Origin of the sequence: Escherichia sp. E14S1 (assembly GCF_004211995.1) — a bacterium.
Classification (GTDB): Bacteria; Pseudomonadota; Gammaproteobacteria; order Enterobacterales; family Enterobacteriaceae; genus Escherichia.
Genome location: NZ_RHJQ01000014.1, coordinates 1 through 56,819, shown reverse-complemented (window position 1 = coordinate 56,819; position 56,819 = coordinate 1). Strand labels below are relative to the sequence as shown.

Here is a 56,819-nt window from a genome sequence, read left to right as displayed (position 1 = left end):
TCCGTGATTCCTGTCACGAAACGGTTGCTATTATCGCAGAAATAGCATTCCAGGTGTGGAAAATGTTCCTAAAAGGTTAAATGTTAGTTTAATTGGCCATTATAATGTGAGTTAAATCTCATTCTTGATTGAAATTTATGTAAAATCAATCAGTAAAGTATCGATTCACCACCGCAAAATTTTTTGTAAATTTTTCTTAAAATAAATATTAGTACTGCCTGAATGCAATAATTAACCTTCCTTTTGATTCCGGATCACGAACATGGATAACGTTGAAATTTCACCTGCAACACGGTGGGGAATGGTCGCCACTGGATTAATCCAGGGGCTGGTTTGCTATTTTCTGATAACCTGGCTGGCTGTGGACAATAACAACTGGATTGTTTACGGCATTCCTGCGACCGTGGCACTTTCATCCATTTTGTTATTCACCGTGGAATCCTTCAAACAGAAGCGTTTGTGGGGGTGGCTGGCGCTGGTATTTATTGCCACCCTGGCGATGAGCGGTTGGCTGAAGTGGCAAATTGATGGCATGAGTCCCTGGCGAGCGGACCAGGAACTCTGGGAATTTGGTTGTTATCTGCTGTTAATGGCGATGTTGTTATTGCCCTGGATACAACTGAATTTGCACGACAGAAAAGAGCGAACGAACTATAGCTTTTTTTACCAGTCAGCGTGGTATAACGCTCTAATATTGATGGTGATTTTGATCACTAATGGTCTGACATGGCTGGTACTTTTACTGTGGAGTGAGTTATTTAAACTTGTTGGCATCACGTTTTTCAGTACCCTCTTTTTTTCAACCGACTGGTTTATGTATCTTACGCTGGGCCTGGTTACCGCGCTGGCAGTCATTCTTGCGCGGACTCAATCGCGGTTAATCGCCTCTATTCAAAAGCTCTTCACGTTAATCGCCACAGGTTTGCTACCACTGGTTTCACTGCTGACGCTGCTGTTTATTATCACTTTGCCCTTTGCTGGTTTGAATATGATTTCCCGCCACATCTCCGCCGCTGGGCTGCTTTTAACTCTGGCCTTTTTGCAGTTGCTCTTAATGGCCATTGTCCGCGATCCGCAAAAAGCAACGCTTCCCTGGACTGGCCCGTTGCGTTGCCTGATAAAAACGTCTCTGCTGGTGGCGCCGCTCTATGTGCTGATCGCCGCCTGGGCTATATGGATGCGGGTCGCTCAATACGGCTGGACTACCGAACGCTTGCACGGCGCACTGGCGGTGGTGGTGTTACTGGTCTGGTCGCTGGGGTATTTCGTCAGTATTGCCTGGCGTAAAGGGCAAAATCCCCTTGTTCTTCAGGGCAAAGTGAACCTTACGGTTTCGTTATTGGTGCTGGTGATACTGGTGCTTCTTAATTCACCGGTGCTGGACAGTATGCGCATTAGCGTGAACAGCCATATGGCGCGTTATCAGAGTGGCAAGAACACGCCAGACCAGGTAAGTATCTACATGCTCGAACATAGCGGTCGCTATGGGCGTGCAGCGCTTGAGTCGCTGAAAAGCGATGTCGAGTATATGAAAGACCCGAAACGCAGGCGGGGTCTGCTGATGGCGTTTGATGGAGTGCAACGTCTTCAGCAGCAGATATCGGAAAAAGCATTAGCTGATAATGTATTTATTGCCCCAGGTTCTGGCAAACCTGATACGACATTCTGGTCGGTAGTGATGAAAAATCGCTATAACGCAATGATATGTATTGAAAAAGATGCCTGCGTGCTGGTAGAGCAAGATCTGAATAGTGATGGTAGGGCTGAGCGGATCCTGTTTGCCTTTAATGATGAAAGAGTCATTGTCTATGGTGTTGATCCTGCCGGGAAAGAATGGAAAGAGATTACGATGAGTTCACTTCCGCGTGTAATAACGAAAGAGAAATTACTCACAGCGGCGAAGGATGGAAAACTGGGGACAAAGCCTAAAGTGTGGCGCGATCTTACGGTGGATGGTGAAACGCTGGATTTGAATCTGAATGAGTGACAGCGCGGTTGGATGCGGCGCCTTATCTTACCTGCGATAAATTGCATTTAATCCGTAGGCCAGATAAGCGCAGCGCATCAGGCAATTTAGTCATGATATCCGGCAGAGTCATCTCTGCCGGACATGGCGATTAATGAACCTGCGGATCTGCCGGAGACGCATTGTTGCGGATCTCGGCAATATCCATTGCATTGAACAGATAGTGGTTACCACAGTAATCACAATGCATGTCAATTTCGCCTTCTTCCGCGAGGATGCTATCAACTTCTTCATCCGGCAGCGTTTTCAGCGCGCCTGCGCAACGTTCACGCGAGCAGGTGCATTTGAATTCAACATCCTGCGGATCGTAAACCGTCACCTCTTCTTCGTGGTATAAGCGCCACAAAACTTCGTTTGCCGGTAACGTCAGCAGCTCTTCAGTTTTGATGGTTTCGGTCAGCGTCGCCAGGTGGTCGAAGTCGTCTTGCTGGGCATTTTGCGCAGGCATTACCTGCAACAACATACCGCCCGCAGCCGGTTTGCCGTCTACGTCACCGGTGCGAATAAACAGGCGCGTCGGCAGCTGTTCAGAACGCATAAAGTAATCTTCCAGGCAAGCCGCCAGGGTATCACCTTCCAGACCAACCACGCCCTGATAGCGTTCGCCTTCGCTCGGGGTAATGGTGATCACCACGTAACCATTGCCGACCAGCGTTTTCAGGTCGGCATTTTCTGGAATTTCGCCCTGCACGCGCGCCACACCACGCATCTGCTGTTTATTGTTACCGTTAATAACCGCCAGATTCATCGGACCGTCGCCTTGCAGCTGTACGGTGATATCACCATCAAACTTCAGCGTAGCGGTCAACAGGCTGGTCGCGACCAGCAGTTCTGCCAGCACGTTTTTCACCGGCTGCGGATAATCGTGATTCTCAAGGATCTGTTGCAGGGTTTCCGAAACGGTTACCAGTTCGCCGCGAACGGCAAAGTTTTCAAACAGATAGCGATGTAATTGGTCATGTTGCGGCATAATCATCTCTCTTGCAGGTGACAGTTATTCACTGTCGCCGTGTTTAAATCGTAACAGGTCACGGCGCTCTTTTTTGTCCGGGCGCCGGTCCGGGTGCGGCATGGTTAAGGCATTAAGTTTACGTGCCAGCGCCATTTTTTCGCGTTTCTCTACACTTTCCGCAGTCTCTTCATACAACAAGACCGCCTCGCTGGCGGGGCGACGCTGTTCAGTAATCGCCTTTACAATCACCGTTCGTTCGTCATTTCCCTGGCGCAGCGTGAGCGTGGCATTCAGCTCGACGACTTTACTCGGCTTGCTGCGTTGCCCGTTGTAATGCACCTTACCGCCTTCAATCATTTCGCGGGCCAGCGCGCGGGTTTTATAAAAACGGGCGGCCCATAGCCATTTATCCAGTCGAACCTCAACAGCCGGTTTTTCTTTCATGGCGTCTCCTTCACATTAGCGAGGGGATCAGGCGGCGGTAGTCATTCAGTGACGGATGGCGTTCATACTGTTTTTCGGCTATTCCAGAGTCAGGGTTGGTGACGCCGAGACAGTAACGAATACCAAATTGCGCGGCAGCATCGAGAATGGCTTCGCTGTCATCAATAAACAGCGTTCTTTCAGCTTTCAGACCCGTAGCTTCGGCCACCGCATGCCATAACCGCTGATCCTCTTTCGGATAACCAAATGTGTGGGTGGAAAGTAATAAATCAAGGTGTGCGTCCAGACCCGTATGCTCAAGTTTAACGGCCAGGTTATGTGGATGGGCGTTAGTGAGCAAAATTCGCTGCTTGCCGCTGGCTTTCAGCGCTTCGAGAAACGGAATAGTATCTTCACGCAACACAGCACGCGGCCCCATCTCGGTGGTCATCGCACAGATATCCAGACCCAGTTGCTCGCTCCAGTAATCAAGACAGTACCAGTTTAGCGTATGCTGCACGTCGTGATATTGCCGGCGCATATATTCCATTGCTTCCTGTGGCGTAACACCGTTTTTCGCGCCCCATGTTTCAGGCACCAGCTTTTGCCAAAAATAGTTATCGAAGGCGAGGTCGAGCAACGTGCCGTCCATATCCAGCAGAACGGTGTCTACGTCCTGCCAGGCAATGTTGATATGCATGGGGGAAATCTCCAGAGTGAAGCAATTTGCGCGACAGGGTAGCATAACCTGCCGCGCAAACGTGTTATTCGATGAGGCTTTCTGAAGACGTGAGCAGCGTCGGATTCAGGCAGCTTTCGTAATATTCCTTAATCTCCATCATGCGGGTGCGATGACGCTGGTAACGACGCCAGGCCTGCACGCCATTATAGATGGCACAGCCGAACATCGTCAGTAGCAGTAATGTGGTGCCGAGATAGCGCCACAGGCCAGAACGGTCCGGAATAGGGTGCAAGCTGATATGCTGCGTGCCGTTGGCATCGGTGAAAATATTGGTGACGATCCCCTCGGCGTTAAACAGTGTATGCATCAACATTTGCGCCAGCTTCTGGAAAGCGTTCCATTGTTCTTGCGCCGGGTAGTCATAAAGTGAGGCTGCTGGCCACGGTTGATCGACAAAATCGCTGCCTTCGTCGCTGACAATCAGGAAGCCGCCAGGCGCTGGGCTATTCAGTGATTGTGCCGCTCGCGCCGTTTCATGAGTGATAAACGGTGCGGTGGAAGTCGCCACCAGATTATCCAGCGATTCTGCGCTCACCGGGCGGAGTAATACATTCACACCATCAAGTTTTCCTGCGTTGGCGCGTTTCACCAGTGCGTCCCAGTCCTTACTGTTGCCAAGATTCACCAGGGCGTTTTTTAAGCGCACACAATCATCTTTGGCTGCACAGAGATCTGCTGTCTTCAGTACGATGTCGCCAAAGTCATCAAGCAAAACCATGCCGGATTTCTGAATCGCAGAACGTAATGAGGCACTGACGCGTGATTCATCTTCCGGTTTAGGGTGCAGTTGACGGTTTACTGCTTCGGTCAACGCCGTAGCTTTGTTAACCAGTTCCGATTCCGGTAATGGCAATGAACGGGCGTCATTCCAGATGATTTGCGAGCAGTCAAACGGCAAAAACGGTGAATTGGTTTTCGCGCTCCAGGTGCCGGAAGTGCGGATATTACACATGCCTGTACCACTTAGACGTAAGGTATCGCCTACGCGTACGCCAGCGTCCGCGAGCTGTTTAACACTGGTGGCCTCAATAGTCTGCGCGCCTTTCATCCACGAGAGAGTGAATTTCAGCGGCATATCCAGTGGGATCCAGAACAGCAGCATAAACAAGACTATCAGCGAACCGGCTGCGATAACCGTGCTGCGTAGCCAGTGCTGCAACGGGAAGTTTTTTACTTCGTCATGCAGCGAAAGATAGCGCCCCTGGCGCACGACGTGACGGTCGAGGTAGATATCGATATCGGTTTGTTGTCCGAGATCCTGGGCAATGTAAGGTTGCCAGTGCGCGGGGTAGACCAGATCGATAATACCAAGCGAAATATTGTTAATCTGTTCCTGAGAGTTTTCACCAAACAGCCCCCAGCGACGCGGTGTCCCGCGCAGGCAGTGGATTTCCCTTAGAGAGGATTTGGCAGGTGGCGCATATAATCCCCACAGGCCCGCGCCCAGCAGCAGCAGCGCGCCGCCAACTAACCACGGGACAAATACATCCGGGGTCACCAGGCAGAAATAGAACATCAGGAATGAGGCGACAATCAGCAGCGCTTCCCGCAATCCTCGTGGGCGGCTAAGTGCATACTCTTCGTGCGTTTCCTGGCGAATGTTGAGCAACTCAATTTGTTCGCTCTCTTCACCGCGAATCGATGCCTGCGTTGATGGAATAGGTTGTAACGTGTAACCGCGAGTCTCCTGCATATACTCTTGCAGCGTATGGCCGTTGAGTGAAATGACTAATGGGAGTGAGTCGGTATAAATCAGTTCAACGGTGTTTTCGTCGTTGATGTACTGCTCCCAGAAAGGCGGCAGGTGGACTTCTACCGAGTCAAGGTAGTAGCGCCATTTATTGGGATCGTCGGTAGAGATGCCATAACGTGTGATAGCGTGCGTCAGCATCATCACATTATTGCTTTCGGCGTTCAGCGTCAGAGAGACAGGCGCCGTGCTGGCCCCCGTCGGACCGGGAACCTGCAAAATCTGCGTCAGGCTCTCGAGATAATTTTCAACAGCGCTACGTTCTTCCGGAGTGAGTTTGCGCGTTTGCGCATCAGCGAAGGCGTTAGCCCAGGGCAATTGTCGCCGCCTGGTGCGGGTTTTTATCAGCCATCCCGCAAGTAGTGAGCAGGCCAGCAAAGCAGCTAAAAAAATCACAATGGTGCTCATGCTTTCCCCATCTTACTTAATTTGTCAGGCGTGATTATTCGCACCCTGGACACAATATAGGATTCTGCGGTTGGCTATCGGCAAGCGTGGAGTTGAACTTGAGCATCATTAAGCGCATCCCAGTAACCGCTGATCATAGCAAACCCTCTGAGGGCGGAATATCAGCAAATTCCTGGAGTTATTTCAACCTATTGACTTTTAATTTGATTTGAGAACGATTATTTATCAGGTTGCATAAATGTAAATAACATGCAATTCACATTGCCGAAACGGTGTCCGATATCGCACAATAAATACTGATTTCACTGCAAAGATTCCACAATGAGAAAATCATTACAAAAACCCACCATTCTGAATGTTGAAACTGTAGCCCGTTCCCGACTGTTTACCGTCGAAAGCGTGGATCTGGAGTTCAGCAATGGCGTGCGGCGTGTTTATGAACGAATGCGTCCAACCAACAGGGAAGCGGTGATGATTGTGCCTATTGTGGACGACCATCTGATCCTGATTCGTGAGTACGCGGTGGGAACTGAATCCTACGAGTTAGGGTTTTCGAAAGGGCTGATTGATCCCGGTGAAAGCGTCTACGAAGCAGCTAACCGCGAGCTAAAAGAAGAAGTGGGATTTGGTGCGAACGATCTGACTTTTTTGAAGAAACTCAGCATGGCGCCGTCTTACTTTTCCAGCAAAATGAATATTGTGGTGGCGCAAGATCTCTACCCGGAATCGCTGGAAGGCGATGAGCCGGAGCCGCTACCGCAGGTTCGCTGGCCGCTGGCGCATATGATGGATTTGCTCGAAGATCCTGACTTCAATGAAGCGCGCAATGTCAGCGCGCTGTTCCTGGTACGTGAGTGGTTGAAGGGGCAGGGGCGGTTGTAAATACGTAGATCTTGCCTGATGCGTCATACATATCAGGCCTACGGGATTCCTGCAATGTATTGAGTTTTCAAGATTTTGCATGCCGGCTAAGGCGTTCATGCCGCATCCGGCATGAACAACGCGCACTTTGCCAGCAAACTGAAAAGGCGCCGAAGCGCCTTTTTAATCAGAACAATTCCTGTGCCTCACCATTATCGATAATGGTCGTTCCCACCTCGCGCACCGCCTGCTGTGTAGGCTGTGTACCTTCAATGAAGTACTCTTCGCGGCTGTTGCCGCCGCTGGCCAGTTGCCCAGTGCTGCGATCGATATTCACCGTCACAATACCCGGCGGCGGCGTCAGCGGTTGTTCCGGTACGCCTTCCAGAACGGCTTTCATATAAGCGTCCCATGCAGGCTGCGCGCTTTTAGCACCACCTTCATAACCAGAGATCTGATCTTTAATTGCCCCGGAAGCCGTGGTATGACCGAGATTACGACGGTGGTCGTCAAAGCCAATCCATACTGAGGTTACTACGCCTGGTCCGTAACCCGAGAACCATGCATCCTTCGAGCTGTTGGTGGTCCCGGTTTTCCCGCCGATATCATGACGTTGCAAATCACGACCTGCGCGCCAGCCAGTACCTTGCCAGCCTGGTTCACCAAAGATATTGGTGTTCAGTGCGCTCTTAATCAGGAATGCCAGCGGAGTGCTGATAACGTGCGGTGCATACTCCTGCGCGCCGGTCTTCGCGACTAATGTCTGATTAGCTTGCTCCAGTTGCGGCATCGGCACCGAAACATTTTGCTGCTCGCGGGAGATAGCCACGTCTTCAACGTCGTTATTTTCCAGCACGTTCGATTTTTGCGTATCGCCATAAATCACCGGGATATCGCATTCCGGGCAAGCTACTTTCGGTTTCGCTTCGAAAATCACGCCGCCCTGGTCGTTTTCAATTTTGCTGATAAACCACGGATCCACCAGGAAGCCACCGTTCGCCATTACTGCATAGCCGCGCGCCACCTGCAGCGGCGTGAAGGACGCGGAACCCAGCGCCAGCGATTCGGTATGAACAATGTTTTGCGCCGGGAAGCCGAAGCGTTGCAGATACTCTGCAGCGTAGTCGACGCCCATAGCCCGCATTGCACGCACCATCACTACGTTCTTCGACTGACCCAGTCCCTGACGTAAACGGATTGGACCGGCATATTGCGGTGGTGAGTTTTTCGGCTCCCAGTCAGAACCAGCACCGGCGTCCCAGCGGGAAATCGGCACATCGTTCAGCATACTTGCCAGCGTCAGACCTTTATCCATTGCTGCGGTGTAGAGGAACGGTTTGATATTCGACCCCACCTGACGCAGCGCCTGAGTTGCGCGGTTAAACTTGCTCTGGTTGAAGTCAAAGCCACCAACCAGCGCCATGACGGCACCGTTTTGCGGATTGATCGACACAAGCGCCGAGTTCACCTCTGGCACCTGCGCCAGCCACCAGGCATCGCCAACCTGGCGAACCCAGATTTGCTGACCCGTTTGCACCACATCAGTCACTTTACGCGGCGTCGGTCCCTGTTGAGTGTCTGAACGGTAAGGACGCGCCCAGCGAACGCCTTCCATACGCAACGTTACGGACGTTCCGTCAGCCAGCATCGCTGTCGCTTCCTGCGGATTGGTGCTGGTAACTGCGGCAGGCAGCAGCGGACCGTAAGTCGGCAACGCTTTCAGAGTATTGGTTATCTTTTTGGTGTCCCACGCCGTCTCACCCACTTTCCACAGCACATTAGCCGGGCCGCGATAACCGTGACGCATGTCGTAGTCCAGCACGTTGTTACGTACCGCTTGCTGCGCGGCCTGCTGAACTTTGCGGGTAATGGTGGTGTAAATGCGATAACCGTCTTCATAAGCGCTTTCGCCGTAACGGCTATACATCTCCTGACGCACCATTTCGGTGAGATACGGCGCCGAGAAGGCAATTTCCGGCGCGTGATAATTGGCGTTAATCGGCTCACTACGCGTCTGATCATATTGCTGCTGGGTGATATACCCTTCGCTCAACATACGCGACAGCACAACGTTACGCCGCGCGACGGCGCGATCCATTGAGTAGAGCGGGTTGAAAGTGGATGGGGCTTTTGGCAGCCCGGCAATCACCGCCATTTCGTTCAGCGTCAGTTGGTCGACCGTTTTACCGAAATAGACTTGTGCCGCAGCACCGACACCATAGGCGCGGTAACCGAGGTAAATCTTGTTCAGATAAAGCTCGAGGATCTCGTCTTTAGTCAGCAACTGTTCAATACGAATCGCGAGGAAGACTTCCTTAATCTTACGCATCAGCGTGCGTTCCGGACTGAGGAAGAAGTTTCTCGCCAGTTGCTGGGTAATGGTACTCGCCCCTTGTGACGCGTGACCAGAGAACAACGCCACACTTGCCGCACGGAAGATCCCCACCGGGTCAACGCCGTGATGCTCATAAAAGCGGCTGTCCTCCGTCGCGATAAAGGCTTTCACCATTTCCGGCGGGATTTGATCCAACGTAACCGGAATACGACGTTTTTCACCATATTGCGCAATTAGCTCGCCATCGGCGCTGTAAATCTGCATCGGAATTTGCAGGCGAACATCTTTTAATGTCGCCACATCCGGCAGTTGTGGCTCGATGTAGCGGTAGAGGCCATAAATCGAGCCTGCTCCCAGCAGAATGCAACAGACTGCAAGGATCAATAAATACTTTACGAACTTCACTGGAAATTTCCGATTTGGTTTCATTTGGGCAGTTTATAAACAAACGCGCGGTAGTATAAAGGCAAGCCAGACGCATTGATATACCCGTCAGAGTGACGGGTGATAAGGAGATCATCACAATGGCATTTAAGAACTGGCAAATTGGGTTGCATTTACAACAGCAAGAAGCGGTGGCGGTTGCTATCGTGCGTGGTGCAAAAGAATGTTTTTTGCAACGTTGGTGGCGCTTGCCGCTGGCGACAGACATTATCAAAGATGGACGCATTCTCGATACAGAGCGGCTGGCAAAAACGTTGTTACCGTGGAGTCGTGAACTGCCGCATCGACATCACATTATGCTGGCATTTCCTGCTGGTCGAACGTTACAGAGGGCATTTCCACGCCCGGCGATGTCTCTCGGTGAGCGAGAGCAAACGGCATGGCTGGCAGGCACAATGGCACGCGAGCTGGATATGGAACCGGACTCCCTGCGCTTCGATTATAGCGAAGATTCACTAAGCCCGGCCTATAACGTGACCGCCGCGCAAAGCAAAGAGTTGGCAACGTTACTTACCCTGGCAGAAAGATTGCGTGTTCACGTTAGCGCGATTACCCCGGATGCCTGCGCTTTACAACGGTTTCTGCCTTTTTTACCCCCTCACAAGCAATGTCTGGCCTGGTGTGACCACGAACAGTGGTTGTGGGCGACGCGCTATAGCTGGGGGCGCAAGCTGGTGGTGGGGGTGACAAGCGCGAATGACCTTGCAGCGATGTTATCCGTGGATCCCGACAGTATCGCAATATGCGGCGAAGGCGGATTTGACCCCTGGGAGGCGGTTTCTGTTCGTCAGCCGCCGCTACCGCCACCAGGTGGAGACTTCGCCATTGCGCTGGGGCTGGCGCTTGGGGAGAGTCGCTAATGAACCCACCAATCAATTTTTTGCCCTGGCGACAGCAACGCCGTGCGGCCTTTTTTCGCTTCTGGTTGCAGATGTTTGTTGCCCCTCTGCTGCTGACCATAGGGATAACGCTAATGCAGCGTCTGGCATATAACGCCGAAGCACGCGTAGACGCCATTTTGCTCAAGGGAGAACAACAACTCGCCCGTAGCTTACAGGTCACTAAGCCACGTTTGCTGGAACGCCAACAGTTACGCGAACAGCATTTGCGACGTCAGCGTCAGCGACAATTTACCCGCGACTGGCAACCAGCGCTGGAAGCGCTGGCGACGCTTTTACCAGAAAAAGCCTGGCTGACCACGCTGAGCTGGCAGCAGGGAACGCTGGAAGTCAAAGGACTTACGTCGAACATCACAGCACTAAATGTGTTGGAGAAGTCACTCCGTGAGGATGCCTCTTTTCAGCTCAACCAGCGAGGGACCACGCAGCAGGATGCACAAGGGCGCTGGCAATTTGCGTATCAGTTAACAAGGAAGGTTAGCGATGAACTCGCTCTTTGACTGGTGGTTTACCACATCTCCTCGTACCCGTCAGTTTGGCTGGTCAGTCTGGTTGCTGGTGTTATTCACAATCATCGTTCTTTCATTGGCCCATCAGGAAGAGAGCGACGCATTAATTCGACTGCGGGCAAGTAATCACCAGCAGTGGGCTGCACTGCATCGCCTGGTAGACACCACACCCATCCGCGAAGAAAAGACGTTGCCCTTTTCGCCGCTGGATTTTCAGTTGCCTGGCGCGCAACTGGTTTACTGGCATCCGTCCGCCCAGGGAGGGGAGTTGGCGTTGAAAACGCCCTGGGAAGCGGTGCCGTCGGCATTTACACGACTGGCAGAGCGCAACGTCAGCGTAAGTCGTTTTTCGTTAAGCGTGGAAGGTGATGAACTCTTGTTCACGCTCCAACTGGAGGGGGCGAATGATGGCTAAACGTTGGCTGCTGGCTGGTGTTGCATTATGGCTATTAACCGGCATGCGCGACCCGTTTAAACCACCGGAAGATCTATGCCGGATTAGCGAACTTACCCAGTGGCGCTATCAGGGGATGGTAGAAGAGGCGAGCGCGTTATTGGCGTAATAAAAGATGGGCAAAAGAAATGGCGACGGGTGCAGCAAAACGATGTGCTGGAAAACGGCTGGACGATCTTACAGCTGACGCCAGACACACTAACGCTGGGAACCGGGACAAACTGCGAACCGCCACAGTGGTTGTGGCAACGGCAAGGAGATACAAATGAAGCAATGGATAGCCGCACTACTGTTGATGATGATGCCCATCGTGCAGGCGGCAAAGCCGCAAAAAGTCACGCTGATGGTGGATGACGTTCCGGTTGCTCAGGTTTTGCAGGCGCTGGCCGAACAGGAGAAGCTAAACCTGGTGGTGTCGCCAGACGTCAGCGGTACGGTATCGCTACATTTAACGGATGTTCCCTGGAAGCAGGCGCTACAAACCGTAGTGAAAAGCGCCGGGCTGATAACGCGTCAGGAAGGCAATATTCTTTCAGTGCATTCCGTTGCCTGGCAAAATGAAAATATCGCCCGCCAGGAGGCAGAGAAAGCACGGGCGCAGGCAAACCTGCCGCTGGAAAATCGCAGCATTACCCTGCAATACGCCGATGCCGGAGAGTTGGCGAAAGCGGGGGAGAAGCTACTTAGCGCCAAAGGCAGCATGACCGTTGATAAACGTACCAATCGCCTTTTGTTGCGCGATAACCAGGCGGCGTTAACTGCACTGGAACAGTGGGTCATGCAAATGGATTTGCCGGTAGGCCAGGTTGAACTGTCGGCACACATTGTCACCATTAATGAAAAAAGTCTGCGCGAGTTAGGCGTGAAATGGACGCTGGCCGATGCGCAACAAGCTGGCGGCGTTGGGCAAGTGACTACGCTCGGTAGCGATCTCGCGGTGGCGACGGCGACGACGCATATCGGTTTTAACATTGGGCGGATCAACGGACGTTTGCTGGATCTGGAGCTTTCCGCACTAGAACAGAAACAGCAACTGGATATCATCGCCAGTCCACGTTTACTGGCTTCGCATCTCCAGCCTGCCAGCATTAAACAGGGAAGCGAAATTCCGTATCAGGTTTCCAGTGGTGAAAGTGGTGCAACATCGGTGGAGTTTAAAGAGGCGGTACTGGGAATGGAGGTCACGCCCACGGTGTTACAAAAAGGTCGCATCCGGCTGAAATTACACATCAGCCAGAACGTTCCGGGGCAGGTCCTTCAACAAGCCGATGGCGAAGTGCTGGCAATTGACAAGCAGGAGATCGAAACGCAAGTCGAGGTCAAAAGCGGAGAAACGTTGGCGCTGGGCGGCATTTTTACCCGTAAAAATAAATCGGGTCAGGATAGCGTACCGCTGTTGGGTGACATTCCCTGGTTCGGGCAATTATTTCGTCATGACGGAAAAGAAGATGAACGACGTGAGTTAGTGGTGTTTATCACGCCACGACTGGTTTCCAGTGAGTAAACCGCCGCAAAAGCGGTGATGTTTTTACGTTGAACGTGTTTCATCTATTTGACGCGCGCAGGTATTTAGCATACAAGGAGTACCGATTTGAGAGTTGGTGCTCTTAGCTGCCTGCGTTTTATGATGATGATTTATCATTCAGGCGGCATTTTGCTGTCTTTTTTACGCTAATCTTACCCGGTGATTTATCGCCAAAGCGGTGATAGCAAGGCAGCATGCCTGCAGCGACCAGATATGCAGAGGGATGGGTGATTTATTCAGTTGCCAAACCTGCTGGAGTATTGAGATAATTTTCAGTCTGACTCTCGCAATATCTTATGAGGTTTCAGTTCATGTCCCGCTGCGCTCTCTGAGCGAAGCGGGTTTATCATTAACGAATAGTCTTAGTAGTACCGAAAAAATGGCAGAGAAACGCAATATCTTTCTGGTTGGGCCTATGGGTGCCGGAAAAAGCACTATTGGGCGCCAGTTAGCTCAACAACTCAATATGGAATTTTACGATTCCGATCAAGAGATTGAGAAACGAACCGGAGCTGATGTGGGCTGGGTTTTCGATTTAGAAGGCGAAGAAGGCTTCCGCGATCGCGAAGAAAAGGTCATCAATGAATTGACCGAGAAGCAGGGTATTGTGCTGGCTACTGGCGGCGGCTCTGTGAAATCCCGCGAAACGCGTAACCGTCTTTCCGCTCGTGGCGTTGTCGTTTATCTTGAAACGACCATCGAAAAGCAACTTGCACGCACGCAGCGTGATAAAAAACGCCCGTTGCTGCACGTTGAAACACCGCCACGTGAAGTTCTGGAAGCGTTGGCCAATGAACGCAATCCGCTGTATGAAGAGATTGCCGACGTGACCATTCGTACTGATGACCAAAGCGCTAAAGTGGTCGCAAACCAGATTATTAACATGCTGGAAAGCAACTAATTCTGGCTTTAAATACACTCGTCTGCGGGTACAGTAATTAAGGTGGATGTCGCGTTATGGAGAGGATAGTCGTCACTCTCGGGGAACGTAGTTACCCAATTACCATCGCATCTGGTTTGTTTAACGAACCAGCTTCATTCTTACCGCTGAAATCGGGCGAGCAGGTGATGTTGGTCACCAACGAAACCCTGGCTCCTCTGTATCTCGATAAGGTCCGCGGCGTACTTGAACAGGCGGGTGTTAACGTCGATAGCGTTATCCTCCCTGACGGCGAGCAGTATAAAAGCCTGGCAGTACTCGACACCGTCTTTACAGCGTTGTTGCAAAAGCCGCATGGCCGCGATACTACACTGGTTGCACTTGGCGGCGGTGTGGTGGGCGATCTTACCGGTTTCGCGGCGGCGAGCTATCAGCGCGGCGTTCGCTTCATTCAAGTCCCAACGACGCTATTGTCGCAGGTTGACTCCTCCGTTGGCGGCAAAACCGCGGTAAACCATCCCCTCGGTAAAAACATGATTGGCGCGTTTTACCAACCTGCATCGGTGGTGGTAGATCTCGATTGTCTGAAAACGCTTCCTCAGCGTGAGTTGGCTTCGGGGCTAGCGGAAGTCATCAAATACGGCATTATTCTTGACGGCGAGTTTTTCCATTGGCTGGAAGAGAATCTCGACGCGCTGCTTCGTCTGGATGGCCCTGCAATGGCGTACTGTATTCGCCGCTGCTGTGAGCTGAAAGCAGAAGTTGTCGCCGCCGACGAGCGTGAAGCTGGCTTACGTGCTTTACTCAATCTTGGACATACCTTTGGTCATGCCATTGAAGCTGAAATGGGCTATGGTAATTGGCTACACGGTGAAGCGGTTGCTGCGGGTATGGTAATGGCGGCGCGCACATCGGAACGTCTCGGGCAGTTCAGTTCTGCCGAAACGCAGCGTATTATTACCCTGCTCACGCGGGCTGGGTTACCGGTCAATGGGCCGCGCGAAATGTCCGCGCAGGCATATTTACCGCATATGCTGCGTGACAAGAAAGTTCTTGCGGGAGAAATGCGCTTAATTCTTCCGCTGGCAATTGGTAAGAGCGAAGTTCGCGGCGGTGTTTCGCACGATATCGTTCTTAACGCCATTGCTGATTGTCAGTTAGCGTAACAACAAGAAAGGTCAGGCCGCTTATCCGGCGGTTTATTAGCTTCAGGTTAATTGCAACGTGGTAAGCATTAACCTTTTAGTGGGGTGTTAAATGGATGAATTCAAACCAGAAGACGAGCTGAAACCCGATCCCAGCGATCGTCGTACTGGTCGTTCTCGTCAATCTTCTGAGCGTTCTGAACGTACTGAACGTGGCGAACCGCAGATCAATTTTGATGATATTGAACTTGATGATACGGATGATCGCCGTCCGACCCGCGCGCAAAAAGAGCGCGATGAGGAACCGGAAATCGAACAAGAATATGACGAATCCGAAGATGAAACGGTGGATGAAGAGCGTGTAGAGCGGCGTCCGCGTAAGCGCAAAAAAGCAGCCAGCAAACCTGCTTCTCGTCAGTATATGATGATGGGCGTCGGTATTCTGGTTCTGTTGCTGTTGATCATCGGTATCGGTTCTGCGTTAAAAGCCCCCTCGACCTCTTCCAGCGATCAAACTGCGTCTGGCGAGAAGAGTATTGATCTTGCTGGCAATGCGACCGATCAGGCGAATGGCGTGCAGCCAGCACCGGGAACCACGTCTGCGGAAAATACTCAGCAGGATGTTTCTCTGCCGCCGATTTCTTCTACGCCGACCCAGGGGCAGACCCCGGCGGCAACGGATGGTCAACAGCGTGTTGAAGTACAGGGTGATCTGAACAATGCCCTGACCCAGCCACAAAATCAGCAACAGCTGAACAATGTGGCGGTAAATTCGACATTGCCGACCGAACCCGCAACGGTTGCGCCAGTACGCAATGGCAATGCATCGCGCGACACGGCAAAAACGCAAACCGCTGAACGTCCGACCACCACGCGTCCGCCGCGTCAGCAGGCAGTGATTGAACCGAAAAAACCGCAAGCAACTGTGAAAACCGAACCGAAGCCGGTAGCACAGCAACCGAAGCGTACCGAACCAGCAGCGCCAGTGGCGAGCTCGAAGGCACCGGCTGCGACTTCTACGCCAGCGGCAACGCCAGCGCCGAATGCGACTGCCAGCACGGAGCCGGCACAAACGGCATCTCCGGCGCAAACCACGACAACACCAGCTGCTGGGGCGAAGAGCGCGGGTAATGTTGGTTCGTTGAAATCGGCACCGTCAAGCCATTACACTCTGCAGTTGAGCAGTTCCTCTAACTACGACAACCTGAACGGTTGGGCGAAGAAAGAGAACCTGAAAAACTACGTTGTCTATGAAACGACGCGTAATGGTCAGCCGTGGTATGTCCTGGTTTCTGGCGTGTACGCTTCGAAAGAAGAAGCGAAAAAAGCGGTATCTACATTGCCAGCCGATGTCCAGGCCAAAAATCCTTGGGCGAAACCGCTGCGTCAGGTACAGGCCGATCTGAAGTAATCAAGGCTATTTCCCGCAATGGATAACCGTTGCGGGAACTGCCTGAAGCGCTGGATGCTGTCGGAGCTTTCTCCACAGCCGGAGAAGGTGTAATTAGTTAGTCAGCATGAAGAAAAATCGCGCTTTTTTGAAGTGGGCAGGGGGCAAATATCCCTTGCTTGATGATATTAAACGGCATTTGCCTAAGGGCGAATGTCTGATTGAGCCTTTTGTTGGTGCCGGGTCGGTGTTTCTTAACACCGACTTTTCTCGTTATATCCTTGCTGATATCAACAGCGATCTGATTAGTCTCTACAACATTGTAAAGACGCGTACTGAAGAGTATGTGCAGGCTGCCCGCGAGCTGTTTGTTCCCGAAACAAATTGCGCCGAGGTCTACTATCAGTTCCGCGAAGAGTTCAACAAAAGCCAGGATCCCTTGCGTCGGGCAGTACTGTTTTTATATTTGAACCGCTACGGTTACAACGGTTTGTGCCGTTACAATCTGCGCGGTGAATTTAATGTGCCGTTTGGCCGTTATAAAAAGCCCTATTTCCCGGAAGCTGAGTTGTATCATTTTGCCGAAAAAGCGCAGAATGCCTTTTTCTATTGTGAGTCTTACGCCGACAGCATGGCGCGCGCAGATGATGCATCCGTCGTCTATTGCGATCCGCCTTATGCGCCGCTTTCTGCGACCGCTAACTTCACGGCGTATCACACAAACAGTTTTACGCTTGAACAACAAGCCCATCTGGCGGAGATCGCAGAAGGTCTGGTTGATCGCCATATTCCTGTGCTGATCTCCAATCACGATACGATGTTAACGCGTGAGTGGTATCAGCGCGCAAAATTGCATGTCGTCAAAGTTCGACGCAGTATAAGCAGCAACGGCGGCACACGTAAAAAGGTGGACGAACTGCTGGCTTTGTACAAACCAGGAGTCGTTTCACCCGCGAAAAAATAATTCTCAAGGAGAAGCGGATGAAACAGTATTTGATTGCCCCCTCAATTCTGTCGGCTGATTTTGCCCGCCTGGGTGAAGATACCGCAAAGGCCCTGGCAGCTGGCGCTGATGTCGTGCATTTTGACGTCATGGATAACCACTATGTTCCCAACCTGACAATTGGGCCAATGGTACTGAAATCCTTGCGTAACTACGGCATTACCGCCCCTATCGACGTGCATCTGATGGTGAAACCCGTCGATCGCATTGTGCCGGATTTCGCTGCTGCTGGCGCCAGTATCATTACCTTTCATCCAGAAGCCTCCGAGCATGTTGACCGCACGCTGCAACTGATTAAAGAAAATGGCTGTAAAGCGGGGCTGGTATTTAACCCGGCGACACCATTGAGCTATCTGGATTATGTGATGGACAAGCTGGATGTGATCCTGCTGATGTCCGTCAACCCTGGTTTCGGCGGTCAGTCTTTCATTCCGCAAACACTGGATAAACTGCGCGAAGTGCGCCGCCGCATCGATGAGTCGGGCTTTGATATCCGTCTGGAAGTGGACGGTGGCGTGAAGGTGAACAACATTGGCGAAATCGCTGCGGCGGGAGCGGATATGTTCGTCGCCGGTTCGGCAATCTTCGACCAGCCAGACTACAAAAAAGTCATTGATGAAATGCGCAGTGAACTGGCAAAGGTAAGTCATGAATAAGTTTGAAGATATTCGCGGCGTCGCTTTTGATCTCGACGGTACGCTGGTGGACAGTGCTCCAGGTCTTGCTGCTGCGGTAGATATGGCGCTGTATGCGCTGGAGTTGCCCGTTGCAGGCGAAGAACGCGTTATTACCTGGATTGGCAACGGCGCAGATGTCTTGATGGAGCGGGCATTGGCCTGGGCGCGTCAGGAACGTGCGACCCTGCGTAAAACAATGGGTAAACCGCCCGTTGATGACGACATTCCGGCAGAAGAACAGGTACGTATTCTGCGTAAACTGTTCGATCGCTACTATGGCGAGGTTGCCGAAGAGGGGACGTTTTTGTTCCCGCACGTTGCCGATACTCTGGGCGCGTTGCAGGCTAAAGGCCTGCCGCTAGGCCTGGTTACCAACAAACCGACGCCGTTCGTCGCGCCGCTGCTCGAAGCCTTAGATATCGCCAAATACTTCAGCGTGGTGATTGGTGGTGATGACGTGCAAAACAAAAAACCGCATCCGGACCCGCTGTTACTGGTGGCTGCGCGGATGGGAATTGCCCCACAACAGATGCTGTTTGTTGGCGACTCACGCAATGATATTCAGGCGGCAAAAGCGGCAGGTTGCCCATCAGTTGGCTTAACCTACGGATATAACTACGGCGAGGCTATCGATCTCAGCCAGCCTGATGTAATTTATCACTCTATAAATGACCTTCTGCCCGCATTAGGGCTTCCGCATAGCGAAAATCAGGAATCGAAAAATGACTAAGCCCATCGTTTTTAGTGGCGCACAGCCCTCAGGTGAATTGACCATTGGTAACTACATGGGTGCGCTGCGTCAGTGGGTAAACATGCAGGATGACTACCATTGCATTTACTGCATCGTTGACCAACATGCCATCACCGTGCGCCAGGATGCGCAAAAGCTGCGTAAAGCGACGCTGGATACGCTGGCCCTGTACCTGGCATGTGGCATCGATCCTGAGAAAAGCACCATTTTTGTTCAGTCCCATGTACCAGAACATGCGCAGCTAGGCTGGGCGTTGAACTGCTATACCTACTTCGGCGAACTGAGCCGCATGACCCAATTCAAAGATAAATCTGCGCGTTATGCCGAGAACATCAACGCTGGTCTGTTTGACTATCCGGTGCTGATGGCGGCGGACATCCTGCTGTATCAAACCAATCTGGTGCCGGTCGGTGAAGATCAGAAACAGCATCTGGAACTGAGCCGCGATATCGCCCAGCGTTTCAACGCGCTGTATGGCGATATTTTTAAAGTACCGGAGCCGTTTATTCCGAAATCTGGCGCGCGCGTAATGTCGCTGCTGGAGCCGACCAAGAAGATGTCCAAGTCTGACGATAACCGCAATAACGTTATTGGCCTGCTGGAAGATCCGAAATCGGTAGTGAAGAAAATCAAACGTGCGGTCACTGACTCCGACGAGCCACCGGTAGTTCGCTACGATGTGCAGAACAAAGCGGGCGTTTCCAACCTGCTGGATATCCTTTCTGCAGTTACTGGCAAGAGCATCCCGGAACTGGAAAAACAGTTCGAAGGCAAGATGTATGGTCATCTGAAAGGCGAAGTGGCTGATGCCGTTTCCGGTATGCTGACTGAATTGCAGGAACGCTATCACCGTTTCCGCAATGACGAAGCCTTCCTGCAACAGGTGATGAAAGACGGCGCAGAAAAAGCCAGCGCGCACGCTTCCCGTACGCTGAAAGCGGTGTATGAAGCGATTGGTTTTGTGGCGAAGCCGTAATTCACTATTGCTGGCAAATTGCGCTTTGTTCATGCCGGATGCGGCGTGAACGCCTTATCCGGCCTACAAAGTAATGCACATATTGCAAGGAAATGTAGGCCTGATAAGCGTAGCGCCATCAGGCAATTTTGCTTTTATCATCACTCTGAAACTGGGGAAACCCGGTTTTTTTATCCTCTTTTCGCAACAACCCGAAAAAATGTGAAGTGCCTCGCCGTTTCCACATCTCTTAGTTGCCACTTATCTTCATTTTAATGAAGATATAAATATTCACTTTATTGAAAATATATTATGCGTCGAACGTTTATCAAAAAAGAAGGCGTCGTCATCACGACTCTGGCTCGTTATTTGTTAGGTGAAAAGTGCGGTAATCGATTGAAAACCATAGATGAACTGGCAACTGAATGCCATTCATCGGTTGGTCTGACACAGGCCGCGCTGAAAACGCTGGAATCAAGCGGCGCGATTAGAATTGAACGCCGTGGGCGCAATGGCAGTTATCTGGTCGAGATGAATAACAAAGCATTGCTGACTCATGTGGATATCAACAACGTGGTATGTGCGATGCCCTTGCCCTATACCCGTTTGTACGAAGGACTGGCAAGCGGGCTGAAAGCTCAGTTTGATAGCATTCCTTTTTATTATGCGCATATGCGCGGCGCGGATATTCGCGTGGAGTGTTTACTTAACGGCGTCTATGACATGGCGGTAGTGTCCCGCCTGGCGGCAGAAAGTTATCTCACGCAAAAAGGGTTATGCCTGGCGCTGGAACTTGGGCCGCATACCTATGTTGGCGAGCACCAGCTGATTTGCCGTAAAGGGGCGTCCGGCAACGTGAAACGCGTGGGGCTGGATAACCGCTCGGCGGATCAGAAAATCATGACCGATGTCTTTTTTGGCAATAGCGATGTGGAGCGCGTCGACCTCTCATATCACGAGAGTTTACAACGCATTGTAAAAGGCGATGTCGATGCGGTTATCTGGAACGTGGTGGCGGAAAGCGAACTGGCCATGCTGGGATTAGAAGCGACGCCGCTGACGAACGATCCACGATTTTTACAGGCCACTGAAGCCGTGGTGCTAACGCGAGCCGATGATTACCCGATGCAACAATTGCTACGTGCGGTTGTTGATAAACATGCCCTGCTTGCTCATCAACAGCGAGTCGTCAGTGGGGAACTTGAACCCAGTTATTAAGCGAAAGGCGTCTTAAATGGAAAACAGACTCAACCTGCTTTGCGAGGCAGGCGTCATTGATAAGGACATCTGCAAAGGCATGATGCAGGTCGTCAAAGTACTGGAAACAGAATGCCATCTTCCCATACGCAGCGAGCAGGGAACGATGGCGATGACGCATATGGCGAGTGCGCTGATGCGCAGTCGTCGGGGCGAACACATACTGCCGCTGGATGACGAATTACTGGCGGAACTGGCGCAATCCACATACTGGCCAGCGATTGTGCAATTGCATCAGGTGCTATTGAAGGAATTCGCGCTGGAAATTAACCCGTGTGAAGAAGGGTATTTGCTGGCCAATCTCTATGGATTATGGATGGCCGCCAACGAAGGTGTCTGAGTTATACGGCAAATCCGCGTCACATAACTTAAATATTCAAAAAAATGAATGTTTAATTCAAGGAATAGAAACGAGGCAACAAGATGTTTGTAGAAGCATTGAAACGCCAGAACCCAGCGCTGATTTCCGCCGCACTAAGCTTGTGGCAACAGGGCAAGATCGCCCCGGACAGTTGGGTTGTCGACGTGGATCAGTTACTGGAAAACGGTAAGAGGCTGATTGAGACGGCGCGGCTTTACGGCATTGAGCTGTATCTGATGACCAAGCAGTTTGGCCGTAATCCATGGCTGGCGGAAAAACTTCTGGCACTGGGCTACAGCGGCATTGTGGCGGTGGATTACAAAGAGGCGCGGGTCATGCGCCGCGCCGATCTGCCGGTGGCGCATCAGGGACATCTGGTGCAAATCCCTTGTCACCAGGTTTCTGACGCCGTTGCACAGGGAACTGACGTCATCACCGTGTTTACTCTCGATAAAGCGCGGGAAGTCTCTGCGGCAGCGGTGAATGCTGGACGTGTGCAGTCTGTGCTGCTCAAAGTTTATAGCGATGATGATTTTCTTTATCCGGGCCAGGAGAGCGGTTTTCCCCAAAACACGCTGCATGACATTGTCGCTGAAATCCAGAAACTGCCGGGACTACATTTAGCGGGACTTACCCATTTCCCTTGCCTGCTTTGGGATGAAACAAGCGGGAAAGTTTTGCCGACACCGAATCTTCACACGCTGGTACAAGCACGGGATCAACTGGCGAAATCTGGTATTGCGATTGAGCAACTGAACGCGCCTTCAGCGACCAGCTGCACTTCGCTGCCATTATTGGCGGAATACGGTGTGACTCATGCCGAACCCGGTCATGCACTGACGGGCACTATTCCGGCAAACCAGCAGGGCGATCAGCCTGAACGTATCGCCATGCTCTGGTTAAGTGAAATCTCCCATCATTTCCGTGGCGACAGCTACTGCTACGGCGGCGGTTACTACCGTCGTGGTCATGCTCACCGCGCTCTGGTTTTTACTAAAGAAAATCAAAAGATTACTGAAACCAATCTCAAAACTGTAGATGACAGCAGTATCGACTACACCCTGCCGTTAGCAGGTGAGTTTCCGGTGAGCAGCGCGGTGGTGCTCTGTTTTCGTACGCAGATTTTTGTTACCCGCAGCGATGTCGTGCTGGTATCGGGTATTCAGCGTGGCGAACCGGAAATCGTCGGTCGTTATGACAGTCTTGGAAACTCTCTGGGGGCGTAATGGCGCGATTCGTGGTGTTAGTGATTGATAGCTTTGGCGTAGGCGCAATGAAAGATGTCACGCTGGTGCGTCCGCAGGATGCGGGAGCGAATACCTGTGGTCACATTCTGAGCCAGCTGCCGCATTTGCAGCTGCCAACGCTGGAGAAAATGGGGCTAATCAACGCTTTAGGTTATGCGCCTGGAGATATGCAGCCGTCAGACTCCTCAACCTGGGGCGTGGCAGAGCTGCAACATGAAGGTGGCGATACCTTTATGGGGCATCAGGAAATTTTAGGCACGCGCCCGTTACCGCCGCTACGGATGCCCTTTCGCGATGTGCTTGACCGTGTTGAGCAAGCATTACTTAACGCTGGCTGGCAGGTGGAGCGCCGTGGCGATGATCTGCAATTTCTGTGGGTCAATCAGGCGGTTGCGATTGGCGATAATCTCGAGGCGGATTTAGGCCAGGTCTATAACATCACAGCCAATCTCTCTGTGATCTCTTTTGACGACGCAATCAAAATTGGTCGTATCGTGCGTGACCAAGTACAGGTCGGTCGGGTCATTACATTTGGCGGCTTGTTAACCGACAGTCAACGCATTCTCGATGCCGCAGAAAGCAAAGAAGGGCGCTTTATTGGCATCAATGCGCCGCGTTCAGGCGCTTATGACAATGGCTTCCAGGTCGTGCATATGGGCTACGGTGTTGATGAAAAAGTGCAGGTGCCGCAAAAACTGTATGAAGCGGGCGTGCCAACCGTGCTGGTGGGTAAGGTGGCAGATATCGTCAGCAATCCTTATGGCGTGAGCTGGCAAAACCTGGTGGATAGCCAGCGGATTATGGATATCACCCTCGACGAATTTAACACGCATCCGACGGCGTTTATTTGTACCAATATCCAGGAAACCGACCTCGCTGGTCATGCAGAAGACGTCGCACGTTATGCCGAACGTTTGCAGGTCGTTGACCGTAACCTTGCCCGGCTTGTTGAGGCGATGCAGCCAGATGATTGCCTGGTCGTGATGGCGGATCACGGTAACGATCCGACCATTGGTCACAGCCACCATACCCGCGAAGTGGTGCCAGTGCTGGTTTATCAGCAAGGGCTGGTCGCTACGCAACTCGGTGTGCGCACCACGCTTTCTGATGTGGGGGCTACCGTGTGTGAATTTTTCCGTGCGCCACCGCCACAAAATGGTCGCTCTTTTCTTTCCTCCCTCCGGTTTGCAGGAGACACCCTATGAGTTTTGATCCGACGGGCTACACCTTCGCCCATGAACATCTGCATATTGATCTTTCCGGCTTTAAAAACAACGTGGACTGCCGCCTTGATCAGTATGCGTTCATTTGCCAGGAGATGAACGACCTGATGACCAGGGGCGTGCGTAATGTGATTGAGATGACCAACCGTTACATGGGGCGCAATGCGCAATTTATGCTCGATGTAATGCGCGAGACGGGGATCAACGTGGTGGCCTGTACCGGTTATTACCAGGATGCGTTTTTCCCGGAACATGTGGCGATCCGCAGCGTGCAGGAACTGGCGCAGGAGATGGTCGATGAAATTGAACAGGGTATCGATGGCACTGACCTGAAAGCCGGGATTATCGCGGAGATTGGCTCCAGCGAAGGAAAGATTACGCCGCTGGAAGAGAAGGTATTTATTGCCGCCGCGCTGGCACATAACCAGACCGGACGCCCGATCTCCACACATACCTCTTTTAGCACCATGGGGCTGGAACAACTGGCGCTACTGCACGCCCACGGAGTTGATCTTTCGCGTGTCACCGTTGGTCACTGCGATCTGAAAGACAACCTCGACAACATTTTGAAGATGATCGATCTCGGCGCGTACGTGCAGTTCGACACCATTGGTAAGAACAGTTACTACCCGGACGAAAAGCGTATTGCGATGCTTCATGCGCTACGCGACCGTGGGTTGCTGAACCGCGTCATGCTGTCGATGGATATTACGCGCCGCTCTCATTTAAAAGCCAACGGTGGTTATGGCTGTGACTATTTATTGACCACCTTTATTCCGCAATTGCGCCAGTCAGGATTCAGTCAGGCCGATGTGGATGTGATGTTACGTGAAAATCCCTCTCAATTTTTCCAATAAGGACAGACTAATGAAAAAGATTGGCGTTGCAGGCTTACAGCGTGAGCAGATTAAAAAAACCATTGAAGCGACGGCTCCAGGCTGTTTTGAAGTTTTCATTTATAACGACATGGAAGCAGCGATGAAGGTGAAATCCGGGCAACTGGATTACTACATCGGCGCGTGTAATACCGGTGCGGGCGCGGCATTGTCGATTGCCATCGCGGTGATTGGCTATAACAAAAGTTGCACCATTGCCAAACCAGGCATTAAAGCGAAAGACGAGCATATCGCCAAAATGATCGCCGAAGGAAAAGTGGCGTTTGGGCTTTCCGTTGAGCACGTCGAACACGCGATTCCGATGTTGATTAACCATCTGAAATAAAAGGCACGACTATGGATCTGTATATTCAGATTATCGTGGTGGCGTGCCTGACGGGTATGACATCGCTTCTGGCGCATCGCTCGGCGGCTGTTTTTCATGACGGTATCCGCCCGATCCTGCCGCAACTGATTGAAGGCTATATGAACCGTCGCGAGGCGGGGAGTATCGCTTTTGGTCTGAGCATTGGTTTTGTGGCCTCGGTGGGGATCTCTTTTACCCTGAAAACCGGGCTACTCAACGCATGGTTACTCTTTCTTCCTACCGATATCCTCGGCGTACTGGCGATAAACAGCCTGATGGCGTTTGGTCTTGGCGCTATCTGGGGGATATTGATCCTCACATGCCTGTTGCCGGTAAACCAGCTGCTGACCGCGCTACCAGTGGATGTATTAGGTAGCCTGGGGGAATTAAGCTCACCGGTGGTTTCAGCGTTTGCACTGTTCCCGCTGGTAGCGATTTTCTACCAGTTTGGCTGGAAGCAAAGTCTGATCGCTGCCGTGGTTGTGCTGATGACCCGTGTGGTGGTAGTGCGCTATTTCCCGCATCTCAATCCGGAATCCATCGAAATCTTTATTGGCATGGTGATGCTGCTGGGGATCGCGATAACTCACGACCTGCGTCATCGTGATGAAAATGATCTTGATACAAGCGGACTTTCCGTCTTTGAAGAGCGTACGTCGCGGATTATCAAAAATTTACCCTATATCGCCATCGTGGGGGCATTGATTGCCGCCGTTGCCAGCATGAAGATTTTTGCTGGTAGCGAAGTGTCGATCTTCACACTGGAGAAAGCATATTCCGCAGGCGTAACGCCGGAACAATCGCAAACGCTGATCAATCAGGCGGCACTGGCGGAATTTATGCGTGGGCTGGGGTTTGTGCCGTTGATTGCCACCACCGCGTTAGCCACCGGCGTATATGCAGTTGCGGGCTTTACCTTTGTTTATGCGGTGGGCTATCTCTCGCCGAATCCGATGGTTGCAGCGGTATTAGGCGCAGTGGTTATTTCGGCAGAAGTCTTGCTGCTTCGTTCGATCGGCAAATGGCTGGGGCGCTACCCGTCGGTGCGTAATGCGTCGGATAACATCCGTAACGCCATGAATATGCTGATGGAAGTGGCTCTGCTGGTCGGTTCGATTTTCGCAGCAATTAAGATGGCGGGTTATACCGGATTCTCTATCGCGGTTGCCATTTACTTCCTCAACGAATCCCTGGGCCGTCCGGTACAGAAAATGGCGGCACCGGTCGTGGCAGTAATGATCACCGGCATCCTGCTGAATGTTCTTTACTGGCTTGGCCTGTTCGTTCCGGCTTAAGGAAGGCATTGATGAAGACGTTTCCTCTGCAAAGCCTGACGCTTATTGAGGCGCAGAAAAAGCAGTTTGCGCTGGTGGATAGCATTTGCCGCCATTTCCCCGGCAGCGAGTTTCTTACTGGCGGTGATTTAGGGTTAACTCCAGGTCTGAATCAACCGCGTATTACCCAACGGGTGGAGCAGGTGCTGGCTGATGCATTTCACGCACAGGCCGCAGCGCTGGTGCAGGGCGCGGGGACTGGAGCAATTCGCGCCGGGCTGGCGGCTTTGCTCAAACCGGGGCAGCGTCTTCTGGTGCATGACGCGCCTGTTTATCCGACGACGCAGGTCATTGTTGAGCAGATGGGGCTGACGCTTATCACTGCTGATTTCAATGACCTGGCGGCACTTAAGCAGGTCGTCGAAGAGCAACAACCGGATGCGGCGCTAGTACAGCATACGCGCCAGCAGCCACAGGACAGCTACATGCTGGCAGATGTGCTGGCAACGTTGCGCTCGTCTGGCGTTCCAGCGTTAACCGATGACAACTATGCGGTGATGAAGGTAGCGCGAATCGGCTGCGAATGCGGGGCGAATGTTTCGACATTCTCCTGCTTCAAGCTGTTTGGGCCAGAGGGTGTTGGCGCGGTGGTAGGTGATGCCGATGTTATTAGTCGGATTCGCGCCACGCTTTACTCCGGCGGCAGCCAGATTCAGGGTGCTCAGGCGCTGGAAGTGTTGCGTGGGCTGGTGTTCGCGCCTGTAATGCATGCGGTGCAGGCGGGCGTTTCTGAACGGTTGCTGGCTTTACTTAACGGTGGTGCGGTGCCGGAAGTTAAAAACGCCGTCATTGCTAATGCGCAGTCGAAAGTATTAATTGTGGAGTTTCATCAGCCGATTGCCGCCAGGGTGCTGGAAGAGGCGCAAAAGCGCGGCGCGTTGCCTTACCCGGTGGGTGCGGAGTCGAAATATGAAATCCCACCGCTCTTTTACCGCCTTTCCGGAACGTTTCGCCAGGCGAATCCACAATTAGAACATTGTGCGATTCGCATTAATCCGAATCGTAGTGGTGAAGAGACGGTGCTGCGGATTTTGCGTGAGAGTATTGCCAGCGTTTAATCGTTGTGAATGACGTTTTCGGAGTTAATACAAAAACAAATACGCCCTCAGGTAATCCCGAGGGCGTCAGGTAATTAAATCAGCGTTAGCTAATTTCAGTCAGAGACTTACTGTGCAGTAGGACCGCAGCCGCCAATGATTTTAGAAATAGAAATTGCCGGGTGCAGCAGGTAGTCGTAAGAGCAGTTCTTTTCACGGTTTTCAATATGACCAGTACATGCAGTTAATGTTGCCAGGACTGCACCAACCAGTGCCACTTTAATAAACTTGTTCATTTTCATTCCCTATGTAAAATATATCGAGTAATATTCATTGATTATGTGAATATAAGCAAGCAGCTCGCTAAAGACGATACAGGAATATCTATTGTGCGTCAGTGAACGGACTATGAATATTATGCTTATATTTGTAAGCCGCTGTAACTGCAGGGCGTTATTAAAATAAATTATACTCGTCATACTTCAAGTTGCATGTGCTGCGTCTGCGTTCGCTCACCCCAGTCACTTACTCATGTAAGCTCCTGGGGATTCACTCGCTTGTCGCCTTCCTGCAACTCGAATTATTTAGAGTATAGTTAAAAGTTTGTTTTATGTATGCTGAAAATAAACATTAATATAAGTATGTTTGTAAATAAAAAAAGGCCAGAAATATCCGGCCTTAGTTAATTTTTTTTAAATTAATGGTTAGAGAACCAATTTAATTTATTGCGCAGGCCAACGACCCGACCAATAATAATTAATGATGGGCTGTTCATTTGTTGAGCCAGTTCACCTAGCTGCGCGAGCGTACCGTCAATCACGCGCTGCGTGACTGCCGTGCCGTTTTCAACAATCGCCACTGGCATTTCACCAGGCATTCCGTGTTCAATCAGTTTTTGCTGAATGGTCGCGGCCTGATTCAGCCCCATATAGAACACCAGCGTCTGTTTTTCTGCCGCCAGATTTTCCCAGTCCAGCTCGCCACCGGTTTTTAAGTGTCCGGTAATTAAGCGTACGCTCTGAGCATAATCGCGATGCGTAAGTGGAATACCCGAATAGGCAGAGCAACCAGAAGCTGCGGTAATACCCGGAACCACCGAGAACGGAATACCCGCGTTGCACAGTGTTTCCAGCTCTTCGCCACCACGGCCGAAAATAAACGGATCGCCGCCTTTCAGACGCACTACGCGTTTGCCTTTTTGCGCTTCCCGCAGCAGGATCTGGTTAATCTCTTCCTGCGGTACGCAGTGATATCCCGCGCGTTTACCGACGAAGACACGATCCGCATCTCGACGTACCAGATTCATAATATCGTCAGAAACCAGACGGTCGTAGACCACCACATCAGCCTGCTGAATTTGTTGCAGACCTTTCAGCGTCAGCAGCCCGGCATCGCCCGGACCTGCGCCAACCAGCACCACTTCACCACGATGATCGAGTGGTTCGTTGATTAACTGTTCGGTGGTTTCAGTAATGGCTTTCTGATCGTTGTTTGCCAGCGACTGCGCCAGGCGGTCGTTAACGAACAGTTTTTCCCAGAAGCGGCGACGTTCACCCATCGTGGCGAACTGTTGTTTTACCCGACCGCGTAATTGCCCGGCGTATTTCGCTACCTGGCCCAGATGCAACGGCAGCAGTGATTCAAGTTTTTCGCGCAACAGTCGCGCCAGAACCGGAGAAGTACCGCCAGAGGAAACCGCCACCATTAGCGGTGAGCGGTCAATAATCGACGGCATAATAAAGCTGGCGGCTTTCGGCGCATCGACCACGTTACAGAAGATACGACGAGATTCAGCGGCTTCGCTGACACGCTGGTTAAGCGCGTCATCATCCGTCGCTGCAATCGCCAGCCAGCAGGTGTCGAGAAGGCTTTCATCAAATGGCCCTTCGACGAGGGTTAACATGCCTGCATCTGCCCATGCGGTGAACTGTGGAATAAACGCTAATGCATTCACCGTTAAGCGAGCGCCTGCGTCTAACAGCAACCTTGCTTTGCGTTCCGCGACATCACCACCGCCGACAATCAGACAGTCGCGATCGCGTAATTGGCAAAATATAGGCAAATGATCCACGTAAAAACCCCTTAGTAATTAACCGGCAGCCGTTTCAGTTTGATTAAATTTGTCCGCAATCGGACGATTCGCTTTCGGCGTAGCATACCAATAACCCAATCCCATGAATACGGCGCCCGATAAAGTATTACCCAGCGTCACCCACAGCAGGTTATGACCGATACCCGCCAGCGTGTAGGCTTCGCTGTGGTTGCCGAACCAGGAGAGCGCGAACAGCGTCATGTTAGCGATGGAGTGCTCATAGCCGGACGCGATAAATGCCAGCAGACACCACCAGATAGCGATAAATTTCGCCGCCCCTTCAGTGCGCAGCGCCATCCAGATTGCCAGGCAAACCAGCCAGTTACACAATGCACCTTTGAAGAACAGTACCATTGCCGGTGCGGTGGTTTTAGCCAGCGCGACGGAGTGAACGATGCTGGTATCTACCGGCAGCAGGCTACCACCGCCCCAGCTATAGAGCATGGCAACGAAGACAGAACCGACCAGGTTACCCAGCCAGGTTTGCGGCAGGATTGCCCACATTTGCCCGTGGCTGATGGTGCCCGCTTTCACCCCAAAGGTGAGGAACATGGTGTGTCCGGTGAACAGTTCAGAACCGGCGATAATCACCAGCGTTAAGGCGATACCAAAAGTCGCGCCCATCACCAGAGGACGTATGGACGGATCGAGCAAATTACCGAGCGTGAAAATCAGGATGATCCCAAGACCCACATACGCGCCCGCCATGGCGGAGCTGACCCAAAAGCCGAGCGGGTTATTTGCCGACAGGCGAGCAATGCGCGCAGCATTAGCCGCACACTTATTAATAGTGTCTGTAAACATTTGATTATCCTTTAAAAAAATAAAAACAAAAAGTAAAACAAAAAGTTTAAAAAATGTCCTGCAATATACCGAAGGTCATTACAGGACAATGCAAAAAGGGGAGGCATTGCGCCTCCCGTTAAAACATTAACCGCGTAGCTGTACCACGCCGTCTTTCACTCGTGCTTCGTAATGCTTGACGGAAAACTGCTCGTCTTCCATGCACAAGCCGTCGCTTAAGCGAAAACGCTGTTTTTTCAGCGGGCTGGCGACCCACAGCTCGCCCTGGTGTTCCGCAATCAGCCCGCGTGACAGCACGCTGGATTCGAAGAACGGATCGATGTTGCTGATCGCAAACACCTGATCGCTGTGATACGGGCGGAAAATCGCGACCTGCTCGTCACCTAACAGCGCGCAGACGCCGGTTTCAGGCAGGATGTCATCGATTTTGCAGATGTCTTTCCACTGGCTCATGCGTTGTCCTCCACCAGAGTTACCGGGATACGTTCATACGGCGTTGCCGGACGGTGCTGTTCGCGCTCTGGCACCATCTGCACGTTCGGGTCACGCTTGTCGCTGTTGATGAAGTGTTTGAAGCGAGTCTGCGCAGACGGCGTGTTGACCGTTTCAGTCCACTCACACACTACCGCTTCACGCAGGCGCGCCATCTCTTCTTCCAGATGTGCGTTCAGCCCCAGTTTGTCGTCAATGATCACCGCTTTCAGGTAATCAATGCCGCCTTCGAGGTTTTCTAACCACGGTGCGGTACGCGTCAGTTTGTCGGCGGTACGGATGTAGAACATCATGAAGCGGTCGAGGTATTTGATCAGCGTTTCGCGATCGATATCCGCCGCCAGCAGATCCGCATGACGCGGTTTCATGCCGCCGTTACCGCAAACGTATAGGTTCCAGCCTTTTTCAGTGGCGATAATACCCACGTCTTTACCCTGAGCTTCTGAACATTCACGGGTACAGCCGGAGACACCGAACTTCATTTTGTGCGGAGTACGGATGCCTTTGTAGCGGTTTTCCAGTTCCACGCCGAGGCCGACGCTGTCGCCAACGCCGTAGCGGCACCAGGTGCTACCCACGCAGGTTTTCGCCATACGCAGTGCTTTCGCATAGGCATGGCCGGTTTCGAAGCCTGCTTCAATCAGCTGACGCCAGATCTCCGGCAGATCGTCTTTTTGTGCGCCAAACATCGCCAGGCGCTGGGAGCCGGTGATTTTGGTGTAGAGATTAAATTCACGCGCGATACGACCCACTGCCATCAGCCCTTCCGGGGTGATTTCACCGCCCGGAGAACGCGGGATCACCGAGTAGGTGCCGTCTTTCTGGATGTTAGCGAGGAAGTTGTCGTTAGAATCCTGCAGCGGAGTATGTTCCGGTTTCAGAATGTATTCGTTCCAGCAGGAGGCCAGCAGCGAACCGACGGTCGGTTTACAAACTTCACAACCGTAGCCTTTGCCGTGTTTCGCCAGCAGTTCTTCGAAGGTTTTAATGCCTTCAACGCGGATCAAATGGAACAGTTCCTGACGCGAATAAGCAAAGTGTTCGCACAGGTTGTTGTTAACTTCGATGCCCTGTTTCGCCAGTTCTGCGTTCAGTACCTGAGTGACCAGCGGGATACAGCCACCGCAGCCAGTGCCTGCTTTGGTTTCGGCTTTCAGCGCCGCAACGGTGTGGCAGCCTTTGTTGATGGCAGCAATCAGATCACCTTTGGTGACGTCGAAGCAGGAGCAGATTTGCGCGCTGTCCGGCAGTTTATCAACACCGATAGACGGCTTACCGCTACCAGAGTGCGCTGGCAGGATCAGGGAATCCGGGTTTTCCGGCAGTTCGATAGCGTTCAGCACCAGTTGCAGCAGGTTACCGTAGTCGCTGGTATCGCCCACCAGTACCGCGCCGAGCAGGGTTTTGTTGTCTTCGCTGACAATCAGGCGTTTGTAGATTTCTTTGCTTTCGTCGAGGTAAACGTAGCTACGTGCGCCAGGCGTGCGACCGTGTGCATCACCAATACCGCCTACGTCTACGCCCAGCAGTTTCAGCTTGGCGCTAAGGTCAGCACCTTCAAAGGCGTTTTCGCTGCCAAGAATGTGGTCAACGGCGACCTGCGCCATTTTGTAGCCAGGTGCTACCAGACCAAATACACGGTTGTTCCAGCTTGCGCATTCACCGATGGCGTAGATATCCGGATCGGAAGTCTGGCAGGAATCATTAATGACAATACCCCCACGCGGAGCTACGTCCAGACCACACTGGGTTGCCAGTTTATCGCGCGGACGGATACCGGTAGAGAAGACGATAAAGTCGACTTCCAGCTCGCTGCCGTCGGCAAAACGCATGGTTTTACGCGCTTCAACCCCTTCCTGCACAATCTCAAGGGTGTTTTTGCTGGTGTGAACGCGCACGCCCATGCTTTCGATTTTGCGACGCAGCTGTTCGCCGCCCATCTGATCAAGCTGTTCTGCCATCAGCATAGGGGCAAATTCAATAACGTGGGTTTCAATACCTAAGTTTTTCAGCGCGCCAGCGGCTTCCAGACCTAACAGGCCGCCACCAACAACGGCACCGCGTTTGCTGCGACGGGCGCAGGATTCAATGGCGTTGAGGTCTTCAATGGTGCGATAGACAAAGCAGTCCTGGGTATCAGAACCTTTGATTGGCGGGATCCACGGATAGGAACCGGTCGCCATGATCAGCTTGTCATAAAAAACGGTACGCCCGGCGCTGGAGTGGATCACCTTCTCCTGACGGTTGATGGTGATAGCGCGTTCGCCGACCAGAACTTTGATGCCGTGTTTCTCGTAGAAGCCTTCGCGCACCAGCGACAGCTCTTCGGCGGTGTGGTGAGAGAAGTAAGACGAGAGGTGTACGCGGTCATAAGCGATGCGCGGTTCTTCACAGAAAACGGTAATATCAAAGTTGGCCGCATCAGATTTATCAAGAAGATCTTCGATAAAGCGATGGCCGACCATACCGTTACCGATAATTGCGAGTCTGACTTTGCTCATTTTTGCCTCGATTTCTTTTTTATTACCGCCTACCTTAACGATTCAGCAACCCCGCTTATTGATGTAAATCAAATTCACCTTTATATACTCCTTAAGTGGTATATTGCTGATTTGTATAAATTTTCTTAAGTCACGGAATTGTCTGATATTTCATGTTTGTGTAAAAAACACACAAAATGAAAGGTTTTATAGAGATGAAGGCACGTTGCGGGGGAAGAGAAGAAAAGGCCGGACGACGATAGCGCCGCCCGGCATGAGCAATTAATGAGAGGTCAGGGTGTTGTGCTGACGGTGACGGCTGACGAAACCTAACAGGAAGCACATCACAAAGACGACAGCGTACAGACCGTTTGCAGTGAGCAGTGCTGCCTGTGGACCGCTATGTTCAACAATCGGTCCGGTAACCACAAAGGTCAACATGGTGCCGATGGTCCCGCAGGTCAGGACAAAGTTAACCAGTTTTGGCGATGGTACTTTGGTCTGCTGTGAACCCAGGGTGATGATGGTGGTATAGATCGCGCTGGAGAAGAAGCCCAGGGCGAGAATTGACCACGCCATGTGTGCCGGTGTTCCGGTGTTAAAGACATACATCAGAATCGCAGCCAGACCAGCCAGTACGGTCAGAATGCGTTGCAGATCAAAGAAGCGAAGAATAAAGCTGAATGCCCACATGCCAACCATGTACGACATCCAGAAGTTGCTTACCAGCGTACCTGCATCGTTCAGGCTCATGCCCAGACCTTTGGCATACTCCGGCACCCAGGAGATAAAACCTAACTGGCCGAGGATGTAGCACAGTGCCGCAATGGAGAGAAACAGCACGCCGATCCCCCATTTTTCTTTCGCTACCGGAGCGTCAGTTTTTGGCGCATGTTTACCCAGTGCCGGGAACTCACAGCCGAAGGTCAGAATAAAGATAGCGACGTACACCAGCCCGATGCAGGCATAAACCCAGTACCACTCAATGCTGCGTGCCAGCAGATACGCGGCAATCATCGGGAAAATCATCCCGGCCATGCTGAAGAAGGAGTCGGTAAATAACAGGCGGGAACCGCGCTGACGCCCTTCATACATTTGCGTTATCAGGAACGTACCAATCGACATGGTGATGCCGCTAACCACCCCGAGAATGAACATCGCCGCCGAGAACAGCGCCAGGCTGTGGCTGAACATCAAACCGGCAACCGCCAGCACCATCAGGAGAAAGCCAAAACGTAACTGCGTTTTCAACGGGACGATTTCCATCAGCCAGGCGTTGAGGAAGATAGAGATTAAAATGCCGGCATTGAGGAAGGTGAAGGTATTACTCATACTGGAAACAGGCAGATTGAAATAATCGGCGATGTTTCCCATCACCATCCCGGTGACAATAACCAACGCACCGGTCAGTGCGTAGGAGAGAAAGCTAATCCATGTGAGCTTGATGCGATTGCTGTTAGTCATGATTGGCCTGCGTTAAAAGATAAAATGGCATAGTGGATATGCTGCGAGCGGGCGATTTTAGGTGATTTTGTGATCTGATTAAATATTTAATTGCAAACGGTTGCTAATTTGCAATATTTAAGGTGATTCTCATCACGAAATATACGTGATCATCAGGTTACATATATTTCAAGTGCGTAAAATTAGGTAAAGGAATGGCCTTGTCATTGAAGGCTATTTAGAATCTCTCCACTTGCTTTTTTTCTGCTCTGTTAAGGAAATCTCATGTTCAAATCGACCCTGGCAGCTGTTGTAGCTGTTTTCGCTCTTTCTGCTCTCTCACCTGAAGCAATGGCAGCGAAAGGGGATCCGCACGTATTGTTAACAACCTCTGCTGGTAATATCGAACTGGAGCTGGATAGCCAGAAAGCGCCAGTATCAGTGCAAAATTTCGTCGATTATGTGAACAGCGGCTTTTATAACAACACCACTTTTCACCGGGTGATCCCGGGCTTTATGATTCAGGGTGGTGGATTTACCGAGCAGATGCAGCAGAAAAAACCGAATCCGCCGATCAAAAATGAGGCTGATAACGGTCTGCGTAACACCCGTGGCACCATCGCGATGGCGCGTACCGCCGACAAAGACAGCGCCACCAGCCAGTTCTTTATCAACGTTGCCGATAACGCCTTCCTCGACCACGGTCAACGTGATTTCGGTTACGCGGTATTTGGCAAAGTGGTGAAAGGCATGGATGTTGCTGACAAGATTTCCCAGGTCCCAACCCATGATGTTGGCCCGTACCAGAATGTGCCGTCAAAACCGGTAGTTATCCTTTCCGCTAAAGTCCTGCCGTAAGGATTTCTCGCGCGGGTAATCTTGCCCGCGCCTCTGCTCTCCCGGCGTAACCTGGATTTGCCGCTTATACTTGTGGCAAACGGACACGTTCAGGGAGGCATCAAGTGAAGAAACTCACCGATAAGCAAAAGTCCCGTCTCTGGGAGCTTCAGCGTAATCGTAATTTCCAGGCCAGCCGCCGCCTTGAAGGCGTCGAGATGCCATTAGTCACTCTTACTGCCGCAGAGGCTTTAGCACGCCTTGAAGAGCTGAGGAGGCACTATGAGCGATAAATTCGGCGAAGGGCGCGATCCGTATCTTTATCCTGGCCTTGATATCATGCGTAATCGGTTGAATATCCGCCAGCAGCAGCGGCTGGAACAGGCTGCTTACGAAATGACGGCGCTGCGTGCTGCGGCCATTGAGCTTGGTCCGCTGGTGCGCGGTTTACCGCATTTGCGCGCTATTCATCGCCAGCTTTATCAGGATATTTTCGACTGGGCGGGGCAACTACGCGAAGTCGATATTTATCAGGGTGATACGCCGTTCTGCCACTTTGCCTATATCGAAAAAGAGGGCAATGCCCTGATGCAGGATCTGGAGGAAGAAGGTTATCTGGTTGGCCTGGAGAAAGCGAAGTTCGTCGAGCGGCTGGCGCACTACTATTGTGAAATCAACGTACTGCATCCCTTCCGGGTGGGAAGTGGTCTGGCACAGAGGATCTTCTTCGAGCAACTGGCGATTCATGCCGGCTATCAACTGAACTGGCAGGGTATTGAAGAAGAGGCCTGGAATCAGGCAAATCAGAGTGGGGCAATGGGTGATCTTACCGCGCTGCAGATGATATTTAGCAAAGTGGTAAGCGAAGCCGGGGAATCTGAGTAAAATAGCGCGGTTCTTTCGTACCGGAGCCGCCATGATCCTGCTTATTGATAACTACGATTCTTTTACCTGGAACCTCTACCAGTACTTTTGTGAACTGGGGGCCGATGTGCTGGTTAAGCGCAACGATGCGTTGACGTTGGCAGATATCGACGCCCTTAAACCACAAAAAATTGTCATATCACCCGGCCCCTGTACGCCAGATGAAGCCGGGATCTCCCTTGACGTTATTCGTCACTATGCCGGGCGCTTGCCGATCCTTGGCGTCTGCCTCGGTCATCAGGCGATGGCGCAGGCTTTTGGTGGCAAAGTTGTGCGTGCCGCAAAGGTCATGCACGGTAAAACCTCACCGATTACGCATAACGGGCAGGGCGTATTCCAGGGGCTGGCGAATCCACTCACCGTGACGCGCTACCATTCGCTGGTGGTGGAACCTGACTCATTGCCAGCGTGCTTTGACGTGACGGCCTGGAGCGAAACCAGTGAGATTATGGGGATTCGTCATCGCCAGTGGGATCTGGAAGGTGTGCAGTTCCATCCAGAAAGCATTCTTAGCGAACAAGGACATCAACTGCTGGCTAATTTCCTGCATCGCTGATTTCCGATTGCTATCAAGTGATTTTTTATGCATATTTTGTGATTATAATTTCACATTGATTTATGCGTAACAGGGTGATCATGAGATGGCAATTGAACAAACAGCAATTACACGCGCGACTTTCGATGAAGTGATTCTGCCGATTTATGCTCCGGCAGAGTTTATTCCGGTAAAAGGTCAGGGCAGCCGAGTCTGGGATCAGCAAGGCAAGGAGTATGTCGATTTCGCGGGTGGGATTGCGGTAACGGCGTTAGGCCATTGCCATCCGGCGCTGGTGGAAGCGTTAAAAACCCAGGGGGAAACCCTGTGGCATATCAGCAACGTTTTCACCAATGAACCGGCGCTGCGTCTTGGGCGTAAACTGATTGAGGCGACGTTTGCCGAACGCGTGGTGTTTATGAACTCCGGTACGGAAGCCAACGAAACCGCCTTTAAACTGGCGCGTCACTACGCCTGCGTACGTCATAGCCCGTTCAAAACCAAAATCATCGCCTTCCATAACGCCTTTCATGGTCGCTCGTTGTTTACCGTTTCTGTGGGCGGGCAGCCGAAATATTCCGACGGCTTTGGGCCAAAACCGGCAGATATTATCCACGTGCCTTTTAATGATCTTCACGCAGTGAAAGCGGTGATGGATGACCATACCTGCGCGGTGGTGGTTGAGCCGATTCAGGGCGAGGGCGGCGTGACGGCGGCGACGCCAGCGTTTTTGCAGGGCTTGCGTGAGTTGTGCGATCAGTATCAGGCATTGCTGGTGTTTGATGAAGTGCAGTGTGGAATGGGGCGGACTGGCGATTTGTTTGCCTATATGCACTACGGCGTGACGCCAGATATTTTGACCTCTGCGAAAGCCCTGGGCGGCGGCTTCCCGATTAGCGCCATGCTGACCACGGCGGAGATTGCTTCAGCGTTTCATCCTGGTTCTCACGGTTCCACCTACGGCGGTAATCCACTGGCCTGTGCAGTCGCGGGTGCGGCATTTGATATCATCAATACCCCTGAAGTGCTGGAAGGCATTCAGGCGAAACGCCAGCGTTTTGTTGACCATTTGCAGAAGATCGATCAGCAGTTTGATGTGTTTAGCGATATTCGCGGCATGGGGTTGTTGATTGGCGCGGAGCTGAAACCTCAGTACAAAGGTCAGGCGCGTGATTTTCTTTATGCGGGTGCCGAGGCTGGCGTAATGGTGCTGAACGCTGGGCCGGATGTGATGCGTTTTGCGCCATCGCTGGTGGTGGATGATGCGGATATCGATGAAGGGATGCAACGTTTCGCCCACGCGGTGGCGAAGGTGGTCGGGGCGTAAATAAGACGCGTCATCGTCGCATCAGGCAAAAGATGTCGCTTCTGGCAATGAATTGATTACGCCTTCGAATCCCGCAACTTGCGACTCAACCAAATCCCGTGATGCGGTCGCTGACGCCATGCCATCGACGATATGGTGTGCATGGTGTTCAGATGGCCAATAACCCGTTGTAAATGCTGTTCCAGGGTACCAGCCGCGCCTTCGTGCGGCAGCATCTCTGGCGCGTCTATGATATTGGCGTCACCAGACCCGCCCGGCTCGTCATATTCCAGCCGCTGTTGACAGCGTTGAATAGCGATTTCACAAGACTGCAAATACTCTTGCGCCAGCTCCTGTGGTAATGTCCGGTGTTCTCGTGCCAGCGTGGTCATGGCATTAATATGTTCAACAATAAACTGACTATGTGTTACCCACAGTTTCATGTCAGCCAGATAATGGCTGTTAAATGCGGGTTCCTGCATCGCCTGATTTAATGAGTTATACAGAGTGTTATGTGCCTGATTAACCCGCATTCGCTGCCAGGCCAGTGGTGTTGGTTGCGGATCTTTACTCAGGATCAGACGAATCGCTTCCTGGTAGGTTTCTAAAGCATCATGGGCGTTCTTACGCAATAACCCGCTCTGCCACTGCGGCCACAGCCATACCGTGCCACCGAAGGCAATCAAACAACCAATAATGGTATCGATAAGACGCGGAATGATGTATTGCTCGCCGTTCAGCCACAACAGTTGCAGGGTATACACCGCAGTAATGGTAAAGCCGACCGTTGCCCAGCCGTAGTTTTTGCGCAATATCAGGTAGCTGGCGAGGGTGGTAAACAGCATCAGCGTCAGGGTGTAACCTTCGGGAATTTTAAAGTGCAGCGCCACGCCCGCAATGATTAACCCGACCACGGTTCCCACGGAGCGATTCACAATCCTCAGACGGGTCGCGCCGTAACCATTTTGTGTCACCAGCAACACCGTCATCAGGATCCAGTACGACTTCGGCAGATGCAGCGCGGTACCCATCAAACTGGCGACGCTCAACATCACACTGAGTCGCCCGGCATTGCGCAGTGCCGGAGATTTCAATGAAAGATAACTTTTCAGCGCCGGAAGTAATGGCATCCGCCGCTGTTTATCCGCCAGCAGATCGCGGGCATAGAGCGGTTTCTGGGTACGCAGCACACGAGCGATGCGGCTGAAGTGCCAGTAGCAGAATTGCCCCACGGGGTTATCCGGGTGTTGGCGGGCGATTTTCTCCAGTGCGCCAATTTGCTTCTCCATCGTAAAACGCGTCGGCAGGCGATGGTAAAGAATGTCATCAGCCAGCACGCGCAGGCGAGCAGCGATGGTTTGCGCATTCCAGCGGATAACTTCCTCCGCATGGCTACGCTCGACCAGCTTTTGCACCTCTTCAGGTTGATGCAAACTGACCGAAATATGTTCCTGTAAATCCAGAGCTTCCTGGAAAATGCGCAACATCCGCTTGTAGTCAGTATTATTTTGCGCGGAAAGCATGTGCATTTGCTGATAGCACTGGGTAATTAAATCGACCGCTTTTTGCTGGCGTACCAGTAGTGGCGGGAGCGCTTTTTCGGGATCGGTATGCTGAGTGAGCAGACTGTATTTGATTTCACAGTAATCAGCCAGTTCACGGTAGAGCAGACTAAGTGATTCGCGTAGGGGTTGTTCGCGCCAGATCCAGAACCAAAACCAGTTAAACAGCCCGTACCAGAGTGTGCCTAACGCATAAATGAGCAATGGCTCCCATACCGGCATATATCCCGCCAGACTGAGGGTGAAAATGGCAGCCAGCAGCGATGCAGGAAGCAATTTTGCGTGTAATGGCCCAAGCTCGGCAGTGACGCCAAGTACCAGCGTTAACCCAGTCAGCAGAAAGGGTAGGGGGATATCTTTTTCCAACAGCAGCTGTGTCAGTAAGCTACAGGTAGCAAACAGCGACGCGCCAATAATCAAGCGTTTGAAAAAACGTTTATGGGGGGTATCAAGTCCCGCAATGTTGCAACAGGCAGGGACGAGTGAAAACAGCAGGCCGAGTCTTAATTCGCCAAACAACAGACCAACGGCCACGGGCAAACATAGCACCAGTGTTTGTCGTAGTGCATAGTTGATATCAGGATGATAAATCAGTCTGCGCCACATCGGTTTAAACAAAATGGCGCGCTACCAGGTAACGCGCCACTCCGATGGGGTTAACGGGTGCCGTAAACGACGATGGTTTTCCCGTGTGCGGAGATCAGGTTCTGATCTTCCAGCATCTTCAGAATGCGCCCCACGGTTTCACGAGAACAGCCGACAATCTGACCGATTTCCTGACGGGTAATTTTAATTTGCATACCGTCCGGGTGAGTCATGGCATCGGGTTGTTTCGCCAGATTCAGCAGCGTCTGCGCGATGCGACCTGTAACGTCGAGGAAAGCGAGGTTGCCTACTTTCTCTGAAGTGACTTGCAGACGACGCGCCATCTGCGCGGAGAGACGCATCAGAATATCCGGGTTAACCTGAATTAATTGACGAAATTTTTTGTAGGAAATTTCAGCTACTTCACAGGCGGTTTTTGCACGTACCCATGCGCTACGTTCCTGGCCTTCTTCAAACAGGCCCAATTCGCCAATAAAATCACCCTGATTCAGATAGGAGAGGATCATTTCTTTACCCTCCTCGTCTTTGATCAGCACTGCCACAGAGCCTTTAACGATGTAGTACAGCGTTTCCGCTTTTTCACCCTGGTGAATAAGCGTGCTCTTGGATGGATACTTATGAATGTGGCAATGAGACAAGAACCATTCGAGAGTCGGGTCTGTTTGCGGTTTGCCAAGCACCATGCGCGGTTATCCTCTGTTATAAGCTTTCTCCAGAGCCAGAAAACGCCGCTGTCTCTGGGTTGCCGAAATGTGCTTCCCGCTACCTGGGAAGGGGCTATCAACTGAACTGCACGGTAATGTGACGTCCTTTACATACATGCAGTACATCAATGTATTACTGTAGCATCCTGACTGTTTTAGCATAGCTTTCGCTCTGTGTCTCCTGGTGTCTCGCTTCAGCATGACCCAGGTCGCCTTCCGTTGCGCGATTTGGTCAGTACGCGTACTCTGTCAGGAAAATTGACGCAATGGAGTTCCGATTATGCAAGCGCGTGTGAAGTGGGTTGAAGGGTTAACTTTTTTGGGTGAATCCGCCTCTGGTCACCAGATTTTAATGGATGGCAACTCTGGCGATAAAGCGCCAAGTCCGATGGAAATGGTGCTGATGGCGGCGGGTGGCTGTAGCGCCATTGATGTGGTTTCTATCCTGCAAAAAGGGCGTCAGGATGTGGTTGATTGTGAAGTAAAACTAACCTCTGAACGCCGCGAAGAGGCCCCGCGCCTGTTTACCCATATCAATTTGCATTTTATCGTCACCGGTCGCGACCTGAAGGACGCAGCGGTTGCGCGTGCGGTGGATCTCTCTGCTGAGAAATATTGTTCAGTGGCGCTGATGCTGGAAAAAGCCGTGAATATTACCCACTCGTATGAAGTGGTTGCCGCGTGATTTAACTACCCCGTTGTGACGCCGGATAGTATTTTATCCGGCTTATTAGCGGCGCTACTCGATTTTCTTCCCTTCCATCAGTCGTTGCACCAGCGGCAGCATAATTAACTCCATTGCCAGACCCATTTTGCCACCCGGCACCACTAATGTATTGATGTGGGAAATGAATGAGCCTTGTAGCATCGCCAGCAGCCAGGGGAAATCGATTCCTTCCAGATTACGAAAATGGATCACCACAAAGCTTTCATCCAGCGATGGAATGCCTTTTGCCGCGAACGGGTTTGAAGTGTCGACGGTAGGAACGCGCTGGAAGTTAAGATGGGTGCGGGAAAACTGCGGCGTGATGTAGTTGATATAGTCTTCCATTGAACGCACTACAGAGTCCATCACTGCTTCTCGTGAGTGCCCGCGCTCGCTGGTGTCGCGGATGAGTTTTTGAATCCACTCCAGGTTAACGATAGGCACTACGCCAACCAGTAAATCCACATGCTGCGCGACGTTATGTTGTGGTGTGACCACGCCGCCGTGTAAACCTTCATAAAACAGTACATCGGTCGGTTCCGGTAAAGGTTGCCATGGGGTGAATGTGCCTGGCACCTGATTCCACGGTACGGCTTCGTCGTAGGTATGTAGATATTTGCGAGATTTCCCTTTGCCGCTCTGGCCGTATTCAATAAAGGTCTGTTCCAGCAGGCCGAAGTCGTTGGCTTCGGGACCGAAGTAGCTGATATGCCGCCCGGCGTCGCGCGCTTTGCGGATCGCCATGTCCATTTCCGGGCGGGTGTAGCGGTGAAAACTGTCGCCTTCCACCTCGGCGGCTTGCAGATTTAACTGGGCGAATATTTTACGAAACGCGAGGCTGGTGGTGGTAGTCCCCGCGCCGCTGGATCCTGTTACCGCAATGACCGGATGTTTGGCAGACATAGTAACTCCATGACTTGGCTATCATTATTATTTCGTCCGCCGACGGTTGCAGGTTATTCGCGAAACTGACTGCGCGGCATGATATTGACCGTCTCGTGCAGTTCCGACCAGACCAGTACCGCTTCTCCGCACTGTAGCTGGCGTTTGACGTCGGCGACTTTCTGTTCAAGCGTACGCTCTTGTTCACCATAATCGGTGCCTTCACGTAACACAAAGCTTTCAATTAAATTTTCCAGCGTTTCAGGGGAGATGTCTTGCCAGGGAATCAACATGATTTCGCCTCCAGATACGTTGTTAACCAGTCAGGAATGCGTGACTCCAGCCACATTTGCGGGTGAAGTAATGTACCGCCAATAAAACCAACATGACCCCCATGTTCGGTCAGTTGATACTCTACTTGCGGAGGAAGATTTTCCGGTTTCGGGATCACCTGGTGATCCATAAACGGATCGTCTTTGGCGTGAATAATCAGCGTCGGTTTGGCGATCCGGTTCAGCATCGGCATGGCGCTACACTGACGATAATAGTCGATAGCGTCGGCGTAGCCGTGAATTCTGGCGGTGATCAGATCGTCAAATTCACGGATGCGACGTACCGATTTTAACTGCGCGAGATTAATCGGTAGCGTACCGGGGTAGGCCGCCAGCTTGCGCGCCGCATTGGCTTTTAGCAGGTTCAGCAAATAACGCTGATAAACGCGGGAAAAGCCCTTTTCCATATGGTAACTACAGGCTTCCAGCACAAACGGCGCGGAGACAATCACTGCCGCATCAATCGGGAGATCATTGCCTTCTTTTGCCAGCAAACAGGCCAGCATATTACCGCCGAGCGAATAGCCGACGGCAGCCGTTGGCGAATGACCAAACTCACGTTGCAGCCAGCGTAAAAACCAACTGGCGTCTTCGGTTTCGCCCGAATGGTAAATGCGGTGCATGCGATTAGGTTCACCGCTGCATCCGCGAAAATGCATCACCACACCCAGCCAGCCGCGCTTTTTCGCCGCATCAACCAAGCCGTGGGCGTAAGGGCTATTGAGACTGCCTTCCAGACCATGAAACACCACCAGACGCGGTTTATGTTTCGCCTGTGCAGGGTCTTCACTCCACGCGAGATCGACAAAATCGCCGTCGGGCAACTCCAGCCGCTGCCAGTGCGGAGTGAATTTCACCTGACGACGAAACAGACGCGGCAGCATGGTTTGTAGATGGCAATTGCTGAAACCGCGCATAGGGATGAATTCAGCACTGCTGCTGAATTCATTGGCATCGGTCGTCGTTATCTGTGCCATCAGTTGCTTTGGCCTTCCTGCAGCATCTGCTCAAGCTGCTCCTGGGCCTCCAGCCATGCCATTTCGCACTCTTCCAGCCCGGATTTAGCGCTCGCTTGTTGTTGCAGGCAGGCGGTCAGTTCCGCTTTACGGCTCTGGTCGTACAGTTCGCTGTCGCCCAATTTTTCTTCCGCCTGCGCCAGTTGCGCGTTCAGCTTCTCCATCTCTTTTTCCAGACGGGCAATCTCTTTACGTAGCGGCTGGGTTTGCGCACGCAGCTCCGCTTCCCGACGCTTCTGATCTTTACGTGCCTGGGCGCTGTTCGCGTTCTCTTTTGGCGCGTCGTCGGTCTGGTTTTCCTGCTTTTGTACGTCGCTCAACCACTGTTGATAATCTTCCAGATCGCCGTCGAACGGTTCGACTTTACGATCGTGAACCAGATAGAGATCGTCAGTGGTGGAACGCAGCAAATGACGGTCGTGCGAGACGACAACCAGCGCACCTTCGAACTCGATTAATGCTTCGGTGAGTGCCTGACGCATGTCGAGATCAAGGTGGTTGGTCGGTTCGTCGAGCAGCAGCAGATTCGGGCGCTGCCAGACAATTAATGCCAGCACCAGGCGGGCTTTTTCACCACCGGAGAAACGGCGCGTCTCTTCAGTCACTTTATCGCCCTGGAAACCAAAACCGCCGAGATAGTCACGCAGTTTTTGCTCCAGCTCCTGCGGCGCTAAACGTGCCAGATGTTGAATAGGCGATTCGTCGGCGCGCAGGTATTCCAGTTGATGCTGGGCGAAGTAGCCGAGTTTGATCCCTTTCGCCAGACCAATTTCACCGCTGACTGGCGCAAGTTCTCCGGCTAACAGTTTGATTAATGTCGATTTACCCGCGCCATTGCGACCTAACAGACCAATGCGCGAACCGGGGACCAGATTCAGTTTAATCGAGTCGAGAATAATGCGATCGCCATAGCCTGCGCTGACTTTTTCCATCTTCAACAACGGATTTGGCAGGCTTTCCGGCGCGCGGAAGCTAAAGCGGAACGGGTTGTCGACGTGCGCGGGGGCAATCAGCTCCATGCGCTCGAGCATCTTAATGCGGCTTTGGGCCTGCTTCGCTTTGGTGGCTTTGGCACGGAAACGGTCGATATAACTTTGCAGATGCGCCACACGCTCTTGCTGGCTTTCGTACATCGCCTGTTGCTGCGCCAGGCGGGTGGCGCGCTGCACTTCAAATGAGCTGTAGTTGCCGGTGTACTCGAACATGCTTTGTTGTTCGATATGAATAATTTTATCAACGATCGGATCGAGGAAATCGCGGTCGTGAGAGATCAGGATCAGCGTACCCTGATAGCTCTTCAGCCATTTTTCCAGCCAGATAACGGCATCGAGATCGAGGTGGTTAGTCGGTTCGTCGAGCAGCAGCAAGTCTGAACGGCAAATCAACGCCTGGGCAAGGTTAAGACGCATACGCCAGCCACCGGAGAAATCACTCACCGGGCGCTCCAGTTGTTCATTGCTGAAACCGAGGCCGTGCAGCAGGCTGGCGGCGCGGGAGCGAATACTCCATGCGTCGATAGCATCCAGCTTGCCATGAATGGTCGCAATGGCGTGCCCATCGTTACGTTCATTGGCGTCGTGTAGCTGCGCTTCCAGTTGGCGATATTCACGGTCGCCATCAATGACATATTCCAGCGCCGCTTGCGGCAGTGCCGGCGTTTCCTGATTCACCCACGCCAGTTGCCAGCTTCCCGGAAAGGTGTAGCTGCCGCCGTCGGCGCTGATTTCATTTTTCAGCAATGCCAGCAGGGTAGATTTACCACAGCCGTTTTTACCCACCAGGCCGACTTTCTGCCCGGGGTTGATGGTGGCGGTGGCATTATCCAGCAGGACGCGCACGCCGCGACGAATTTGTAACGAGGAGAAAACAATCATAAGGCGCCGTATGTTCAGACTATGTTAACTTATCATTATGATAATGTAATGTATGGGCGAGCTGCCGCACCGGGCGCAATGGTAGCCCAAAACAGCGACTATACACAAAAACCATACCGGGAGGGGGATGATGTCTCAGCCAGCGAAAGTTTTGCTGCTGTATGCCCATCCGGAATCTCAGGACTCGGTGGCAAACCGGGTCCTGCTTAAACCGGCCACGCAGCTCAGCAATGTTACCGTGCACGACCTTTACGCGCACTATCCCGATTTTTTTATTGATATCCCCCGTGAGCAGGCATTACTGCGCGAGCACGAGGTGATTGTCTTTCAGCATCCTCTTTATACCTATAGCTGCCCGGCGCTACTGAAAGAGTGGCTGGACCGGGTATTAAGTCGTGGTTTTGCCAGCGGGCCGGGGGGAAACCAACTGGCGGGAAAGTACTGGCGTAGCGTGATTACCACCGGCGAGCCGGAAAGTGCTTACCGTTATGACGCATTGAATCGCTACCCGATGAGCGATGTTCTGCGCCCCTTTGAACTGGCGGCGGGCATGTGCCGGATGCATTGGTTAAGCCCCATCATTATTTACTGGGCGAGACGGCAAAGCGCACAGGAGCTGGCGAGCCACGCCAGAGCCTACGGTGACTGGCTGGCAAATCCACTGTCTCCAGGAGGCCGCTGATGGAAGGTTCCGATTTTTTACTCGCAGGAGTGCTGTTTCTCTTCGCGGCGGTGGCTGCGGTGCCGTTGGCATCGCGGCTGGGTATTGGCGCTGTGTTGGGATATTTGCTGGCAGGGATTGCAATTGGCCCGTGGGGACTGGGGTTTATTAGCGACGTCGATGAGATCCTCCATTTTTCAGAGCTCGGCGTGGTATTCCTGATGTTTATCATCGGCCTGGAGTTGAATCCCTCCAAGCTTTGGCAACTGCGGCGTTCGATTTTTGGCGTAGGCGCGGCACAGGTGCTGTTAAGCGCGGCGTTGCTGGCGGGATTATTGATGCTGACGGATTTCGCCTGGCAGGCGGCAGTGGTCGGTGGCATTGGCCTTGCGATGTCTTCAACTGCAATGGCGTTGCAATTGATGCGTGAGAAAGGGATGAATCGCAGCGAATCCGGCCAGTTAGGTTTCTCGGTGTTACTGTTTCAGGATCTGGCGGTGATCCCGGCACTGGCGTTAGTGCCGTTGTTGGCGGGGTCAGCAGATGAACATTTCGACTGGATGAAAATCGGCATGAAGGTGCTGGCGTTTGTCGGCATGCTGATTGGCGGGCGCTATTTACTGCGTCCGGTATTCCGCTTTATTGCAGCTTCTGGCGTGCGGGAAGTGTTCACCGCCGCGACGCTGCTGCTGGTGTTGGGTTCCGCATTGTTTATGGATGCGCTGGGACTGTCGATGGCGCTCGGTACGTTTATTGCAGGCGTGCTGCTGGCGGAAAGTGAATATCGCCATGAACTGGAAACGGCAATCGATCCGTTTAAGGGGTTGCTGCTCGGGCTATTTTTTATCTCGGTCGGGATGTCGCTCAACCTTGGGGTGCTTTATACCCATCTGTTGTGGGTAGTGATAAGCGTGGTTGTGCTGGTGGCGGTGAAAATTCTCGTGCTGTATCTACTGGCGCGACTGTATGGCGTGCGTAGCTCAGAGCGAATGCAGTTTGCTGGTGTATTGAGTCAGGGTGGTGAGTTTGCCTTTGTACTCTTTTCTACCGCTTCTTCACAACGCTTATTCCAGGGCGACCAGATGGCGCTGTTGCTGGTGACGGTGACGCTTTCCATGATGACCACGCCGCTGCTGATGAAGCTGGTGGATAAATGGCTATCCCGCCAGTTTAACGGACCGGAAGAAGAAGACGAAAAACCGTGGGTCAACGATGATAAACCGCAGGTCATTGTCGTGGGCTTTGGGCGTTTTGGTCAGGTGATTGGTCGTTTGCTGATGGCAAATAAAATGCGCATTACTGTGCTGGAGCGGGATATCAGCGCTGTTAACCTGATGCGTAAATATGGCTACAAAGTTTATTACGGCGACGCCACGCAGGTAGATCTTTTACGTTCTGCGGGTGCAGAGGCCGCAGAGTCTATTGTCATTACCTGTAACGAGCCGGAAGACACCATGAAGCTGGTGGAGATTTGCCAGCAACACTTCCCGCATTTGCATATTCTTGCGCGAGCACGCGGACGTGTGGAAGCGCATGAGTTATTACAGGCAGGGGTGACGCAGTTTTCCCGTGAGACATTCTCCAGTGCGTTAGAGCTGGGGCGCAAAACGCTGGTTACGCTTGGGATGCACCCGCATCAGGCACAGCGGGCGCAGCTGCATTTTCGTCGCCTGGATATGCGTATGCTGCGGGAGCTTATCCCGATGCATGCCGATACCGTACAAATTTCTCGCGCCAGGGAAGCCCGACGCGAACTGGAAGAGATTTTCCAGCGTGAGATGCAACAAGAACGACGCCAGCTGGACGGCTGGGATGAATTTGAGTAGAGGGTAAAGATGGCAATCCGAAAACGTTTTATCGCGGGCGCAAAATGCCCGGCCTGTCAGGCGCAAGATTCCATGGCGATGTGGCGCGAAAATAATATTGATATTGTTGAATGTGTTAAGTGTGGACACCAGATGCGTGAAGTCGATAAAGAAGCCCGCGATCACGTTCGCAAAGATGAACAAGTGATCGGGATTTTTCATCCGGACTAGCGATATGCGCCGAGTTTTTTTAAGCTAGTGAGTACACGGCTGCAGAATTCCGCTACAATCTGCGCCACTATTCTTCCCATGCTCAGGAGATATCATGAAAGTAGCAAAAGACCTGGTGGTCAGCCTGGCCTATCAGGTACGTACAGAAGACGGTGTGTTGGTTGATGAGTCTCCGGTGAGTGCGCCGCTGGACTATCTGCATGGTCACGGTTCCCTGATCTCTGGCCTGGAAACAGCGCTGGAAGGTCATGAAGTTGGCGACAAATTTGATGTCGCTGTTGGCGCGAACGACGCTTACGGTCAGTACGACGAAAACCTGGTGCAGCGCGTTCCTAAAGACGTATTTATGGGCGTTGATGAACTGCAGGTAGGTATGCGTTTCCTGGCTGAAACCGACCAGGGTCCAGTACCGGTTGAAATTACTGCGGTTGAAGACGATCACGTTGTGGTTGACGGTAACCACATGCTGGCTGGTCAGAATCTGAAATTCAACGTTGAAGTTGTGGCGATTCGCGAAGCGACTGAAGAAGAACTGGCTCATGGTCACGTTCACGGTGCGCACGATCATCACCACGATCACGACCACGACGGTTGCTGCGGCGGTCATGGCCACGATCACGGTCATGAACACGGTGGCGAAGGCTGCTGTGGCGGTAAAGGTAACGGCGGTTGCGGTTGCCACTAATACCGAAAAAGTGACAAAAAAGCGGGGAATCCCCGCTTTTTTTACGCCTCAATAATGCGGCGGTGGCGTTTCTTCAGCCTGCGACGCGATGTTCGACGGCTGGCTGGCTTTTAACTTCTCGGTCAGCAGACGCAGATGATCGCGCAGTTTCGCCATCTCCATTTCATGAGCGGTCACCGTGACGTTCAGTTCTTCAATGGTGATTTCCTGAAAAGCCAGCCGGCTCTCCAGTTCTGCCAGGCGTGCTTCCAAAGTTAAATCCTGCATGATTCACCTCTTTTGTCGAATGGTCGCCGCGGATTCTACTTAACTTTGCTGCCCGAGACAGCACTCATTTCGCAGTCATCGAAACTAATTTAAACAAAAAGAGTCTGAAAATAGATGATAATAGGGCGTATCTGTATGTAGATTTGTTCGACAACGTTTTATAGTACCTTTCTGATAATAGTTAACCCAGGGGTGAGATGCCCCGATCCTGGAGATATGGATGAAATCACTGTTTAAAGTAACGCTGCTGGCGACCACAATGGCCGTTGCCCTGCATGCACCAATCACTTTTGCTGCCGAAGCGGCGAAACCAACTGCAACTGCTGACAGCAAAGCAGCGTTCAAAAATGACGATCAGAAATCAGCTTACGCGCTGGGTGCTTCGCTCGGTCGTTACATGGACAATTCTCTGAAAGAACAAGAAAAGCTGGGCATCAAACTGGATAAAGATCAGCTAATCGCGGGTGTTCAGGATGCATTTGCTGATAAAAGCAAACTCTCCGATCAAGAGATCGAACAGACTCTGCAAGCGTTTGAAGCACGCGTGAAGTCCTCCGCTCAGGCGAAGATGGAAAAAGATGCTGCTGATAACGAAGCGAAAGGTAAAGAGTACCGCGAGAAATTTGCCAAAGAGAAAGGTGTAAAAACCTCTTCAACTGGCCTGGTTTATCAGGTAGTAGAAGCCGGTAAAGGCGAAGCACCGAAAGACAGCGATACTGTAGTGGTGAACTACAAAGGTACGCTGATCGACGGTAAAGAGTTCGATAACTCATACACCCGTGGTGAACCGCTCTCGTTCCGTCTGGACGGCGTGATCCCTGGCTGGACTGAAGGTCTGAAGAACATCAAGAAAGGCGGTAAGATCAAACTGGTTATTCCACCAGAGCTGGCTTACGGCAAAGCGGGCGTTCCGGGGATCCCACCGAACTCTACTCTGGTATTTGACGTAGAACTGCTGGACGTGAAACCAGCACCGAAGGCTGATACGAAGCCAGAAGCAGATGCTAAAGCAGCAGATTCTGCTAAAAAATAAGCATTAAAAACCGCCGCCTGACCAGGCGGCGGTTTTTTTATTGCAGGCCGGATATAATTAGTGCTGGAAAGCGGAACCTCCGCTGTATTAATTTAATTACCCGCATCATTAATGAGCCTGCCCTGAAAAGTTAACGACAGGCTCCTGAAAAGGAGTGTTTTTTTTCATGTCCAGGTCGCTTTTAACCAACGAAACCAGTGAGTTGGATTTACTGGATCAACGTCCTTTCGACCAGACCGATTTTGATATTCTGAAATCCTACGAAGCGGTGGTGGACGGGTTAGCGATGCTCATTGGTTCCCACTGTGAAATCGTTTTGCACTCTTTGCAGGATTTAAAATGTTCAGCCATTCGTATTGCCAACGGCGAACATACAGGCCGGAAGATTGGCTCGCCAATTACCGATCTGGCACTGCGTATGCTGCACGACATGACGGGAGCGGATAGCAGCGTTTCTAAATGCTACTTTACTCGCGCCAAAAGCGGCGTATTAATGAAGTCCCTGACCATCGCGATTCGTAACCGCGAACAGCGTGTAATTGGTCTGCTGTGCATCAATATGAATCTTGATGTTCCCTTCTCGCAGATTATGAGCACTTTTGTGCCGCCAGAAACCCCGGACGTCGGTTCAAGTGTCAACTTTGCGTCTTCGGTTGAAGATCTGGTTACCCAAACACTGGAGTTCACCATTGAAGAAGTGAACGCCGATCGTAATGTTTCTAATAACGCCAAAAATCGTCAAATCGTGTTGAATCTTTACGAGAAAGGCATTTTCGATATCAAAGATGCGATCAACCAGGTTGCTGATCGTCTCAACATCTCCAAACATACTGTTTATCTCTATATCCGTCAGTTCAAGAGCGGTGATTTCCAGGGGCAAGATAAGTAATGCGTTTTGCCATCGTGGTGACCGGGCCAGCATACGGAACGCAACAGGCGAGTAGTGCTTTTCAGTTTGCACAGGCGCTGATAGCAGAAGGCCATGAGTTGAGTAGCGTCTTTTTCTACCGGGAAGGGGTCTATAACGCTAACCAATTGACCTCACCGGCAAGCGACGAATTTGACCTTGTGCGCGGCTGGCAACAGTTGAATGCGCAACATGGCGTGGCACTGAATATCTGCGTAGCGGCAGCGTTGCGCCGCGGTATCGTCGATGAAACTGAAGCAGGAAGACTGGGGCTGGCCTCGTCAAACCTTCAGCCGGGATTTACCTTAAGCGGACTTGGCGCTCTGGCAGAAGCCTCGCTAACCTGTGACAGGGTGGTACAGTTCTGATGAAACGAATAGCGTTTGTCTTTTCTACTGCGCCTCATGGCACCGCGGCTGGTCGCGAGGGATTAGATGCTTTACTGGCAACTTCCGCTTTAACTGACGATCTGGCCGTCTTCTTTATCGCCGATGGCGTTTTTCAGCTTCTGCCAGGACAAAAGCCCGATGCCGTGCTGGCGCGTGATTACATTGCCACTTTTAAATTGCTGGGTCTGTATGACATTGAACAGTGCTGGGTTTGTGCGGCTTCTCTGCGCGAACGAGGGTTAGATCCGCAGACACCTTTTGTTGTCGAAGCCACGCCGCTCGAAGCAGATGCCTTACGGCGCGAACTCGCCAACTACGATGTTATTTTGAAATTTTGAGGCGTACATGTTGCACACATTACATCGCTCACCCTGGCTGACAGATTTTGCTGCGCTGCTGCGTCTGCTCAGTGAGGGAGACGAACTGCTGTTATTGCAGGATGGCGTAACTGCCGCAGTTGACGGCAACCGCTACCTTGAAAGTCTGCGTAATGCCCCCATTAAGGTTTATGCCCTGAACGAAGACCTCATTGCCCGCGGCTTGACTGCTCAAATTTCGAACGATATCATCCCAATTGACTATACTGATTTCGTCAGACTTACGGTTAAGCACACCAGCCAGATGGCCTGGTGACGGCGGGATCGTTGTATATTTCTTGACACCTTTTCGACACCGCCCTAAAATTCGGCGTCCTCATATTGTGTGAGGACGTTTTATTACGTGTTTACGAAGCAAAAGCTAAAACCAGGAGCTATTTAATGGCAACAGTTAACCAGCTGGTACGCAAACCACGTGCTCGCAAAGTTGCGAAAAGCAACGTGCCTGCGCTGGAAGCATGCCCGCAAAAACGTGGCGTATGTACCCGTGTATATACTACCACCCCTAAAAAACCGAACTCCGCACTGCGTAAAGTATGCCGTGTTCGTCTGACTAACGGTTTCGAAGTGACTTCCTACATCGGTGGTGAAGGTCACAACCTGCAGGAGCACTCCGTGATCCTGATCCGTGGCGGTCGTGTTAAAGACCTCCCGGGTGTTCGTTACCACACCGTACGTGGTGCGCTTGACTGCTCCGGCGTTAAAGACCGTAAGCAGGCTCGTTCCAAGTATGGCGTGAAGCGTCCTAAGGCTTAATGGTTCTCCGTTAAGTAAGGCCAAACGTTTTAACTTAAATGTCAAACTAAACTCGTAGAGTTTTGGACAATCCTGAATTAACAACGGAGTATTTCCATGCCACGTCGTCGCGTCATTGGTCAGCGTAAAATTCTGCCGGATCCGAAGTTCGGATCAGAACTGCTGGCTAAATTTGTAAATATCCTGATGGTAGATGGTAAAAAATCTACTGCTGAATCTATCGTATACAGCGCGCTGGAGACCCTGGCTCAGCGCTCTGGTAAATCTGAACTGGAAGCATTCGAAGTAGCTCTCGAAAACGTGCGCCCGACTGTAGAAGTTAAGTCTCGCCGCGTTGGTGGTTCTACTTATCAGGTGCCAGTTGAAGTCCGTCCGGTTCGTCGTAATGCTCTAGCAATGCGTTGGATCGTTGAAGCTGCTCGTAAACGCGGTGATAAATCCATGGCTCTGCGCCTGGCGAACGAACTTTCCGATGCTGCAGAAAACAAAGGTACTGCAGTTAAGAAACGTGAAGACGTTCACCGTATGGCCGAAGCCAACAAGGCGTTCGCACACTACCGTTGGTAATCCCTTCGGAGTTTTAGTCACCAGGCGGGCGCTTCCAGTAAGCAGCCCGCTTTGGGCTACTTAAATTGAACGCCTAAAAGATAAACGAGGAAACAAATGGCTCGTACAACACCCATCGCACGTTACCGTAACATCGGTATCAGTGCGCACATCGACGCCGGTAAAACCACTACTACCGAACGTATTCTGTTCTACACCGGTGTAAACCATAAAATCGGTGAAGTTCATGACGGCGCTGCAACCATGGACTGGATGGAGCAGGAGCAGGAACGTGGTATTACCATCACTTCCGCTGCAACTACTGCATTCTGGTCTGGTATGGCTAAGCAGTATGAGCCGCATCGCATCAACATCATCGACACCCCGGGGCACGTTGACTTCACAATCGAAGTAGAACGTTCCATGCGTGTTCTCGATGGTGCGGTAATGGTTTACTGCGCAGTTGGTGGTGTTCAGCCGCAGTCTGAAACCGTATGGCGTCAGGCAAACAAATATAAAGTTCCGCGCATTGCGTTCGTTAACAAAATGGACCGCATGGGTGCGAACTTCCTGAAAGTTGTTAACCAGATCAAAACCCGTCTGGGCGCGAACCCGGTTCCGCTGCAGCTGGCGATTGGTGCTGAAGAACATTTCACCGGTGTTGTTGACCTGGTGAAAATGAAAGCTATCAACTGGAACGACGCTGACCAGGGCGTAACCTTCGAATACGAAGATATCCCGGCAGACATGGTTGAACTGGCTAACGAATGGCACCAGTACCTGATCGAATCCGCAGCTGAAGCTTCTGAAGAGCTGATGGAAAAATACCTGGGTGGTGAAGAACTGACTGAAGCAGAAATCAAAGGTGCTCTGCGTCAGCGCGTTCTGAACAACGAAATCATCCTGGTAACCTGTGGTTCTGCGTTCAAGAACAAAGGTGTTCAGGCGATGCTGGATGCGGTAATTGATTACCTGCCATCCCCGGTTGACGTACCTGCGATCAACGGTATCCTGGACGACGGTAAAGACACTCCGGCTGAACGTCACGCAAGTGATGACGAGCCGTTCTCTGCACTGGCGTTCAAAATCGCTACCGACCCGTTTGTTGGTAACCTGACCTTCTTCCGTGTTTACTCCGGTGTGGTTAACTCTGGTGATACCGTACTGAACTCCGTGAAAGCTGCACGTGAGCGTTTCGGTCGTATCGTTCAGATGCACGCTAACAAACGTGAAGAGATCAAAGAAGTTCGCGCGGGCGACATCGCTGCTGCAATCGGTCTGAAAGACGTAACCACTGGTGACACCCTGTGTGACCCGGATGCGCCGATCATTCTGGAACGTATGGAATTCCCTGAGCCGGTAATCTCCATCGCAGTTGAACCGAAAACCAAAGCTGACCAGGAAAAAATGGGTCTGGCTCTGGGCCGTCTGGCTAAAGAAGACCCGTCTTTCCGTGTATGGACTGACGAAGAATCTAACCAGACCATCATCGCGGGTATGGGCGAACTGCATCTCGACATCATCGTTGACCGTATGAAGCGTGAATTCAACGTTGAAGCGAACGTAGGTAAACCGCAGGTTGCTTACCGTGAAACTATCCGCCAGAAAGTTACCGATGTTGAAGGTAAACACGCGAAACAGTCTGGTGGTCGTGGTCAGTATGGTCATGTTGTTATCGACATGTACCCGCTGGAGCCGGGTTCAAACCCGAAAGGCTACGAGTTCATCAACGACATTAAAGGTGGTGTAATCCCTGGCGAATACATCCCGGCCGTTGATAAAGGTATCCAGGAACAGCTGAAAGCAGGTCCGCTGGCAGGCTACCCGGTAGTAGACATGGGTGTTCGTCTGCACTTCGGTTCTTACCATGACGTTGACTCCTCTGAACTGGCGTTTAAACTGGCTGCTTCTATCGCCTTTAAAGAAGGCTTTAAGAAAGCGAAACCAGTTCTGCTTGAGCCGATCATGAAGGTTGAAGTAGAAACTCCAGAAGAGAACACCGGTGACGTTATCGGTGACTTGAGCCGTCGTCGTGGTATGCTCAAAGGTCAGGAATCTGAAGTTACTGGCGTTAAGATCCACGCTGAAGTACCGCTGTCTGAAATGTTCGGATACGCAACTCAGCTGCGTTCTCTGACCAAAGGTCGTGCATCATACACCATGGAATTCCTGAAGTATGATGAAGCGCCGAGTAACGTTGCTCAGGCCGTAATTGAAGCCCGTGGTAAATAAGCCTAAGGGTTAATACCAAAGTCCCGTGCTCTCTCCTGAAGGGGAGAGCACTATAGTAAGGAATATAGCCGTGTCTAAAGAAAAATTTGAACGTACAAAACCGCACGTTAACGTTGGTACTATCGGCCACGTTGACCACGGTAAAACTACTCTGACCGCTGCAATCACCACCGTACTGGCTAAAACCTACGGCGGTGCTGCTCGTGCATTCGACCAGATCGATAACGCGCCGGAAGAAAAAGCTCGTGGTATCACCATCAACACTTCTCACGTTGAATATGACACCCCGACCCGTCACTACGCACACGTAGACTGCCCGGGGCACGCCGACTATGTTAAAAACATGATCACTGGTGCTGCTCAGATGGACGGCGCGATCCTGGTAGTTGCTGCGACTGACGGCCCGATGCCGCAGACTCGTGAGCACATCCTGCTGGGTCGTCAGGTAGGCGTTCCGTACATCATCGTGTTCCTGAACAAATGTGACATGGTTGATGACGAAGAG

Annotated in this window: 58 protein-coding genes and 1 pseudogene; 41 read left to right on the top strand and 18 right to left on the bottom strand. The window is 51.9% G+C overall.

From position 1 onward, the window contains the following. Positions 1-262: 262 nt before the first annotated feature. Positions 263-1,987 carry a DUF4153 domain-containing protein gene (locus tag D9734_RS16565; RefSeq protein ID WP_130208981.1) on the top strand — a complete coding sequence of 575 codons (1,725 nt, stop codon included), beginning with the start codon at positions 263-265 and terminating at the stop codon, positions 1,985-1,987. A 130-nt stretch (positions 1,988-2,117) separates the two neighbouring features. Here D9734_RS16565 and hslO read toward each other — a convergent pair whose 3' ends face one another. From hslO to igaA, 4 genes are all read right to left on the bottom strand, one after another. Continuing rightward, on the bottom strand, positions 2,118-2,996 hold the full coding sequence (gene hslO / locus D9734_RS16560; RefSeq protein ID WP_130208979.1) for an Hsp33 family molecular chaperone HslO: 879 nt from the start codon (positions 2,994-2,996) through the stop codon (positions 2,118-2,120). A 24-nt stretch (positions 2,997-3,020) separates the two neighbouring features. Beyond that, positions 3,021-3,422: a ribosome-associated heat shock protein Hsp15 gene (gene hslR / locus D9734_RS16555; protein WP_000660493.1), complete on the bottom strand. Its 402-nt coding sequence runs from the start codon at positions 3,420-3,422 to the stop codon at positions 3,021-3,023. A gap of 10 nt (positions 3,423-3,432) precedes the next feature. Further along, positions 3,433-4,101, bottom strand: coding sequence for a GMP/IMP nucleotidase (yrfG, locus tag D9734_RS16550; protein WP_130208977.1), 669 nt, complete (start codon positions 4,099-4,101; stop codon positions 3,433-3,435). A 64-nt stretch (positions 4,102-4,165) separates the two neighbouring features. Then, positions 4,166-6,301 carry an intracellular growth attenuator protein IgaA gene (gene igaA, locus D9734_RS16545; RefSeq protein ID WP_130208975.1) on the bottom strand — a complete coding sequence of 712 codons (2,136 nt, stop codon included), beginning with the start codon at positions 6,299-6,301 and terminating at the stop codon, positions 4,166-4,168. A 321-nt stretch (positions 6,302-6,622) separates the two neighbouring features. Here igaA and nudE point away from each other — a divergent pair, with 321 nt between their 5' ends. Then, positions 6,623-7,183, top strand: coding sequence for an ADP compounds hydrolase NudE (gene nudE / locus D9734_RS16540; RefSeq protein WP_126511443.1), 561 nt, complete (start codon positions 6,623-6,625; stop codon positions 7,181-7,183). Between the two features lie 166 nt (positions 7,184-7,349). Here nudE and mrcA read toward each other — a convergent pair whose 3' ends face one another. After that, complete coding sequence (gene mrcA / locus D9734_RS16535) at positions 7,350-9,902, bottom strand: peptidoglycan glycosyltransferase/peptidoglycan DD-transpeptidase MrcA (protein ID WP_130208973.1); 2,553 nt, start codon at positions 9,900-9,902, stop codon at positions 7,350-7,352. 119 nt (positions 9,903-10,021) lie between these two features. Between mrcA and hofM the strand changes: the two genes are divergently transcribed. The 20 genes and pseudogenes from hofM to D9734_RS16435 all read left to right on the top strand — a co-directional run bounded on the left by hofM (position 10,022) and on the right by D9734_RS16435 (position 27,851). Then, the gene (hofM, locus tag D9734_RS16530) at positions 10,022-10,801 is read left to right on the top strand and encodes a DNA utilization protein HofM (RefSeq protein ID WP_130208971.1); all 780 of its coding nucleotides are present in this window, start codon (positions 10,022-10,024) and stop codon (positions 10,799-10,801) included. Further along, positions 10,801-11,340 (top strand): PilN domain-containing protein, encoded by a 540-nt coding sequence (locus D9734_RS16525; protein WP_130208969.1) that lies wholly within the window; start codon positions 10,801-10,803, stop codon positions 11,338-11,340. Before hofM ends, D9734_RS16525 begins: the two co-directional genes overlap by 1 nt. Further along, positions 11,324-11,764 (top strand): DNA utilization protein HofO, encoded by a 441-nt coding sequence (locus D9734_RS16520; protein ID WP_130208967.1) that lies wholly within the window; start codon positions 11,324-11,326, stop codon positions 11,762-11,764. The genes D9734_RS16525 and D9734_RS16520 overlap by 17 nt, the downstream gene beginning before the upstream one ends. Further along, positions 11,754-12,157 (top strand): annotated as a pseudogene (locus D9734_RS16515) (DUF2531 family protein). Before D9734_RS16520 ends, D9734_RS16515 begins: the two are co-directional and overlap by 11 nt. Further along, a complete protein-coding gene (gene hofQ / locus D9734_RS16510) occupies positions 12,069-13,307 on the top strand; it encodes a DNA uptake porin HofQ (protein WP_130208965.1) in 1,239 nt (412 codons plus the stop codon). The pseudogene D9734_RS16515 and the gene hofQ overlap by 89 nt, the downstream one beginning before the upstream one ends. 400 nt (positions 13,308-13,707) lie before the next feature. After that, positions 13,708-14,229 carry a shikimate kinase AroK gene (aroK, locus tag D9734_RS16505; protein ID WP_001507994.1) on the top strand — a complete coding sequence of 174 codons (522 nt, stop codon included), beginning with the start codon at positions 13,708-13,710 and terminating at the stop codon, positions 14,227-14,229. Between the two features lie 56 nt (positions 14,230-14,285). After that, positions 14,286-15,374, top strand: a complete 1,089-nt coding sequence (aroB, locus tag D9734_RS16500) for a 3-dehydroquinate synthase (protein WP_130208963.1) — start codon at positions 14,286-14,288, stop codon at positions 15,372-15,374. Positions 15,375-15,465: 91 nt separating this feature from the next. After that, on the top strand, positions 15,466-16,764 hold the full coding sequence (gene damX, locus D9734_RS16495; RefSeq protein ID WP_130208961.1) for a cell division protein DamX: 1,299 nt from the start codon (positions 15,466-15,468) through the stop codon (positions 16,762-16,764). Positions 16,765-16,870: 106 nt separating this feature from the next. Then, a complete protein-coding gene (gene dam / locus D9734_RS16490; RefSeq protein WP_130208959.1) occupies positions 16,871-17,707 on the top strand; it encodes an adenine-specific DNA-methyltransferase in 837 nt (278 codons plus the stop codon). A gap of 17 nt (positions 17,708-17,724) precedes the next feature. Beyond that, positions 17,725-18,402, top strand: coding sequence for a ribulose-phosphate 3-epimerase (gene rpe, locus D9734_RS16485; RefSeq protein ID WP_000816280.1), 678 nt, complete (start codon positions 17,725-17,727; stop codon positions 18,400-18,402). Continuing rightward, the gene (gene gph, locus D9734_RS16480) at positions 18,395-19,153 is read left to right on the top strand and encodes a phosphoglycolate phosphatase (RefSeq protein WP_130208957.1); all 759 of its coding nucleotides are present in this window, start codon (positions 18,395-18,397) and stop codon (positions 19,151-19,153) included. Before rpe ends, gph begins: the two co-directional genes overlap by 8 nt. After that, entirely contained in the window at positions 19,146-20,150 is a 1,005-nt protein-coding gene (trpS, locus tag D9734_RS16475) for a tryptophan--tRNA ligase (RefSeq protein ID WP_130208955.1), read from the top strand. Before gph ends, trpS begins: the two co-directional genes overlap by 8 nt. A gap of 291 nt (positions 20,151-20,441) precedes the next feature. Next, positions 20,442-21,347, top strand: coding sequence for a GntR family transcriptional regulator YhfZ (gene yhfZ / locus D9734_RS16470; protein ID WP_130208953.1), 906 nt, complete (start codon positions 20,442-20,444; stop codon positions 21,345-21,347). Positions 21,348-21,363: 16 nt separating this feature from the next. Beyond that, the gene (locus D9734_RS16465) at positions 21,364-21,726 is read left to right on the top strand and encodes a PRD domain-containing protein (protein WP_130208951.1); all 363 of its coding nucleotides are present in this window, start codon (positions 21,364-21,366) and stop codon (positions 21,724-21,726) included. A gap of 83 nt (positions 21,727-21,809) precedes the next feature. Further along, positions 21,810-22,973 (top strand): YhfX family PLP-dependent enzyme, encoded by a 1,164-nt coding sequence (locus D9734_RS16460; protein ID WP_130208949.1) that lies wholly within the window; start codon positions 21,810-21,812, stop codon positions 22,971-22,973. Next, positions 22,973-24,199, top strand: a complete 1,227-nt coding sequence (locus tag D9734_RS16455) for a phosphopentomutase (protein ID WP_130208947.1) — start codon at positions 22,973-22,975, stop codon at positions 24,197-24,199. The genes D9734_RS16460 and D9734_RS16455 overlap by 1 nt, the downstream gene beginning before the upstream one ends. After that, positions 24,196-25,074 carry a phosphotriesterase-related protein gene (locus D9734_RS16450; protein ID WP_130208945.1) on the top strand — a complete coding sequence of 293 codons (879 nt, stop codon included), beginning with the start codon at positions 24,196-24,198 and terminating at the stop codon, positions 25,072-25,074. The genes D9734_RS16455 and D9734_RS16450 overlap by 4 nt, the downstream gene beginning before the upstream one ends. 10 nt (positions 25,075-25,084) lie before the next feature. Then, positions 25,085-25,438, top strand: a complete 354-nt coding sequence (locus tag D9734_RS16445; RefSeq protein ID WP_064527568.1) for a DUF2620 domain-containing protein — start codon at positions 25,085-25,087, stop codon at positions 25,436-25,438. 11 nt (positions 25,439-25,449) lie between these two features. Next, entirely contained in the window at positions 25,450-26,754 is a 1,305-nt protein-coding gene (locus tag D9734_RS16440) for a YhfT family protein (protein WP_130208943.1), read from the top strand. 11 nt (positions 26,755-26,765) lie between these two features. Next, the gene (locus tag D9734_RS16435; RefSeq protein ID WP_130208941.1) at positions 26,766-27,851 is read left to right on the top strand and encodes an aminotransferase class I/II-fold pyridoxal phosphate-dependent enzyme; all 1,086 of its coding nucleotides are present in this window, start codon (positions 26,766-26,768) and stop codon (positions 27,849-27,851) included. A gap of 107 nt (positions 27,852-27,958) precedes the next feature. Here the strand turns inward: D9734_RS16435 and D9734_RS16430 are convergent, their stop codons facing one another. From D9734_RS16430 to tsgA, 6 genes are all read right to left on the bottom strand, one after another. Next, complete coding sequence (locus tag D9734_RS16430) at positions 27,959-28,126, bottom strand: YhfL family protein (protein ID WP_064527562.1); 168 nt, start codon at positions 28,124-28,126, stop codon at positions 27,959-27,961. A 401-nt stretch (positions 28,127-28,527) separates the two neighbouring features. Further along, positions 28,528-29,901 (bottom strand): siroheme synthase CysG, encoded by a 1,374-nt coding sequence (gene cysG, locus D9734_RS16425; protein ID WP_130208939.1) that lies wholly within the window; start codon positions 29,899-29,901, stop codon positions 28,528-28,530. Positions 29,902-29,919: 18 nt separating this feature from the next. Next, a complete protein-coding gene (gene nirC / locus D9734_RS16420; RefSeq protein WP_130208937.1) occupies positions 29,920-30,726 on the bottom strand; it encodes a nitrite transporter NirC in 807 nt (268 codons plus the stop codon). Positions 30,727-30,852: 126 nt separating this feature from the next. Next, positions 30,853-31,179 (bottom strand): nitrite reductase small subunit NirD, encoded by a 327-nt coding sequence (gene nirD, locus D9734_RS16415; RefSeq protein WP_000084764.1) that lies wholly within the window; start codon positions 31,177-31,179, stop codon positions 30,853-30,855. Then, the gene (gene nirB, locus D9734_RS16410) at positions 31,176-33,719 is read right to left on the bottom strand and encodes an NADPH-nitrite reductase large subunit (protein ID WP_000049213.1); all 2,544 of its coding nucleotides are present in this window, start codon (positions 33,717-33,719) and stop codon (positions 31,176-31,178) included. Before nirB ends, nirD begins: the two co-directional genes overlap by 4 nt. Positions 33,720-33,980: 261 nt before the next feature. Beyond that, positions 33,981-35,162 (bottom strand): MFS transporter TsgA, encoded by a 1,182-nt coding sequence (gene tsgA, locus D9734_RS16405; protein ID WP_130208935.1) that lies wholly within the window; start codon positions 35,160-35,162, stop codon positions 33,981-33,983. A gap of 264 nt (positions 35,163-35,426) precedes the next feature. Here tsgA and ppiA point away from each other — a divergent pair, with 264 nt between their 5' ends. The 5 genes from ppiA (at position 35,427) to argD (ending at position 38,764) form a co-directional block, all read left to right on the top strand. After that, positions 35,427-35,999 (top strand): peptidylprolyl isomerase A, encoded by a 573-nt coding sequence (gene ppiA / locus D9734_RS16400; RefSeq protein ID WP_064527557.1) that lies wholly within the window; start codon positions 35,427-35,429, stop codon positions 35,997-35,999. Positions 36,000-36,103: 104 nt separating this feature from the next. After that, positions 36,104-36,271 (top strand): YhfG family protein, encoded by a 168-nt coding sequence (locus D9734_RS16395; RefSeq protein ID WP_000736860.1) that lies wholly within the window; start codon positions 36,104-36,106, stop codon positions 36,269-36,271. Further along, positions 36,261-36,863, top strand: a complete 603-nt coding sequence (locus D9734_RS16390) for a putative adenosine monophosphate-protein transferase Fic (protein ID WP_130208933.1) — start codon at positions 36,261-36,263, stop codon at positions 36,861-36,863. The genes D9734_RS16395 and D9734_RS16390 overlap by 11 nt, the downstream gene beginning before the upstream one ends. Positions 36,864-36,894: 31 nt before the next feature. Further along, positions 36,895-37,458 carry an aminodeoxychorismate synthase component 2 gene (pabA, locus tag D9734_RS16385; RefSeq protein ID WP_130208931.1) on the top strand — a complete coding sequence of 188 codons (564 nt, stop codon included), beginning with the start codon at positions 36,895-36,897 and terminating at the stop codon, positions 37,456-37,458. A gap of 85 nt (positions 37,459-37,543) precedes the next feature. After that, positions 37,544-38,764 (top strand): bifunctional acetylornithine/succinyldiaminopimelate transaminase, encoded by a 1,221-nt coding sequence (argD, locus tag D9734_RS16380; RefSeq protein WP_130208929.1) that lies wholly within the window; start codon positions 37,544-37,546, stop codon positions 38,762-38,764. A gap of 56 nt (positions 38,765-38,820) precedes the next feature. Here argD and D9734_RS16375 read toward each other — a convergent pair whose 3' ends face one another. Together D9734_RS16375 and crp are read right to left on the bottom strand one after the other, a co-directional pair. Then, entirely contained in the window at positions 38,821-40,911 is a 2,091-nt protein-coding gene (locus tag D9734_RS16375) for a YccS/YhfK family putative transporter (RefSeq protein WP_130209200.1), read from the bottom strand. Between the two features lie 50 nt (positions 40,912-40,961). After that, positions 40,962-41,594 (bottom strand): cAMP-activated global transcriptional regulator CRP, encoded by a 633-nt coding sequence (crp, locus tag D9734_RS16370; RefSeq protein ID WP_000242755.1) that lies wholly within the window; start codon positions 41,592-41,594, stop codon positions 40,962-40,964. A gap of 301 nt (positions 41,595-41,895) precedes the next feature. On the opposite strand from crp, the gene D9734_RS16365 reads away from it, so the two are divergent. Then, positions 41,896-42,300 carry an OsmC family protein gene (locus D9734_RS16365; protein ID WP_001148908.1) on the top strand — a complete coding sequence of 135 codons (405 nt, stop codon included), beginning with the start codon at positions 41,896-41,898 and terminating at the stop codon, positions 42,298-42,300. 54 nt (positions 42,301-42,354) lie between these two features. Here the strand turns inward: D9734_RS16365 and D9734_RS16360 are convergent, their stop codons facing one another. Genes D9734_RS16360 through D9734_RS16345 form a run of 4 tightly spaced genes read right to left on the bottom strand, consistent with a single transcriptional unit; the run spans position 42,355 to position 46,425 of the window. Continuing rightward, positions 42,355-43,224 carry a phosphoribulokinase gene (locus D9734_RS16360; RefSeq protein ID WP_130208927.1) on the bottom strand — a complete coding sequence of 290 codons (870 nt, stop codon included), beginning with the start codon at positions 43,222-43,224 and terminating at the stop codon, positions 42,355-42,357. A 53-nt stretch (positions 43,225-43,277) separates the two neighbouring features. Beyond that, positions 43,278-43,496 carry a YheU family protein gene (locus tag D9734_RS16355; protein WP_064527543.1) on the bottom strand — a complete coding sequence of 73 codons (219 nt, stop codon included), beginning with the start codon at positions 43,494-43,496 and terminating at the stop codon, positions 43,278-43,280. Next, positions 43,490-44,512: a hydrolase gene (locus D9734_RS16350; RefSeq protein ID WP_130208925.1), complete on the bottom strand. Its 1,023-nt coding sequence runs from the start codon at positions 44,510-44,512 to the stop codon at positions 43,490-43,492. The genes D9734_RS16355 and D9734_RS16350 overlap by 7 nt, the downstream gene beginning before the upstream one ends. Further along, on the bottom strand, positions 44,512-46,425 hold the full coding sequence (locus D9734_RS16345) for an ABC transporter ATP-binding protein (protein WP_130208923.1): 1,914 nt from the start codon (positions 46,423-46,425) through the stop codon (positions 44,512-44,514). Before D9734_RS16345 ends, D9734_RS16350 begins: the two co-directional genes overlap by 1 nt. Positions 46,426-46,555: 130 nt before the next feature. Between D9734_RS16345 and kefG the strand changes: the two genes are divergently transcribed. The 4 genes from kefG (at position 46,556) to slyD (ending at position 49,807) form a co-directional block, all read left to right on the top strand. After that, positions 46,556-47,107, top strand: coding sequence for a glutathione-regulated potassium-efflux system ancillary protein KefG (gene kefG, locus D9734_RS16340; RefSeq protein ID WP_001297514.1), 552 nt, complete (start codon positions 46,556-46,558; stop codon positions 47,105-47,107). Next, the gene (gene kefB / locus D9734_RS16335; protein WP_000399122.1) at positions 47,107-48,912 is read left to right on the top strand and encodes a glutathione-regulated potassium-efflux system protein KefB; all 1,806 of its coding nucleotides are present in this window, start codon (positions 47,107-47,109) and stop codon (positions 48,910-48,912) included. Before kefG ends, kefB begins: the two co-directional genes overlap by 1 nt. 9 nt (positions 48,913-48,921) lie before the next feature. Then, on the top strand, positions 48,922-49,122 hold the full coding sequence (locus D9734_RS16330) for a YheV family putative zinc ribbon protein (protein ID WP_001007734.1): 201 nt from the start codon (positions 48,922-48,924) through the stop codon (positions 49,120-49,122). Positions 49,123-49,216: 94 nt separating this feature from the next. After that, a complete protein-coding gene (gene slyD, locus D9734_RS16325; protein WP_000861334.1) occupies positions 49,217-49,807 on the top strand; it encodes a peptidylprolyl isomerase in 591 nt (196 codons plus the stop codon). Positions 49,808-49,855: 48 nt separating this feature from the next. On the opposite strand, the gene D9734_RS16320 is transcribed toward slyD, so the two are convergent. After that, complete coding sequence (locus D9734_RS16320; RefSeq protein WP_064527535.1) at positions 49,856-50,074, bottom strand: protein SlyX; 219 nt, start codon at positions 50,072-50,074, stop codon at positions 49,856-49,858. 220 nt (positions 50,075-50,294) lie between these two features. Between D9734_RS16320 and fkpA the strand changes: the two genes are divergently transcribed. The 9 genes from fkpA to D9734_RS16275 form a co-directional block, all read left to right on the top strand. Further along, the gene (gene fkpA, locus D9734_RS16315) at positions 50,295-51,107 is read left to right on the top strand and encodes an FKBP-type peptidyl-prolyl cis-trans isomerase (RefSeq protein ID WP_130208921.1); all 813 of its coding nucleotides are present in this window, start codon (positions 50,295-50,297) and stop codon (positions 51,105-51,107) included. Positions 51,108-51,273: 166 nt separating this feature from the next. Next, positions 51,274-51,996: a transcriptional regulator gene (locus tag D9734_RS16310; RefSeq protein ID WP_000091466.1), complete on the top strand. Its 723-nt coding sequence runs from the start codon at positions 51,274-51,276 to the stop codon at positions 51,994-51,996. Next, positions 51,996-52,382 (top strand): sulfurtransferase complex subunit TusD, encoded by a 387-nt coding sequence (gene tusD, locus D9734_RS16305; protein WP_001209689.1) that lies wholly within the window; start codon positions 51,996-51,998, stop codon positions 52,380-52,382. The genes D9734_RS16310 and tusD overlap by 1 nt, the downstream gene beginning before the upstream one ends. Then, positions 52,382-52,741: a sulfurtransferase complex subunit TusC gene (gene tusC / locus D9734_RS16300; RefSeq protein WP_130208919.1), complete on the top strand. Its 360-nt coding sequence runs from the start codon at positions 52,382-52,384 to the stop codon at positions 52,739-52,741. The genes tusD and tusC overlap by 1 nt, the downstream gene beginning before the upstream one ends. Positions 52,742-52,748: 7 nt before the next feature. Further along, on the top strand, positions 52,749-53,036 hold the full coding sequence (gene tusB, locus D9734_RS16295; RefSeq protein ID WP_130208917.1) for a sulfurtransferase complex subunit TusB: 288 nt from the start codon (positions 52,749-52,751) through the stop codon (positions 53,034-53,036). Between the two features lie 125 nt (positions 53,037-53,161). Next, positions 53,162-53,536 carry a 30S ribosomal protein S12 gene (gene rpsL, locus D9734_RS16290; RefSeq protein WP_000246815.1) on the top strand — a complete coding sequence of 125 codons (375 nt, stop codon included), beginning with the start codon at positions 53,162-53,164 and terminating at the stop codon, positions 53,534-53,536. Between the two features lie 96 nt (positions 53,537-53,632). Beyond that, positions 53,633-54,103: a 30S ribosomal protein S7 gene (rpsG, locus tag D9734_RS16285; protein ID WP_001138043.1), complete on the top strand. Its 471-nt coding sequence runs from the start codon at positions 53,633-53,635 to the stop codon at positions 54,101-54,103. Between the two features lie 96 nt (positions 54,104-54,199). Then, complete coding sequence (fusA, locus tag D9734_RS16280) at positions 54,200-56,314, top strand: elongation factor G (RefSeq protein ID WP_130208915.1); 2,115 nt, start codon at positions 54,200-54,202, stop codon at positions 56,312-56,314. Between the two features lie 70 nt (positions 56,315-56,384). Next, the coding region (locus tag D9734_RS16275) for a GTP-binding protein (RefSeq protein ID WP_000031723.1) at positions 56,385-56,819 on the top strand (435 nt) is incomplete at its 3' end.

Bases quoted from the DNA above. Each gene is read 5' to 3' on its own strand.
- D9734_RS16565 (WP_130208981.1), top strand. From the start codon at position 263: ATGGATAACGTTGAAATTTCACCTGCAACACGGTGGGGAATGGTCGCC.
- hslO (WP_130208979.1), bottom strand. From the start codon at position 2,996: ATGCCGCAACATGACCAATTACATCGCTATCTGTTTGAAAACTTTGCC.
- hslR (WP_000660493.1), bottom strand. From the start codon at position 3,422: ATGAAAGAAAAACCGGCTGTTGAGGTTCGACTGGATAAATGGCTATGG.
- yrfG (WP_130208977.1), bottom strand. From the start codon at position 4,101: ATGCATATCAACATTGCCTGGCAGGACGTAGACACCGTTCTGCTGGAT.
- igaA (WP_130208975.1), bottom strand. From the start codon at position 6,301: ATGAGCACCATTGTGATTTTTTTAGCTGCTTTGCTGGCCTGCTCACTA.
- nudE (WP_126511443.1), top strand. From the start codon at position 6,623: ATGAGAAAATCATTACAAAAACCCACCATTCTGAATGTTGAAACTGTA.
- hofM (WP_130208971.1), top strand. From the start codon at position 10,022: ATGGCATTTAAGAACTGGCAAATTGGGTTGCATTTACAACAGCAAGAA.
- D9734_RS16525 (WP_130208969.1), top strand. From the start codon at position 10,801: ATGAACCCACCAATCAATTTTTTGCCCTGGCGACAGCAACGCCGTGCG.
- D9734_RS16520 (WP_130208967.1), top strand. From the start codon at position 11,324: ATGAACTCGCTCTTTGACTGGTGGTTTACCACATCTCCTCGTACCCGT.
- hofQ (WP_130208965.1), top strand. From the start codon at position 12,069: ATGAAGCAATGGATAGCCGCACTACTGTTGATGATGATGCCCATCGTG.
- aroK (WP_001507994.1), top strand. From the start codon at position 13,708: ATGGCAGAGAAACGCAATATCTTTCTGGTTGGGCCTATGGGTGCCGGA.
- aroB (WP_130208963.1), top strand. From the start codon at position 14,286: ATGGAGAGGATAGTCGTCACTCTCGGGGAACGTAGTTACCCAATTACC.
- damX (WP_130208961.1), top strand. From the start codon at position 15,466: ATGGATGAATTCAAACCAGAAGACGAGCTGAAACCCGATCCCAGCGAT.
- dam (WP_130208959.1), top strand. From the start codon at position 16,871: ATGAAGAAAAATCGCGCTTTTTTGAAGTGGGCAGGGGGCAAATATCCC.
- rpe (WP_000816280.1), top strand. From the start codon at position 17,725: ATGAAACAGTATTTGATTGCCCCCTCAATTCTGTCGGCTGATTTTGCC.
- gph (WP_130208957.1), top strand. From the start codon at position 18,395: ATGAATAAGTTTGAAGATATTCGCGGCGTCGCTTTTGATCTCGACGGT.
- trpS (WP_130208955.1), top strand. From the start codon at position 19,146: ATGACTAAGCCCATCGTTTTTAGTGGCGCACAGCCCTCAGGTGAATTG.
- yhfZ (WP_130208953.1), top strand. From the start codon at position 20,442: ATGCGTCGAACGTTTATCAAAAAAGAAGGCGTCGTCATCACGACTCTG.
- D9734_RS16465 (WP_130208951.1), top strand. From the start codon at position 21,364: ATGGAAAACAGACTCAACCTGCTTTGCGAGGCAGGCGTCATTGATAAG.
- D9734_RS16460 (WP_130208949.1), top strand. From the start codon at position 21,810: ATGTTTGTAGAAGCATTGAAACGCCAGAACCCAGCGCTGATTTCCGCC.
- D9734_RS16455 (WP_130208947.1), top strand. From the start codon at position 22,973: ATGGCGCGATTCGTGGTGTTAGTGATTGATAGCTTTGGCGTAGGCGCA.
- D9734_RS16450 (WP_130208945.1), top strand. From the start codon at position 24,196: ATGAGTTTTGATCCGACGGGCTACACCTTCGCCCATGAACATCTGCAT.
- D9734_RS16445 (WP_064527568.1), top strand. From the start codon at position 25,085: ATGAAAAAGATTGGCGTTGCAGGCTTACAGCGTGAGCAGATTAAAAAA.
- D9734_RS16440 (WP_130208943.1), top strand. From the start codon at position 25,450: ATGGATCTGTATATTCAGATTATCGTGGTGGCGTGCCTGACGGGTATG.
- D9734_RS16435 (WP_130208941.1), top strand. From the start codon at position 26,766: ATGAAGACGTTTCCTCTGCAAAGCCTGACGCTTATTGAGGCGCAGAAA.
- D9734_RS16430 (WP_064527562.1), bottom strand. From the start codon at position 28,126: ATGAACAAGTTTATTAAAGTGGCACTGGTTGGTGCAGTCCTGGCAACA.
- nirC (WP_130208937.1), bottom strand. From the start codon at position 30,726: ATGTTTACAGACACTATTAATAAGTGTGCGGCTAATGCTGCGCGCATT.
- nirD (WP_000084764.1), bottom strand. From the start codon at position 31,179: ATGAGCCAGTGGAAAGACATCTGCAAAATCGATGACATCCTGCCTGAA.
- nirB (WP_000049213.1), bottom strand. From the start codon at position 33,719: ATGAGCAAAGTCAGACTCGCAATTATCGGTAACGGTATGGTCGGCCAT.
- tsgA (WP_130208935.1), bottom strand. From the start codon at position 35,162: ATGACTAACAGCAATCGCATCAAGCTCACATGGATTAGCTTTCTCTCC.
- ppiA (WP_064527557.1), top strand. From the start codon at position 35,427: ATGTTCAAATCGACCCTGGCAGCTGTTGTAGCTGTTTTCGCTCTTTCT.
- D9734_RS16390 (WP_130208933.1), top strand. From the start codon at position 36,261: ATGAGCGATAAATTCGGCGAAGGGCGCGATCCGTATCTTTATCCTGGC.
- pabA (WP_130208931.1), top strand. From the start codon at position 36,895: ATGATCCTGCTTATTGATAACTACGATTCTTTTACCTGGAACCTCTAC.
- argD (WP_130208929.1), top strand. From the start codon at position 37,544: ATGGCAATTGAACAAACAGCAATTACACGCGCGACTTTCGATGAAGTG.
- D9734_RS16375 (WP_130209200.1), bottom strand. From the start codon at position 40,911: ATGTGGCGCAGACTGATTTATCATCCTGATATCAACTATGCACTACGA.
- crp (WP_000242755.1), bottom strand. From the start codon at position 41,594: ATGGTGCTTGGCAAACCGCAAACAGACCCGACTCTCGAATGGTTCTTG.
- D9734_RS16365 (WP_001148908.1), top strand. From the start codon at position 41,896: ATGCAAGCGCGTGTGAAGTGGGTTGAAGGGTTAACTTTTTTGGGTGAA.
- D9734_RS16360 (WP_130208927.1), bottom strand. From the start codon at position 43,224: ATGTCTGCCAAACATCCGGTCATTGCGGTAACAGGATCCAGCGGCGCG.
- D9734_RS16355 (WP_064527543.1), bottom strand. From the start codon at position 43,496: ATGTTGATTCCCTGGCAAGACATCTCCCCTGAAACGCTGGAAAATTTA.
- D9734_RS16350 (WP_130208925.1), bottom strand. From the start codon at position 44,512: ATGGCACAGATAACGACGACCGATGCCAATGAATTCAGCAGCAGTGCT.
- D9734_RS16345 (WP_130208923.1), bottom strand. From the start codon at position 46,425: ATGATTGTTTTCTCCTCGTTACAAATTCGTCGCGGCGTGCGCGTCCTG.
- kefG (WP_001297514.1), top strand. From the start codon at position 46,556: ATGTCTCAGCCAGCGAAAGTTTTGCTGCTGTATGCCCATCCGGAATCT.
- kefB (WP_000399122.1), top strand. From the start codon at position 47,107: ATGGAAGGTTCCGATTTTTTACTCGCAGGAGTGCTGTTTCTCTTCGCG.
- D9734_RS16330 (WP_001007734.1), top strand. From the start codon at position 48,922: ATGGCAATCCGAAAACGTTTTATCGCGGGCGCAAAATGCCCGGCCTGT.
- slyD (WP_000861334.1), top strand. From the start codon at position 49,217: ATGAAAGTAGCAAAAGACCTGGTGGTCAGCCTGGCCTATCAGGTACGT.
- D9734_RS16320 (WP_064527535.1), bottom strand. From the start codon at position 50,074: ATGCAGGATTTAACTTTGGAAGCACGCCTGGCAGAACTGGAGAGCCGG.
- fkpA (WP_130208921.1), top strand. From the start codon at position 50,295: ATGAAATCACTGTTTAAAGTAACGCTGCTGGCGACCACAATGGCCGTT.
- D9734_RS16310 (WP_000091466.1), top strand. From the start codon at position 51,274: ATGTCCAGGTCGCTTTTAACCAACGAAACCAGTGAGTTGGATTTACTG.
- tusD (WP_001209689.1), top strand. From the start codon at position 51,996: ATGCGTTTTGCCATCGTGGTGACCGGGCCAGCATACGGAACGCAACAG.
- tusC (WP_130208919.1), top strand. From the start codon at position 52,382: ATGAAACGAATAGCGTTTGTCTTTTCTACTGCGCCTCATGGCACCGCG.
- tusB (WP_130208917.1), top strand. From the start codon at position 52,749: ATGTTGCACACATTACATCGCTCACCCTGGCTGACAGATTTTGCTGCG.
- rpsL (WP_000246815.1), top strand. From the start codon at position 53,162: ATGGCAACAGTTAACCAGCTGGTACGCAAACCACGTGCTCGCAAAGTT.
- rpsG (WP_001138043.1), top strand. From the start codon at position 53,633: ATGCCACGTCGTCGCGTCATTGGTCAGCGTAAAATTCTGCCGGATCCG.
- fusA (WP_130208915.1), top strand. From the start codon at position 54,200: ATGGCTCGTACAACACCCATCGCACGTTACCGTAACATCGGTATCAGT.